Genomic DNA, 47,724 nt, shown 5'->3' with positions numbered 1-47,724 from the left:
CACAAAGCCCGGGCGTTCCGCGATTTCGTACCGGCCGGCTGATTTGCCGATGCGGCGCAGATGAATGCCGTTTAGCCTGCCCGGGATGCTGCCGGGCGGGCTCGTCTCGGGCCAGCCCACCGGTGGCGATCTGTCCCCGATCGATGTCGTCGCCAGATTGAGAGTGAGCCCCACGATGAACGTGCCCATCAGGACTCGGATCGCGGTGTCGTTCGCCGCTGTCGCCATGCCCCTTCTCGCCGCGTGCGGTGCCGGATCGGAGCCGGGCGCAGCCTCATGCCCGGTGGAGGAGGCGGCGGTCAAGACGGCAGAGGCGGCAGTCACGCCGCTGCAGGCCGAGGCCGAGAACGTGGAGGCAGCGCTCGCCAAGGCGTCCGCCGCAGCGGAGAAGGCGGGGGCAGAGGCCGACAAGGTCGGCGAAATGGCTGACGCCGCGACCATGGGCACCAGCGCTGAGGATGCTGCTGCGTTCGCGGACATCATGGCGAAGTCTGCGGAGCTCACCGCGAAGGCTGCCGACCTCACCGCCAAGGAGGCAAAGGCGGAGGCCGCCGTGGCGGCTGCGGAGAAGAAGCTCGACGCCGCCGAAGGTGCGGTGACGAAGGCCGAAGACGCGTTGGCCACCTGTCAAGGAGAGTGATCGCCGGCCGACCCACTCGTCCAGGCCTGGCCACTTCCGTTCATGTGTGTGGAAGTTGCAGGCGGTGAGGGCCGGCGCTCGACCAACGGTCAGGCTACGGCAGCGTCTTGATCAGCCACTCGACGTACCCGGTGATGTCGGTGACGACTCCGGGAGCGGCGGCGTTGGCCTGGGTGACGGTCTTGCCGAGGAGCCGGATGCTGCAGGAGTCGACGGCTCGGTTGGTGTCCCAGCCGGCGGCGAGGTCGGGGAAGCGGGAGGCCAGCTCGGCGCCGCAGATCGCACGTCTCTCGGGGATCGAGGCCCAGCTGCCGTCGTCGGTCGGGGTGGCGCTGGGGCTGGGGCTCGTCGAGGGGCTCGAGCTCGGCTCGCTCGACGGTCGGGCGCCGGCGCTCGGCTTCGGTGTGGTGGCGTGGTGCTTCTTGTTCCCGGGCTTCTTGTCGGCCCGCTTCGTCGCGTTGGGGCCCGGGCGCCCGGACTTGGGCTCGGCGTGCGCGGGCGCGGCGGCGAGCTCGATGTCGTCGCCGCCGTAGGGGCTGTCGGCATAGCCCTTGGCGATCTTCAGGACGGTGGAGACGTACGCCTGGCTGCGGTTGTAGCGGGTGAGCGCGGCCTGCTTCCCCTTGTCGGTGGAGACGTCGTCGTCGCCGGAGCAGAGGTAGACGGCGGCGGCGAGGGCGGCGTCGTCGATGTCCTGCGGGTCGCGTACGCCGTCGCCGTCGCCGTCGACGGCCACCAGGGGCCAGGTCGAGGGGATGAACTGCATCGGGCCGACGGCCCGGTCGCCGCTGGTGAGCTTGTCGACCGCGCCGGCATCGGTGTCGGGCGCCGGGTCGCCGGCGGTGGTGGTCAGCGTCTGGCCGTAGATGGCGGGAGAGGCCTTGCCCGAGTCGTCGAGCCGGCTGCTCTTGAGGCGCCCGTGGTCGGACTCGACCATCCCGACGGCGGCGAGCAGCGTCCAGTCGAGGGCACAGGCCCGGTCGGCGGTGGTGACGACGGCGGCCGCACGCTGGTAGGCGGCCAGCGCCGGCATCGGGATGTCGCTTCCCTGCGCCATCGCGACTGCGATCGTGCCGGTTCGGGCACCCTTGCGGGCTCCTTGTGCGGGCGCGGGCTCGGTGACGCTCGCGGGCTGGTCGATCGCTGACGTCACCAGGGTCTCGCCGCCCGGCAGCGTCACGGGCTGGACCGGATCGAACCCGGCGCCGGTGGCGGCGGCGGTCCACGCCGCCGAGAGCGCTGTCAGCGGCACGAGCGCGGCAAACATGGACAGACGTCGGTTGAACAATTGAGCTCCCTTTGTAAATCCCTGGGGGAGTATGCCAAGAGGAGTGTTGTCCGTCACTCAGGGGGTCTCACTCAGTGGGCCGCCCTGCGCTGATTTCGTGAACCCGCGCGGATCACGGACAATTGACCAGTTGCGAGAGCAACACAGCAGGTGGCAGAGGCCGAACGTACCAGCGGCTTCGTCATGACCACGAGAAGGAAGAGATCTCAAGAATGCCTCCGAAGAAGAAGATCGCAGCGCTCGTCAAGGTGCAGCTGCAGGCCGGCTCCGCGACCCCGGCCCCGCCGGTCGGTACCGCGCTCGGTCCGCACGGCGTCAACATCATGGAGTTCTGCAAGGCGTACAACGCCCAGACCGAGTCCATGCGCGGCAACGTCATCCCCGTCGAGATCACCATCTACGAGGACCGCTCGTTCACCTTCATCACGAAGACCCCGCCGGCCGCTGAGCTGATCAAGAAGGCCGCCGGTCTGAAGAAGGGCTCGTCCGTCCCGCACAAGGACAAGGTCGGCAAGCTGACCAAGGACCAGGTGCGCGAGATCGCGACCACCAAGCTGCCCGACCTCAACGCCAACGACATCGACGCAGCGATGAAGATCGTCGAGGGCACCGCCCGCTCCATGGGCGTCACCACCGACTGATACGTGGGAGAGCCGCGCTGGCTCGCTAACCACATCTCCTCTTAACTACCGAAGGAATCACCATGCAGCGCAGCAAGACCTACCGCGCGGCGTCGGAGACGTTCGACCAGAACGAGCTGTACGCCCCGCTGGCCGCGATCAAGATCGCCAAGTCTTCCAGCAAGAAGAAGTTCGACGAGACCGTTGACGTCGTCATGCGTCTCGGTGTCGACCCCCGTAAGGCCGACCAGATGGTGCGCGGCACCGTCAGCCTGCCCCACGGCACCGGTAAGACGATGCGCGTCATCGTCTTCGCCGCTGCTCCGGACAAGGCCGAGGCCGCTCGCGAGGCCGGCGCGGACGTCGTCGGTGGCGACGAGCTCATCGAGAAGGTCTCCGGCGGATGGCTCGACTTCGACGCCGTCGTCGCGACCCCCGACATGATGGGCAAGGTCGGCCGCCTCGGCCGCGTGCTCGGCCCCCGTGGCCTCATGCCGAACCCGAAGACCGGCACCGTCACCCCGGACCCGGCCAAGGCCGTGACCGACATCAAGGGCGGCAAGATCGACTTCCGGGTCGACCGCCACGCCAACCTTCACTTCATCATCGGCAAGGCCTCCTTCTCCGAGGCCCAGCTCGCCGAGAACTACGCCGCTGCTCTCGAGGAGGTGCTTCGTCTGAAGCCGTCCTCCTCCAAGGGCCGCTACCTGAAGAAGGTCACCGTCTCGACCACCATGGGCCCCGGTGTCCAGGTCGACCCCAACCGCATCAAGAACGTCGCGGGCGAGGACGAGGCCTGAGCCTCTCATGGCGCTTGCGCCGGGAGAACGCGAAGGGATCGAGCGTGACGACTGAGTGAGGTCGAACGGCGAGCTTGCTCGTCCGTTCGCGCCGAGCGAGGGAGTAAGGCGCCCGAAGGGCGCCAGCGCAGCGGCTGAGCTTGCGAAGCCGCGAAGCGGGTCGAGATCCACGCAGCGGTCTGCAGTAGGCGATCCTCATATCGCTCTGATGGCCCGCCACCCCGAGGGGTGGCGGGCCATCGTCGTCCAAAGCGTCGTAGAGTGCCCCGCATGAATCTGCGGAAGTTCGCTGCTGTCCTGACCGTTCCTGCCCTGGGGCTGGCGCTCGCCGCCTGCGGTGGCGGCGACGAGGGTGGCACTTCGACGTCGGGTGCGAAGCTGGTCAAGGCCGACACCCTGACCATCTGCACGCACCTTCCCTACAAGCCGTTCGAGTTCAACGAGGGCGGCGAGGTCGTCGGCTTCGACATCGACGTGCTCAAGATCGCGGCCGATGCTGAGAAGCTCGAGACCGAGGTCGTCAACATCGGCTGGGAGACCATCGTCTCCGGTGAGGCCCTCAACTCCGGCAAGTGTGACGTCGCCGCCGGCGCGATGACGATCACCGAGGAGCGGGAGGGGGTCATGGACTTCTCCGAGCCCTACTTCGAGGCGACCCAGGCCCTGATGACCAAGAAGGGCGCGGGCTACGCCTCGCTCGACGACCTCGGCGGCAAGACCATCGCGGTCCAGGAGGCGACGACGGGCGCCGACTACGTCAAGGAGAACGCTCCCGATGACGCCAAGATCATCACGCTCGAGGACTCTGCGCTGATGATGCAGGCGGTCAAGTCCGGCAAGGCCGACGCCGGCGTCAACGACAACGGTCTTCTCTACGACTTCGTCAAGGAGAACACCGACATGGAGATCACCAGTGAGTTCCAGACCGGTGAGGCGTACGGCTTCTCGGTGAAGAAGAACGGCAACGACAAGCTGATCGAGGTGCTCAACAAGGGCATCAACGACAAGGCCGCCTACGACGAGGTCTACAAGAAGTGGTTCGGGGAGGCTGCCGCCCAGTGACGGGCACGGCAGTAGTTCCCAAGAAGCGGATGTCGCCGCGCAAGCGCGCGGCGCTCGTCCGATACATCCAGTACGCCGTGCTGGTGCTGCTGGTCGTGGTCCTGGCCCTGGTCGCGGACTGGGGTGAGATCAGGCGCGCGTTCTTCGACCTGGACATCGCGCGGGCACAGTTCCCCGATGTCATCGTGATCGCTCTCAAGAACACGGTCATCTACACCGCGTGCGGCTTCGCCTTCGGACTCGCGCTCGGCCTGGTCCTGGCGCTGATGCGGCTCTCGAGCGTCGGTCCGTACCGGTGGATCTCGACCGGCATCATCGAGCTCTTCCGCGGGCTGCCGGCGCTGGTCGTGTTCCTGGTGCTCGGACTCGGACTCTCGCTGGCCTTCGGAGTCCAGCTCTCCAACCTCGCCACCGTCACTCTGGCGCTGGGTCTGGTCGGCGGCGCTTACATGGCCGAGACGATCCGGGCCGGCATCCAGGCGGTGCCGAAGGGTCAGTACGAGGCAGCGCGCACGCTGGGCATGACGCACACGCGAGCGATGGTCACCATCGTGCTCCCGCAGGCGTTCCGGGTGATCCTGCCCCCGCTGACCAACGAGCTGATCCTGCTCACCAAGGACTCCTCGCTGGTCTACATCCTCGGGTTGTCGCTGGACGAGTACGAGCTCACCGCCTTCGGTCGCGAGGCGATGAACGCCAACGCCAACCTGACCCCGATGGTCACCATCGCGCTGTGCTACCTGCTGATCACGGTGCCGCTCTCGATCGTCGTACGCCGCATGGAAGCCAAGTCCGGGAAGGCCCGCTGATGACCCAGACGACCTCCGATCGTGGCGCCGCCGCGATCGACGTACAACAGCTGCACAAGTACTTCGGCGACAACGAGGTGCTCAAGGGCATCGACTTCCACATCGGCCGGGGCGAGGTCGTCTGCGTGGTCGGGCCGTCCGGGTCCGGCAAGTCGACGCTGCTGCGCTGCGTGAACATGCTCGAGGAGCCGACCAGCGGCACGATCCTGGTCGAGGGCGAGGAGATCACGGATCCGGACGCCGACGTCGACGCGTTGCGCGCCAGGATCGGGATGGTCTTCCAGCAGTTCAACCTGTTCCCGCACATGACCGTGCTGCGCAACCTGACGGTCGCTCAGGAGAAGGTGCTCAAGCGCGGTAAGGCCGAGTCGCTGGAGATCGCTCGGGCCAACCTGGAGAAGGTCGGGCTCTCGGACAAGGCCGACGCCTACCCGGCCCACCTCTCCGGTGGCCAGCAGCAGCGCGTCGCCATCGCTCGGGCGCTGTCGATGAACCCCGACATGATGCTCTTCGACGAGCCGACCTCCGCGCTGGACCCGGAGCTCGTCGGCGATGTTCTGGCCGTCATGAAGGACCTGGCCGCCGAGGGTATGACCATGATGGTGGTGACTCACGAGATGGGCTTCGCCCGTGAGGTCGCCGACAAGGTCGTCTTCATGGACGGCGGTGTGATCGTCGAGGAGGGCCTCCCGGCCGACGTCCTCGGCAACCCCCAGCACGAGCGCACCCGAGCGTTTCTCTCCCGGGTGCTCTGAGGCGTGATGTTCACCGAGGTACCGCGGTGTACATCACGCGCGCCACGGGTGCGGTGACCATGGCCAGCGCGAGGCAGAGAACCGCGCCGGTGAGCCAGACCGTCGGCACCCCGTGCGACAACAGGCCGGTCGCCAGCATCGGCCCGATCGTCTGCGCGATCCCCCAACAGGTCCCGTACGCCGCCAGGTAGCCCGCCCGCGAGCCGTCGGTCGCCGCCAGGCCGGCCACGAGCGCGATCGGTGGCCCCAGGAGGAGGACCTCGCCGAGGGCCACGATCGCGGAGCCGAGTGCGAGGAGTGGCAGCGGTGCTGCGTACGCGATGACGGCGAAGCCGACAGGCATCAGGACCAGGCCCGCGCGGATGAGCGTGAAGGGTCGGGCGGCGGCGCCCCGGAGCAGGCGCTGGCCGGCGATCGTGACGAGCGCGGCGACCACGAGCAGCCAGCCGGTGGCCGCGGCGTCGTGCCCGCGGGCGGAGACGGTCAGCGGGAGCGCGATCGTGCTCAGGATCCAGGCGGTGGCGAACCCGGTACCGAGCGCAAGCATCGTCATCAGCCGGCGGTCGCGCCACGGGCTCGGTCCGGACCGCTGCCGGCCCTCGCCCCGGGTCGTGGTGTCGCGTACGAGCGCGAGGACGAGCCCCGCGGCGCACAGGCACGTGACCGCGTCGGCGACGAAGAGCAGGCGCAGGTCGATGCCGCCCACGAGGGCGGCCACTGCTCCTGCCGCGACACCGGCGACAGCCATGGCGGCGCCATAGAGTCCGTACGCCTCCGGCCGCCGCTCGACATCCACCGACTCCGCGATCAGCGCCTGGGACGCGGGTTCGTAGATCTCGTACGCCAACCCGAGCAGCGTGGCGCCGATCAGTGCCCCGGCGATCCCTGACGACGCGGCGATGACCAACTGGGCCACCGCACAGGCGACGAGGCCCGCGACGATGGTCGGCCGGCGACCCACCGTGTCGGCCATCCAGCCGCCGAGCAGCCTCGAGGGGATGGTGGCGACACCGAAGGCCGTCACCACGGCGCCGGCCGTGGCGAGCGAGGCCCCGTGCACCTCGACCAGGGCGACCGCCATGAAGGCCATGGCGAAGGAACCCAGCCGGTTCACCGCCCGGGCGATGACCAACACGACAAGGGATCGCGGCCACCGCGTGCCTCGGTGACTGGTCAATGGTTGAATGACGGTCATGCCTGAGACGGTAGGACCTGAGTTCGTGACTGGTCAAATACATTTCGACAGTCACGTGCATACCGTGACCGAGCAGGCGTGCAAGCTCGTCAACGCCTTGACCCCGGGGCATGACGGCACCCGCCCGGTGCAGCCGCCTCCCTCCGGCCGGCGAGCGGGGGTCGTCGGCGACCTGCTCGCCCGTCCCGACTACCAGCCCCAGGTCGTGGAGGCCGATGCCGACGGGATGGTCGCGCTCGCCGAGTCCCTGCGCGTCGTGTTCGAGGCGGCGGCTGGTGGCGACCTCGACACCGCCGCGACCGCGGTCAACGCGCTCATGCGTGAGATGGGCTCGGTCCCGCAGCTCGACCGGGCCCGAGGGGGAGGCTGGGCGCTGCACTTCCATGGACGCGATCCCGGCCTCGTCATCGGTTGGGGCGCGGGAATCGCCGCGGGCCTCGCGCTGGCGATCGGCTCCGACCTGGCCGGCCGTCTCGGCGTCTGCCAGGCCGACCCGTGCGACCGGGTCTTCGTCGACACCTCCAAGAACGCCGGCCGCCGGTTCTGCTCCACCCGCTGCCAAAGTCGGGTGAAGGCGGCTGCCCACCGCGCCCGCCAGAAGTAGTCCAGGGCGGCCTGGTCCTGCTGAGACCGACCTTCGCGGTCGGTAGGGTCTGCGACGTGCCGACGCCTGATGACTACCTCGTGACCCTCGGTGTGCTGCAGGGCGAGTTCGCGGCCGCGCTGAGGCAGGCCGACCCGGACGTGCCGGTTCCGTCCTGCGACGACTGGTCGGTAGGGGACCTGGCCGACCATCTGGCGGGGGTGCACCACTGGGCGGCGGCGATGGCGCGCGACGAGGACGAGGAGCCGCTGCCGGTCCCGTTGGACCTGGTCGCGGCCTACGAGGAGCAGGCGGGCGAGCTGCGCGAGACGCTCTCGACGCTGGGGCCCGAGGCGACCGGCCGGATCCTCAACGGGTTGACCGAGGACGGCCGAGGGCCGGTCTCGTTCTGGTTCCGGCGTCAGGTGCACGAGACCCTGATCCACCTCTGGGACATCCGGGCTGCGCTCGGGCTCGACGCACCCGAGGCGACCCCGGAGCTCTGGGCCGACACGGTCGACGAGGTGCTGACCGTGATGTACCCCCGCCAGATAGCCCTGAAGCGCACGCGAAAGGTCGTCACCCGCATCGAGCTGACCGCGACCGACATCGACCGCACCTGGGCGATCGGGGCTCCGAACGCGGTGCAGAAGGTGTCCGTCACCGGATCCGCCCACGACCTGGCGCTCCTGCTCTGGGGTCGTACGTCGCCCCGGACCGGCGAGCTGACGGTCACCGGTGACGAGGCAGCCCTGGCCGAAGCGCTCTCACGCGCGATCGTGCCCTAGGCGAGCGCGGTCGGCGCGGCCGATCCAGTAGCCGACCCAGACTGTCCCGGCGAGCGAGAAGAGCCCGAGCGCGACCGGCGCGGCGGCGATCGAGAAGACCGCGGCCAGACCGGAGACCAGGAGCGGTCCGCCGGTGCCGCCCAGGTCGCCGCACAGCCGCCAGCCGCCGAGGAACTGGGCGCGTCCGTCCTCAGGTGCGGCATCGGCGCCGAGCGTCATCACGATCCCCGAGCCGAGGCCGTTTCCGATGGCGATCAGCGCCATCACCGCGCCCAGGCTGAGCGCGTCGTGGGTGAGGGGAAGCAGCAGACAGCCGAGGCCGACGGCGAGCACCACCGGGATCGCCACGACCTGACGCCCGCGGTGGTCGAGCAGCCACCCGCCGGGGAGAGTGAGGGCGATGTCGACCAGAGCCGCCCCGGCGAAGAGCAGCGAGACCACCGAGGCCTCGAGGTGGATGTGGTCGGCCCAGAGCGGCAGCAGCCCGGTGCGTACGGACCGCGAGATCCCGATGATCACGACCGCCACCCCCAGGGTGGCGAAGGTCCGGCGGTAGGTCCACAGCACGCTGCGTACGCTCAGATGCCCCTGCTCGCGCGAGCGGGTGTGGCCGAGCTCGGGCATCCAGCCGCCGATCACCGCCGAGCACAGCGACATCGCGGCGGCGAACAGGAAGACGACGGGGAGTCCGAAAGCGTGGATGAGACCGGCGCCGAGCAGCGGTCCGACGAAGACCCCGAGCCGGAACGACCCGCCCAGCAGCGACATCGCCCGCGCCCGGTGGGAGGGCGGGGTCGCGTCGATGAGGAAGCCCTGCCGCGCGATCAGGAACGCCGTCCAGCTCATCCCGCTCACGAACACGGCGATGGCGAGTACGGCGACCGAGCTGCTGAGGAACGCCACGGTCATCGCGACCGCGTCGAGGGCTCCGGCGCCCATCAGCGTCCGTCGCTCGCCGATCCGCGCCACCAGCGACCCGGCCGGCAACGAGGTGGCCAGCGACCCGATCCCGAGCAGCGCGACGACGAACGCCGCCATGGACGCGTCCGCGCCCAGGTCGGAGGCCCGAAGCGCCAGGACCGGCATCACCGCACCGTGCCCCATGGAGCTGACGATCGAGGGCGCGTACGCCACCAGCGCGATGTCTCGGAACCGGAACTCCGTCGTCGTCTCCGTCGTCACCCCTTTACTCTGCCCGATTCATTACCAAGGCTCACTATTTGTACGCCGTGCGAGACGACCGGAGCGCCGAGACGTCTCGGCCGGCCGGGGTGACGCCTCGGCGAGGGGTGTCACCAGCGCGGGTGGACGGCCTCGCGGAAGTGGGTGTCGTAGATCTGACGTACGCCGGAGAGCAGCGCATCGGAGAGCGCAGGCAGCGAGCCGGCGGCGGAGTTGGCGTGGGCCTGGGCCGTGTTGCGGGCGCCGGGGATGACGGTGGTGACGCCGGGCTGCTGGGCGACCCAGGCGAGGGCGACCTGGGCGGGGGTGGCGCCGGCGGGGCCGTGCGAGGCGACCAGGGCGGCGAACTCCTGGGCGGCCTCGACCCCGGTGGCGTAGTCGACGCCGGAGAAGGTCTCGCCGACGTCGAAGGCCTCGCCGTGGCGGTTGTAGGTGCGGTGGTCGTCGGCGGCGAAGGTCGTCGACTCCGAGTAGCGCCCCGACAGCAGCCCGGAGGCGAGCGGCACCCGCGCGATGATCCCGACACCGGCCTCCGCGGCCGCCGGAAGCACGAGATCCAGGGGCTTGAGCCGGAACGCGTTCAGGATGATCTGGACGGAGGCCACGTGGGGCCTGGCGATCGCGGCCAGCGCCTGGTCACAGGTCTCCACGCTGACGCCGTACGCAGCGATCACCCCTTCCGAGACCAGGGTGTCCAGCGCGTCATAGGTGGCCGCGGACTCGATCGTCTCCGACGGCGGGCAGTGCAGCTGCACGAGGTCGATGGTGTCGACCCCGAGGTTGGTGCGCGAGCGGTCCAGCCATTCGCGGAAGGCAGCCAGGGTGTAGTTGGCGGGCACCTGGTCCACCCGGCGCCCCATCTTCGTCGCGACGAAGATGCCGTCGTGCGACCGCAGGAACCGACCGATCACCTGCTCGCTCCGGCCGTCCCCATAGACGTCGGCGGTGTCGAGGAAGGTCACCCCGTCGCTCACCGCGGCCTCGAGCACCGCCAGCGCATCGGACTCGCTGACCTCGCCCCAGTCGGCGCCGAGCTGCCAGGTGCCGAGACCGATGACGGACGCCGAGCGCCCGATCCTTCCGAAGGTGTGGCTCTCCATGCCGCCAAGGTACTGCCCGCCGATTTGGCGGCACCCTGCGGCGTACGCATAATTGTTGTCTGAAACCAGAGACCGCCGGTTGTCAGGTGCGCATGCACTCGATCGAAGGTTCCGCAGGATGCGGACGGCCAGCGTAGGTGAAGAGCACGACGAGAACGTACGTCACGCCCTGAGCCTGCGCTCGGGGCGTTTGTCATTCAGGGCCCCTCGCCGGTGGGATCGATTCCCGGAAGAAGGAGACCCATGGCGCGGGCTGACAAGCAGGCTGCCGTCGCGGAGATCGCTGACGAGTTCAGCGCCTCCAGCGGTGCCGTGCTGACCGAGTACCGTGGTCTCACCGTGGGCGAGCTGAAGACTCTTCGCCGCTCGCTCGGTGAGAACGCAAACTACGCCGTGGTCAAGAACACGCTGGCCAAGATCGCTGCCTCCCAGAGCGGCATCGAAGGCTTCGACGACCTGTTGACCGGCCCGACCGCGATCGCCTTCATCAAGGGTGACGTCGTCGAGGCGGCCAAGGGTCTGCGTGACTTTGCCAAGGCCAACCCCAACCTTGTCATCAAGGGCGGGTACCTCGACGGCAAGGCCATCGACGCTGCTGAGGTTGGCAAGCTTGCCGACCTCGAGTCGCGCGAGGTCCTGCTCGCCAAGCTTGCCGGCGCGTTCACCGCAACGCTGTCGCAGGCGCTCTACGCCTTCAACGCTCTGCCCTCGAAGACCGCGCAGCTCGCTGCCGCTCTCGAGGCCAAGGCCGCGGAGGACCCCTCGATCCTCGCAGGTGGTGCTGGTACGCCGGCCGCCGCCGAGGAGGCCCCGGCTGCTGAGGCCGAGGCGACCGCCGAGGCCTGAGAAGGCTTCGGTCCACACCACCTGTAACCCGGTCCCCGGCGGGCGAAACGCCGGGATGCCACCACGAAAGGAAATGCCATCATGGCGAAGCTCACCACCGCCGAGCTGCTCGACGCTTTCAAGGAGCTCACCCTCATCGAGCTCTCCGAGTTCGTGAAGGAGTTCGAGGAGACCTTCGGCGTCACCGCCGCTGCTCCGGTTGCCGTCGCCGCCGCTGGCGCCCCGGGCGCCCCGGCCGCCGCCGCTGAGGAGGCCAAGGACGAGTTCGACGTCATCCTCGAGGCCGCTGGCGACAAGAAGATCAACGTCATCAAGGAGGTGCGCGCCCTGACCTCCCTCGGCCTGAAGGAGGCCAAGGAGCTCGTCGAGGGTGCCCCCAAGGCTGTCCTCGAGGCCGCCAACAAGGAGACCGCTGACAAGGCGAAGGAGGCCCTCGAGGCCGCCGGCGCCACGGTCACCGTCAAGTGATCTGAGGGCTTCGGCCCTCGAGAGCCCGGGTTCGGCGGATTCCGCCGGGCCCGGGCTTTCTACATCGCGGACACAGTTCCGCAACAGATCGGTCAGACTGCAGCGCAGCAGTGCGATCATTCGAGCCGCGGGTTGCTACTCCCGAGTAGCCACTCGCGGTTTGTTTCGTTATCTTGAACACACACCGGGCGTGAAGGGTCGCAATCCGACCGTCGACGTGTTGGCTGGGGGAGTTCGTCTCGGGTGGTGATCACCGTCATCGTTCGCAGGCCACTATGGTTTACAAAAGTGTGACGCGTGTCGCAGGAAGTGCGTAACCCCCGTCACATTTCGCCGTTGGGCAGTAGGGGACTTGAGGGAGACCCCCGCGAACAGGAAGGGAGCCGGCCCGGATGGGTGTAGACGTAAAGATCGAAGGGCTGACCAAGAGCTTTGGTAAGCAGCTCATCTGGAGAGATGTCTCGTTGACCCTGCCTGCGGGCGAGATCAGCGTGATGCTGGGGCCGTCCGGCACGGGCAAGTCGGTGCTTCTCAAGACACTGATCGGTCTGATCAAGCCCGATCAGGGCTCTGTGGTCATCGAGGGTGTCGACATCGCCAGCTGCTCGGAGCGAGACCTCTACGAGGTGCGCAAGCTGTTCGGCGTGCTGTTCCAGGACGGCGCCATGTTCGGTTCGATGGATCTGTTCGACAATGTCGCGTTCCCGCTTCGTGAGCACACGAAGAAGAGCGAGTCCGAGATCCGCAACATCGTCATGGAGAAGATGGACCTGGTCGGTCTGATCGGCGCGGAGAACAAGCTCCCCGGTGAGATCTCCGGCGGTATGCGCAAGCGCGCCGGTCTGGCGCGTGCTCTGGTCCTCGACCCCGAGATCCTGCTGATCGACGAGCCCGACTCGGGCCTGGACCCGGTGCGTACGGCGTTCATCAACCAGCTCTTCATCGACCTGAACGCGCAGATCGACGCGACGTTCCTGATCGTGACCCACGACATCAACTCGACGCGTACGGTCCCGGACAACATCGGCCTGCTCTACCACAAGCACCTGGCGATGTACGGGCCCCGCGAGATGCTGCTGAGCTCCGAGGAGCCGGTGGTGCGGCAGTTCCTCAACGCCCAGACGATCGGCCCGATCGGGATGTCGGAGGAGAAGGACGCCGACGAGCTGGCCGCCGAGAAGGACATGGGTCTGCCGCCGTTGCCGCCGATCCCGATGCAGCTCGAGCCGTCCAACGGCATTCCGCGCAAGTACCAGCGTCCGCCGGGCGCCTGGTGCCGAGAGAACGGTGTCACCCCGCCGCCGGGATCGTTCAGGGCAGATGCAGCCATGGCCCCTGGCGGAGTGAAAGCAGACCCCGCAGAGGCTCCTCACTGATGTCATCTCTGACCGCCGCCAGGGTCCTGAAGCCGATCGGGACCGCTGGCTCACTCTTCGCGTTCGGTCTGGACGTGGGGCGAGCCGTGTTTCGGCGCCCCTTCCAGTTCCGAGAGTTCATCCAGCAGGCGTGGTTCATCGCGTCGGTGACGATCGTCCCGACCGCGCTGGTCGCGATCCCCTTCGGTGCGGTCATCGCGCTGCAGGTCGGTGGACTCGTCGTCCAGTTCGGTGCGCAGTCCTTCGTCGGATCGGCCGCGGTCCTCGCGGTCGTCCAGCAGGCTGCCCCGATCGCGACCGCGCTGCTGGTCGCGGGTGCCGGTGGTTCGGCGATCGCCGCCGACCTCGGTGCCCGGAAGATCCGTGAAGAGCTCGACGCGATGATGGTTCTGGGCATCGACCCGATCCAGCGTCTGGTGGTCCCGCGTGTACTCGCCGCGATGATGATCGCGGTCTTCCTCAACGGTCTGGTCTCGATCGTCGGCGTCATGGGCGGCTACGTCTTCAACGTCATCATCCAGGGCGGCACCCCGGGTGCCTACCTGGCCAGCTTCACCGCACTGGCCCAGATGGCCGACCTCTGGCAGGGCCTGGCGAAGGCGCTCATCTTCGGTCTCATCGCGGCGATCGTGGCTTCGTACAAGGGCATGAACGCGGGTGGCGGTCCGAAGGGCGTCGGTGACGCCGTGAACGAGTCGGTCGTCATCACCTTCCTGCTGCTGTTCATCGTCAACTTCGTGATGTCTGCGATCTTCCTGCAGATCGTCCCGAGCAAGACCTGAGGAGGCGAGACGGATGGCAAACATCAAGGCGATCTACCAGAAGCCTGCCAAGAGCCTCGACCACCTCGGTGACGAGCTCGGCTTCTACCTGCGCGCGATCGCGTGGTCCCCACGCACCCTGACGCGCTACAAGAAGGAGATCCTCCGGATCCTCGCCGAGGTCACCCTCGGCTCCGGCGCGCTGGCCGTCATCGGCGGCACCGTCGGCGTGATCCTGGCGATGACCTTCTTCACCGGTGCCCAGGTCGGGCTCTCCGGCTACACCGCCCTCGACCAGCTCGGCACGAGCGCGTTCTCCGGCTTCGTGTCGGCCTACTTCAACACCCGCGAGATCGCGCCCCTGGTCGCCGGTATCGCGCTCGCCGCGACGGTCGGCTGCGGGTTCACCGCCCAGCTCGGCGCGATGCGGATCTCGGAGGAGGTCGACGCGCTCGAGGTGATGGCGATCCCGTCGCTGCCGTTCCTGGTGACCACCCGGATCATCGGCGGCCTGATCGCGATCGTGCCGCTCTACGTGGTCGGTCTGCTCTCCTCCTACGTCGCCACCCGGTTCACCGTGACGCTCTTCTACGGGCAGAGCGCCGGGACGTACGACCACTACTTCAACACCTTCCTGCCGCCCGGCGACGTGCTGTGGTCCTTCGGCAAGGTGCTGATCTTCTCGGTCGTGGTGATCCTGATCCACTGCTACCACGGCTACAACGCCTCAGGCGGCCCCGCAGGGGTCGGTGTCGCGGTCGGTAAGGCGGTGCGTACGAGCATCGTCGCCGTCTCCGTGCTCGACCTGATGCTCTCGATGGCGATCTGGGGCAGCACGACGACGGTGAGGTTGGCGGGATGACTCAGACACTCACTCGTGACGAGATCCATCACGACCTGCCCACGCCTCACAAGCGGAGCGCCGTGGCGCTCGCCTGGGGCAGGCAGAAGGGCAAGATCCTCGGGATCGTCTTCCTCGCCCTGGTCCTCGCCGCGCTGGTCCTGACCTGGGCCCAGTTCACCAACAGGTTCGCCCAGTTCGAGACGATCACCCTGAAGGCCGACCGGATCGGTCTGCAGCTTCCCGAGCGTGCCGACGTCAAGGTCCGTGGCCTGATCGTCGGCGAGGTCCTCGACATGAAGCCGACTGACGAGGGCGCTGAGCTGACCCTGGGCCTGTTCCCCGAGGAGATCAGCAAGGTCCACCCGGACGTGACCGGCGCGATCCTCCCCAAGACCCTCTTCGGCCAGAAGTACGTCTCGCTGATCCCGCCCGACACCGACTTCACCACGTCGATCCAGCCGGGTGCCGTCATCAAGAAGACCAAGATGGCCACCGAGGTCCAGGCCGTGCTGCGTGATCTCTACCCGCTGCTGCGCACGATCCAGCCGGCCGACCTCAACAACACGCTCAACGCGCTGGCCACCGCGCTCGAGGGCCGTGGCGAGAAGCTCGGCGAGTCGCTCGACACCCTCGACTCCTACCTGAAGCGGCTGAACCCCGAGATTCCGGCGCTGATCGAGGACCTCGAGCTCGCCACGGAGGTCTCCGGGACCTACCAGGCCGTGCTTCCGGAGATCGGTCAGATCCTGCGCAACACCATCGTCACCGCGACCACCCTCGAGGACCGCGAGGCGCAGCTCAACACGATGCTGACCGACGTCACCGCGTTCTCGAACACCGCCGACGACTTCCTCGACAAGAACGGCGACACGCTGATCCAGGTCGGCGAGGTCGGCCGGCCGGTCACCCAGGCGCTGGCGCGCTACGCTCCGATGCTGCCGTGCCTCATCGGCGGCATGGTCGTCCTGACCGACGAGTTCACCGAGGTGTTCCGCAACTACACCGTCCACATCACGCTGGAGACCCTGCCGCACCAGGCGCGGGCCTACACGACCGCCGACAAGCCGCGCTACGGCGAGGACAGCGGTCCCAACTGCGGCGAGCTCCCGAACGCCTCGTGGAACCAGAAGAAGCCGTTCGCGCCATTTCCCAATAAGAACGACGGTGTCGACGAGCCCACCGGAAAGGGCGTCATGCGCTCCGCCACCGGGACGACCGGCTACTCGGCCCTGTCCTATGTCGGTACGTCGGCAGAGGCCGATGTCATCAACGAGCTGTTCGCCCCGGGGCTGGGCATGAGCGCGGACGAGGTCCCCGACCTCGGCGCCGCACTCCTCGGTCCGGCCGCGCGTGGAGCGGAGGTGAGCTACGAATGAGCGCCGTGAAGCTCTTCGACGCCAAGACCTTCCAGGACTTCTGGAAGCTGATCGTCTTCGTGATCGTCACGACGCTGGCCACCGGCCTGCTCGCGATCACGATCGGCAACGTCACGTTCGGCAAGACTGATGAGTACAAGGCTGTCTTCACCGACGTCACCGGTGTGAACAAGGGCGACGACGTACGCATCGCCGGGGTCAAGGTCGGCTCGGTCAAGGGCATCGACATCTCGGAGGATGCCCGCAGCGCGGTGGTCACCTTCACGGTCGACAGCGCGCAGCAGATCGCGACCACGACCGAGGCGACGATCAAATACCGCAACCTGATCGGCCAGCGCTACCTCGCGCTGACCAACCAGCTGGTGGGGGACGCGTCGGCGATGCAGGAGGGGCAGACCATCCCGGTCGGGCAGACCCATCCGGCGCTCGACCTGACGGTGCTCTTCAACGGGTTCAAGCCCCTCTTCCAGGCGCTGTCGCCCAACGACGTCAACACCCTCTCCTACGAGATCGTCCAGGTCTTCCAGGGCGAGGGCGGCACGCTGGAGAGCCTGCTGTCCCACACCGCCTCGCTGACCTCGACGCTGGCCGAGAAGGACCAGGTCATCAACGCCCTGATCGACAACCTCACCGAGGTGCTCGAGCACGTGGGTGACCGCGAGAACGAGCTCTCCAGCCTGATCGTGACCTTCCGTGACTTCGTCGGCGGTCTCAACAAGGACCGTGAGGCGATCCTGGGGTCGCTCGACCAGATCTCGGCACTCTCCGTCGAGACCGCCGACCTGGTGCACGAGACCAAGGACCCGCTCCTGGACGACCTGCGCGAGGCCCGGGAGTTCTCCGACAAGGTGGCCGAGGACAAGCGCCAGCTCGACGATGCCCTCGAGCTCCAGCCGATCAAGCTGGACAAGATCGGCGCGACGGCCAGCTACGGCGGTTGGTTCAACTTCTACCTGTGCGGCTTGCGCGGCACGATCCGTGACCCCGAGGGCAAGGACTTGGACATCCCGCTCTATTCGCCCGGCCAGTCGAGGTGCAATCTCGGATGATCCCTTTCCGCGAACGTAACCCCGTCAAGATCGGCGCCGTCTCGATCGCCGTCCTCGCCATGCTGATGGTGATGGCGTTCAAGGCCGACAGCCTGCCGCTGATCGGCGGCGGCACCACCTACTACGCCAACTTCTCCGAGGCCGGTGGCCTGAAGACCGGGGACGAGGTCCGGGTGGCCGGTGTCCGAGTCGGCAAGGTCAACTCGATCGAGCTCGACGGCAACCAGGTCAAGGTCGGCTTCAAGATCCGTCAGAAGGTCAACTTCGGTGAGAGCTCCGGTGCCGGCGTACGAGTGAAGACGCTGCTCGGCGACATGTTCCTCGAGCTGCAGCCGGCCGGCGAGGGCCAGATGAAGGCGGGCGCCACCATCCCGGTGGACCGCACGGAGTCTCCCTACGACGTGGTCGAGGCCTTCGAGGGCCTGGCCGACACCTCGGCCAACATCGACAAGGACCAGCTCGCCGCTGCGCTCACCACGCTCGCCGACCTGACCCGGTCGACCCCGGAGGAGTTCCAGGCCGCCCTCACCGGCGTCTCGGACCTCTCCCGCAACCTGGCGGCCAAGGACGAGCGCATCGACTCGCTGCTCACCCAGCTCGACCGGGTGACCAAGGTGCTCGACGAGCGCGACGAGGACCTGATCACGCTGATGAACAACGCCAACCAGCTCTTCGCGGCGCTGGTCGAGCGGCGTGAGGCGGTGCACAACCTGCTCATCTCCACCCAGCAGCTCTCCAAGGAGCTCTCTCAGCTGGTCGACGACAGCCGCGCCGACCTGAAGCCCGCGCTGGAGAGCCTCGACGTGATCCTCGACGTGTTCACGAAGAACGAGGAGAACCTCGAGAAGTCCCTGAAGCTGATGGCGCCGTTCTACAAGGTCTTCAACAACACCCTCGGCAACGGCCCCTGGTGGGACACCTACATCCAGAACATGCCTCCTGTTCCGTCTCTTACCGGGGGGACCTCATGAGCGAGCGCCAGCGAGTGAACATGAAAATCTGCACGCCGCCGCGGCCGTATTCTGGCGCCTGCGCTACGGGGGTGGCGGCGTGAACAAGTTCATCGTTCCGATCGTGATCGGTGCCCTCGTCCTCGGCGTCGGCGCGTGGGCCCTGGTCCGCGACACCGGCGAGAAGACGCTCGTGGCGCACTTCCCACGCACCGTCTCCGTCTACGAGGGCAGCGACCTGCGCGTGCTCGGCGTCGCCGTCGGCAAGGTCACCGCGGTCGAGCCGAACGGCACCGACGTCAAGGTCACCCTGGAATACAAGGGCGACGTCGCCCTGCCCGCGGATGCCAAGGCCGTCATCATCTCGCCGTCGATCGTCGGCGACCGCTACGTCCAGGTCACGCCCGCCTACGACGGCGGCAAGAAGCTGGCCGACGGCGCGGTGCTGAGCACCGACAAGACCTCGGTCCCGGTGGAGCTCGACCAGATCTACTCCAGCGTCGACGACCTGGTGGTCGCGCTCGGTCCCGACGGCGCCAACAAGAACGGCGCCCTCACCGACCTGCTCCAGCAGACCGCGAAGAACCTCGGCGGCGAGGGCGAGAAGATCAACTCGACGATCGGTGACCTCGGCAAGCTGACCAAGACGCTCGACAACCGCGACGAGCAGTTCTTCGACTCCGCCGAGCAGCTCGAGGGCTTCATCGGCACGCTGTCCGAGAACGACCAGACCGTACGCGACTTCGCCCAGGCCCTCGCCGAGGTCTCCTCGATGCTCGAGGGTGAGCGCGAAGAGCTCGCCGCGTCGATGAAGAACCTCTCGGTGGCGTTGACCAAGGTGACCACCTTCGTCAAGGAGAACAAGTCGATCCTGAAGGAGGACATCCAGAGCCTCAACAGGATCGGCAAGGTGCTGGTGCGTCAGCGCGAAGCGCTCAACGAGAGCCTCGAGACGGCCCCGCTGGCGCTCAACAACCTGGGTCTCGCCTACAACCCCGAGACCGGCACGCTCGACACCAACGCCAACATCACCATGATCCTCGACGAGATCATCCAGAACCCGGCCTCGTTCCTGTGCAGTCTCGTGGACCAGGCCACCGACGGGAGCAGCGCGAAGCTCTGCTCCCAGATCCGGCAGCTCCCGGGTCTCAACCGCTCTGCCGCGATCGGACCCGGCACCGGATCCTCCTTCGGAGTTCCCTACGACATGTCGCTCGGCGGCCTCGTGGAGGTGCAGGAATGATGACGACCATGAAGCGTGCCGTCCAGACGCTCGTCGGTGTGATCGTCGGCGCCCTGATGCTGACCGGATGTGGCACCTTCTCCGTCTACGACCTGCCGCTCCCGGGCGGTGTGGACGCCGGAGACGACGCGATCTCGGTCACGGCCCAGTTCCAGGACGCCCTCGACCTGGTGCCGCAGTCGACCGTCAAGCTCGAGGACATCGACGTCGGCAAGATCAACAAGATCTGGCTCGACGACGGGGTAGCCACCGTCGAGATGCTGCTGAAGAAGGATGTCGAGCTCCCGGCCAACGCACGGGCGTCGATCCAGCAGACCTCCCTGCTCGGCGAGAAGTTCGTCGCGCTGGAGCGGCCGGCGGAGCCGGAGGCGACCAAGCTCACCGACGGTGCGACCATCCCGCTGGCGCAGACCGGCCGCAACCCGGAGATCGAAGAGGTCTTCAGCGCGCTGAGCCTGCTGCTCAACGGTGGTGGCGTCGCCCAGCTCAAGACGATCTCGACCGAGCTCAACAAGGCGCTCGCCGGCCGCGAGGACTCCGCCCGATCCGTGTTCCATCAGGTCGAGGAGCTGGCTCGCGAGCTCGACGACAACAAGCAGAAGATCGTCGACGCCATCGAGGCGCTCGACGCGCTCGCGAAGGCGACCAACGCGCAGATGGGTTCCATCGACGCCGCTCTCGACGAGCTGCCCTCGGCGCTCAAGAGCCTCGACGGCCAGCGCGCCGACCTGGTCAAGATGCTCAAGGCGCTGGATCGTCTCGGCGACACCGGCGTGCGCGTCATCAGGGCCTCCAAGGACAACACGATCGGCATCGTGAAGGACCTCAAGCCGCTCCTCTCGAACCTGGCCGACTCGGGCGACGACTTCGTCAAGGCGATGAACACGATCCTGACCTACCCGTTCGTCGACCAGGCGGTCGGTGGCTCGCCGCAGGCCGCGCGCAACCTGCACATGGGTGACTTCGTCAACCTCGACGTCACCGTCGACCTCAACCTCGACACTCTGCTCGACAACGCCCCTGACCTCCCGGCGACCGTGTGCTGGGCGAAGGACCAGGTCGTCGACAAGCTGCTGGGGCTGAAGGGCCAGCCCCTGCTGGACGGGCTCAACCAAGCGGTCAAGAAGGTCTGCGACGGCGCGTTCGCGAAGGCCCTCTCCAACTGTCAGGAAGCGTTCACCTCGGGGCTCGCCGGGAAGGGCACGCTCGGTGCGCTGCCGAAGGCGTGCCTGGCCGACACCTTGAGCGGCCTCGTCGACACCCTGGGCGACCTGCTCAACCTCAACCTCACCCCGAACACCAGCAGCGGGACCTCCGGCAACGACGGCTCGGGCTGCGTACTGCTCCTCTTCTGTCGGGCCGGGGCCGCCCCGGGGACGCACGCGGTGAGCTACGACGAGCTGAGCAAGGAGCTCGACCCAGGACTGACCGCCATGTTGATCTCAGGACTGAGCACCTCGAGCAACACTCATGAGGAGGGCGTCTCATGATCACCCGCCGTACGAAGATGCAGCTGATGATCTTCTTGCTGATCACCCTCGTCGGGGTCAGTTTCGTCGGTGCGCGCTACGCCCGCCTGGGGTCCCTGTTCGTCAAGGACCACTACGTCGTGGTGGCCCACTTCGCGCAGTCCGGCGGGATCTACGAGGACGCCGAGGTCGACTACCGCGGCGTCAAGATCGGCCAGGTCGGTGAGCTGGTGCTCAACCGCAGCGGCGTCGACGTGACCCTCAAGATCGACAAGTCGTGGAAGGACAAGATCCCGGCCGACAGCCTCGCCGTGGTCGGCAACCGCTCCGCCGTCGGTGAGCAGTACGTCGAGCTGCAGCCGCAGTCCAAGGGCGGGCCCTACCTCGAGGAGGGCTCCGAGATCGCCCGCGCCGCCACGACCACGCCGCTACCGACCGAGAAGCTCCTCGAGGACGTCACCACCACGGTGAACTCGGTCGACCAGCAGGCGCTCACGACGACCGTCGACGAGCTCGGCAAGGGGTTCGCCGGCACCGGTCAGGACCTGCAGACCATCATCGACACCGGCACTGCCTTCGTGGAGACGGCCGACCAGAACTTCGGGCTCACCACGGACCTGATCCGGGACAGCAACACGGTGCTCCAGACCCAGCTCGACAGCACCTCGGCGATCAAGTCGTTCGCCAACGACCTGGAGCTGTTCACCGGCACCCTGGCCGGCTCCAACAAGGACCTGATCAAGCTGATCGAGGCCGGCTCGGCCAGCTCGGTCGAGTTGCGGCAGTTCCTGGAGCAGAACGACGTGGACATCAGCGAGCTCCTCAACGAGGTGCTGGTGACCGGCAAGGTCGTCCGGAAGAACCTGCCCGGCGTCAAGCACCTGCTCTCGATCTTCCCGACCGTGGTCGAGGGCAGCTTCGCAGTCGTCGACGTCGGCCACCCGGGCCTGGCCCAGGCCCACTTCGGACTGGCCCTGACCGCCCAGACGCCCTGCAAGAAGGGTTACGAGAGCACGAAGAAGCGCAGCCCGCTGGACCTGGAGAGCCGTCCGTTCAACACCGAGGTCTCCTGCACCGAGGACCCGTCGAAGTCCAACCCGCGTGGCTCCAGCCAGATCCCGCGCGCCGCTGTCGGCGCGACGACCTCGGCGGCGAGCTTCGACCCGGAGACCGGCGAGCTCACCTGGAACCAGTCCGATGACACCACCGTGTCGACCGCGGCTCCTTCCTCCTACGGCGACGACGCCTGGAAGTGGCTCTACCTGCAGCCGATGGAGACTGAGTAGCCCGCCCACCCGAACCTACGCAGCCGATCGGGATCGGGGTCTCGGAACGCTGCCGCATCGACCGTGTCGCCCGCAGCGTACGGTGATGACGCTTGGAAATGGCTCCTGGAGCCGCTGACCACAGAGAGTGATCCGCTTTGAGCACCACAACCGACCCCGGCCCTGACACGGGCACCGAGACCGACCAGGCAACGCCCCAACGGGGCGCGCTGCTCCGCATCGGCGTCCTGGTCCTGCTGATCGCGATCGTCCTCGCGGCGGCCGGCTACATCGGCTGGCAGCTGACCCGCGGGGCCGAGGACTCGGTGGTGACCCAGCGGGAGCAGGCGATGTCGGCGGCCGACAAGTTCGTCGAGCAGGTCAACACCTACGGCCCCGACGACGTCGGCAGCGACAAGAAGACGATGCCGGAGTATCGCTCGCGGGTCGGTGAGCTGCTCACCCCGAAGTTCGAGAAGGAGTTCCTCGGCAACGTCGCCTTCGCCGAGGCCACCGTCGTCCAGACCAGCGTCGACCGCACCGTCGACGTGCACAGCGCCGCCGTCGCGGGTCTCGACGAGGACAGCGCGACCGTGCTGGTCGTGGCCGAGATCGCGATCAGCTATCCGAAGTCCGAGGGCTCCGAGGAGCGGGTCGACGCGGCCCGCCAGCTCTCCCGCACCGAGGTCGAGCTGATCAAGCAGGACGGGAAGTGGCTCGTCGACGACTGGTACCCCGCCGAAGAGACACCGACCGCCGAGAGCAGCGAAGGGGCGACCCCATGAGTTCCGCGATGACCAGCCCGACCTGGTACGACCTGCTCGACGTCGAGCCCGATGCCACCACCGACGAGATCCGAGCGGCCTGGAAGGCCGCGATCGCCGACCTGGACCCCACCGACCGCCGCTTCCGCACGCGCAACGAGGCCGCTGCCGTCCTGCTGGACGAGCAGAAGCGGGCTGCGTACGACGCGGAACTGGCGACGCAGCAGGCTGAGTCCGACGAGGCCGAATCCGAGGACGAGGCCGGGGATGCCGCGGCCGAGGCGACGCCGGCTGTCGAGGACGAGGAACCCGGCGACGAGCCTGTCGGCGACACCGACGAGGCCGACGAGGCCGACGAGGCTGCTGTGGAGGAGGTCGGCGGACGTACGCTGCCGCTGCTCCCGACCTGGAGCCTGGTGGCGGCGGGGGTCCTGGCCCTGGCCGCGGTCGTCGGGGCCGGTGTGGTCTTCTTCGGGCAGGAGAAGGTGACGACCGTCGCCAACAACAACGTCACCACCAGCGTCGTCGAGGGGGCGGTGGGCAAGGAGATCAGCCGCAACCACAAGCTGCTCGTCGAGGAGCACGGGGCAGCGGCGCTGGAGGCGGCCAAGAAGGCGGCCGTGCCGCTGCTCTCCTACGACTACAGCAAGATGGATGAGTCGCAGGCCGCGGCGCACGAGGTGATGACCTCGAGCGAGAAGAAGGACTACGACCGCATCTTCGCCGTGCTCGTCGACAACGTTCCCGAGACCAAGACCGTGGTGAAGACGCTGAAGCCGGTCGACGCCGGCGTCATCCGGGTCTCCGAGGACGCGGTGCAGGTGCTGGTGCTGGTCGACCGTCAGGTCACGAACGCTCAGCAGACGACGCCCATCGGCTATCAGGAGTACGCCATGCTCACCATGGCCAAGGTCGGCGACGAGTGGCTGGTCGACAAGCTCGAGACGCAGCCCAGCAAGGACTAGGACCGGTCAGGACCGGGTCCCCCAGGCTTTGCGCTACCTGTCAAGTGATTGGAATAACATTTCCGTGAGTCGGACCGATTGGCGCGGATGCTTGACCCGGGGTGCCGATGGGGCGCATGATCATCCGCGATGCTCGACAATGGCACTGCAGCGACAACGCCGAGGTTCGAGTGCCGCAGGTGTGAATGAAGGTACGCCGGACTTTTAATTGGGCCCGGTGTTGTGAAGTGCGCTTTTGTGCCGTACTATGGCGCTTTGCGCATGCCTTCATATGCCTCTCAGCCTGCCCGGTGGCTGATCGGTGGTCGGCAGCGCGAATCCACCTGCGAACCTTGTCGAAGGATTCCTCTTGGCCGCGCGCACCTCGTCGGGTGACTCCACCCGACGCCGCATCTCTTTCGCTAAGATCTCAGAGCCTCTCGAGCTTCCCAAGCTCCTCGCCCTCCAGACCGACAGCTTCGACTGGCTGATCGGTAACGAGCGCTGGCAGGAGCAGGTCGCCACCCGCGAAGCAGCGGGTGAGGACGTGTCTCACAAGTCCGGTCTGCAGGAGATCTTCGAGGAGATCTCCCCGATCGAGGACTTCTCGGAGACGATGTCCCTCTCGTTCGAGAGCCCTGTCTTCTACGACCCCAAGTACACCGTCGAGGAGTGCAAGGAGAAGGACTTCACCTACTCCGCGCCTCTCTATGTCTCGGCGGAGTTCACCAACAACGACACCGGTGAGATCAAGGGCCAGACGGTCTTCATGGGCGACTTCCCGCTCATGACCGAACAGGGCACCTTCGTCATCAACGGCACCGAGCGTGTTGTCGTCTCGCAGCTCGTCCGGTCCCCGGGCGTCTACTTCGAGCGCACCGCCGACAAGACGTCCGACAAGGACATCTACACCGCCAAGCTGATCCCGAGCCGCGGCGCCTGGCTCGAGTTCGAGATCGACAAGCGCGACCTGGTCGGCGTCCGCCTCGACCGCAAGCGCAAGCAGAACGTCACCGTGCTGCTCAAGGCCCTCGGCTGGACCAACGAGCAGATCCGCGAGGAGTTCGGCGAGTACGAGTCGATGATGCTGACCCTCGAGAAGGACAGCACCACCGCTCAGGACGACGCGCTGCTCGACATCTACCGCAAGCTGCGCCCGGGCGAGCCCCCCACGCGTGAGGCCGCGCAGACGCTGCTGAACAACTACTACTTCAACCCGAAGCGCTATGACACCGCCAAGGTCGGTCGCTACAAGGTCAACAAGAAGCTCGGTCTGACCGAGGCCTTCGACCAGCAGACGCTGACCGTCGACGACATCGTCGCGACGATCAAGTACGTCGTGGCGCTGCACGACGGGCGCGCCCAGCTCGACATGCCGCAGGGCACGATCGACATCGCCGCCGACGACATCGACCACTTCGGCAACCGCCGGATGCGGACGGTCGGCGAGCTGATCCAGAACCAGCTGCGTACGGGCCTGGCTCGTATGGAGCGCGTCGTGCGCGAGCGGATGACGACCCAGGACGTCGAGGCGATCACGCCGCAGTCCCTGATCAACATCCGTCCCGTGGTCGCTGCGCTGAAGGAGTTCTTCGGCACCTCGCAGCTGTCGCAGTTCATGGACCAGAACAACCCGCTCGCGGGCCTGACGCACAAGCGGCGTCTGTCGGCTCTCGGCCCGGGTGGTCTCTCCCGTGACCGCGCCGGCATGGAGGTCCGAGACGTCCACCCGTCGCACTACGGCCGGATGTGTCCGATCGAGACCCCTGAAGGTCCGAACATCGGTCTGATCGGCTCGCTGGCGTCCTTCGGACGGATCAACCCGTTCGGCTTCGTCGAGACGCCCTACCGCAAGGTCGAGAACGGTGTCGTCACCGACCGGATCGACTACCTGACCGCCGACGACGAGGACCGCTACGTCATCGCGCAGGCCAACGCGGCCGTCGACGAGAACATGAAGTTCGCGACCGAGCGCGTGCTGGTCCGCCAGCGCGACGGTGAGGTCTCCGAGCTCCTGGCGGACGAGGTCGACTACATCGACGTCTCGCCGCGCCAGATGGTGTCGGTCGCGACCGCGCTGATCCCGTTCCTCGAGCACGACGACGCCAACCGTGCGCTCATGGGCGCCAACATGCAGCGTCAGGCGGTGCCGCTGGTCCGCAGCGACTCGCCGCTGGTCGGCACGGGCATCGAGTACCGCGCTGCTGTCGACGCCGGTGACGTGCTCGTCGCGAAGAAGGCCGGTGTGGTCAAGGAGGTCTCCTCCGACCTGATCGAGACCCTCAACGACGACGGCACCTACACCTCCTACAAGCTCGCGAAGTTCGAGCGCTCCAACCAGGGCAACTGCGTCAACCAGCAGCCGCTGGTCGACGAGGGCGCCCGGGTCGAGGTCGGCTCCCCGCTGGCCGACGGTCCGGCGACCCAGGGTGCCGAGATGGCGCTGGGTGCCAACCTTCTGGTCGCCTTCCAGTCGTGGCAGGGCCACAACTACGAGGACGCGATCATCCTCTCCCAGCGTCTGGTGCAGCAGGACTACCTCACCTCGATCCACATCGAGGAGCACGAGGTCGACGCCCGCGACACCAAGCTGGGTCCGGAGGAGATCACCCGGGACATCCCGAACGTCTCCGAGGAGATGCTGGCCGACCTCGACGAGCGCGGCATCATCCGCATCGGCGCCGAGGTCACCACCGGTGACATCCTGGTCGGCAAGGTCACCCCGAAGGGCGAGACCGAGCTGACCCCGGAGGAGCGTCTGCTCCGCGCGATCTTCGGTGAGAAGGCGCGCGAGGTCCGCGACACCTCGATGAAGGTTCCGCACGGCGAGGAGGGCACCGTCATCGGTGTCCGCGTCTTCGACCGTGAGGAGGGCGACGAGCTGCCCCCGGGCGTGAACCAGCTGGTCCGCGTCTACGTGGCGCAGAAGCGCAAGATCTCCGTGGGTGACAAGCTCGCCGGCCGTCACGGCAACAAGGGCGTCATCGCGAAGATCCTGCCGGTCGAGGACATGCCGTTCATGGAGGACGGCACCCCGGTCGACGTTCTGCTCAACCCGCTCGGTGTTCCGCGTCGTATGAACATCGGACAGGTCCTGGAGCTCCACCTCGGCTGGCTCGCCAAGCAGGGCTGGGACCTCAACCTCTCCGAGGACCCCGAGGACAGCGCCTGGAAGCAGCGCCTCATCAAGATCCACGCCGACAAGGCCGACCCGGGCACCAAGGTGGCCACTCCGGTCTTCGACGGCGCGCGTGAGGACGAGATCACCGGTCTGCTCAGCGCGACCCTCCCCAACCGGGACGGTCGGCGTGTGGTCGGCACCGACGGCAAGGCCCGCCTCTTCGACGGTCGCTCCGGCGAGCCGTTCCCGGAGCCGGTGGCCGTGGGCTACATGTACATCCTCAAGCTGCACCACCTGGTCGACGACAAGATCCACGCGCGTTCGACCGGTCCGTACTCGATGATCACCCAGCAGCCGCTCGGCGGTAAGGCCCAGTTCGGTGGCCAGCGCTTCGGTGAGATGGAGGTCTGGGCGATGGAGGCGTACGGCGCCGCCTACGCCCTGCAGGAGCTCCTCACCATCAAGTCGGACGACGTGCCCGGCCGTGTGAAGGTGTACGAGGCGATCGTCAAGGGCGAGAACATCCCCGACTCGGGTATCCCGGAGTCGTTCAAGGTTCTCGTCAAGGAGATGCAGTCGCTGTGCCTGAACGTCGAGGTGCTGAGCCAGGACGGTTCGGCGATCGAGCTCCGTGACGCGGAGGAAGACGTCTTCCGCGCCGCCGAGGAGCTCGGCATCGACCTCTCCCGTCGCGAGCCCTCTTCCGTAGAGGAAGTCTGACGAGCGGGAGGTGCGCCTCCGGGCGTACCTCCCCTCCCTCAGTCCCCTTTGAACTTTCCAAGAACTAACGAAGGAACTGGAAGCCACCGTGCTCGACGTCAACTTCTTCGATCAGCTCAAGATCGGCCTGGCCACCGCGGACGAGATCCGCGCGTGGAGCCACGGCGAGGTCAAGAAGCCTGAGACCATCAACTACCGCACGCTCAAGCCCGAGCGTGACGGCCTCTTCTGCGAGAAGATCTTCGGTCCCACCCGGGACTGGGAGTGCTACTGCGGCAAGTACAAGCGCGTGCGCTTCAAGGGCATCATCTGCGAGCGCTGTGGCGTCGAGGTCACCCGCTCCAAGGTACGCCGCGAGCGGATGGGCCACATCGAGCTCGCCGCTCCGGTGACCCACATCTGGTACTTCAAGGGCGTTCCGTCGCGGCTGGGCTACCTGCTCGACCTCGCTCCGAAGGACCTGGAGAAGGTCATCTACTTCGCTGCGTACATGATCACCTCGGTCGACGAGGACGCGCGTCACCGCGACCTGTCCTCGCTCGAGGCCAAGGTCGACCAGCAGCGCAAGATGCTCACCGGCCGGCTCGACGTCGCGATCAACGACCGCGCCAAGAAGCTCGAGACCGACCTGGCCGCGCTCGAGGCAGAGGGCGCCAAGTCCGACGCCAAGCGCAAGGTCAAGGACGGCGCCGAGCGCGAGATGAAGCAGCTGCGCGACCGCACCGAGCGTGAGGTCAACCGTCTCGACGAGGTCTGGGACACCTTCAAGAGCCTGAAGGTCCAGGACCTCATGGGCGACGAGCTGCTCTACCGCGAGATGAAGACCTGGTTCGGGAAGTACTTCGAGGGCCACATGGGCGCCACGGCGATCCAGAAGCGCCTCCAGGACTTCGACATCGAGGCCGAGGTCGAGAACCTGCGCGAGACCATCGCCACCGGCAAGGGTCAGCGCAAGGTCCGCGCGCTCAAGCGCCTCAAGGTCGTCGACGCCTTCCGCAAGACCGGCAACCAGCCGGTCGGCATGGTGCTCGACGCCGTCCCGGTCATCCCGCCGGACCTGCGCCCGATGGTCCAGCTCGACGGTGGCCGCTTCGCCACCTCGGACCTGAACGACCTCTACCGTCGCGTGATCAACCGGAACAACCGACTCAAGCGCCTGCTCGACCTCGGTGCTCCGGAGATCATCGTCAACAACGAGAAGCGGATGCTCCAGGAGGCCGTCGACTCGCTGTTCGACAACGGCCGTCGTGGCCGCCCGGTCACCGGGCCGGGCAACCGTCCGCTGAAGTCGCTCTCCGACATGCTCAAGGGCAAGCAGGGTCGCTTCCGTCAGAACCTGCTCGGTAAGCGCGTCGACTACTCCGGCCGTTCGGTCATCGTCTCTGGTCCGCAGCTGAAGCTGCACCAGTGCGGTCTGCCGAAGCAGATGGCCCTGGAGCTCTTCAAGCCGTTCGTGATGAAGCGCCTGGTGGATCTGAGCCACGCTCAGAACATCAAGTCCGCCAAGCGGATGGTCGAGCGTGCCCGCCCGGTCGTGTGGGACGTCCTCGAAGAGGTCATCACCGAGCACCCGGTTCTGCTGAACCGTGCGCCCACCCTGCACCGCCTCGGCATCCAGGCCTTCGAGCCGCAGCTGATCGAGGGTAAGGCCATCCAGCTGCACCCGCTCGTCTGCACCGCGTTCAACGCGGACTTCGACGGTGACCAGATGGCCGTCCACCTGCCGCTGTCGGCGGAGGCCCAGGCCGAGGCTCGCATCCTGATGCTCTCGACCAACAACATCCTCAAGCCGTCCGACGGTCGTCCGGTCACCATGCCGACCCAGGACATGATCATCGGTCTCTACTTCATCACCTCCGACCGCGAGGGTGAGGTCGGGGAGGGCCGTGCCTTCTCGTCCCCGGCCGAGGCCATCATGGCCTTCGACCACCTCGAGATCACGCTGCAGTCGAAGATCAAGATCCGCCTCGACGACATCGTCCCGCCGATCGGCTACGACGTGCCAGAGGGCTGGACCGCGGGCGACCCGCTGGTGGTCGAGACCACGCTGGGCCGGGTGATCTTCAACGACACCCTCCCCGCCGACTACCCCTTCGTGAACTACGAGGTCGGTAAGAAGCAGCTCGGCGCGATCATCAACGACCTGGCCGAGCGTTACACCAAGGTCGAGGTCGCGGCGTCGCTGGACGCGCTCAAGGACAACGGCTTCCACTGGGCCACCCGTTCGGGTGTCACGGTCTCCATCGACGACGTCACCACGCCGCCGAACAAGGCCGAGATCCTGGAGACCTTCGAGGCCCAGGCCGCCAAGGTGCAGAAGCAGTTCGAGCGTGGTCTGGTCACCGACGAGGAGCGCCGTCAGGAGCTCGTCGAGATCTGGACCGAGGCCGCCAAGGTCGTCGGTGCTGCCATGGAGGCGGCGTTCGACCGCAAGAACCCGATCTTCATGCAGGTCACCTCGGGTGCTTCGGGTAACTTCAACCAGATCCGCCAGGTCGGCGCCATGCGAGGCCTGGTGGCCAACCCGAAGGGCGAGATCATCCCGCGGCCGATCAAGTCGAACTTCCGCGAGGGTCTCTCCGTCCTGGAGTACTTCATCTCCACCCACGGTGCTCGTAAGGGTCTGGCCGACACCGCGCTGCGTACCGCCGACTCGGGTTACCTGACCCGTCGTCTGGTGGACGTCTCGCAGGACGTCATCATCCGTGAGGACGACTGCGGCACCGAGCGCGGTCTGCCGAAGGTCATCGGAGTCGACCAGGGCGGCACCGTCGTCAAGGACGACAACGCCGAGACCGCTGCGTACGCTCGCACGGCCGCTGTCGACATCGAGCACCCGTCGACCGGCGAGGTTCTCGCGGTCGCCGGTGAGGACCTGGGCGACGTCAAGATCGAGGAGCTGGTTCGCGCCGGCATCACCGAGGTCAAGGTCCGTTCGGTCCTCACCTGTGAGGCCCGCACCGGTACGTGTGCCAAGTGCTACGGCCGCTCGCTGGCCACCGGCAAGCTCGTCGACATCGGTGAGGCGGTCGGCATCATCGCCGCCCAGTCCATCGGTGAGCCCGGCACCCAGCTGACCATGCGTACGTTCCACACCGGTGGTGTGGCCTCGGCCGACGACATCACGCAGGGTCTGCCGCGTGTCGTCGAGCTCTTCGAGGCGCGTACGCCGAAGGGTGTCACGCCGATCTCCGAGGTCGCCGGTCGCGTCGAGATCGAGGAGACCGACAAGGCCCGCAAGGTCCTGGTCACCCCGGACGACGGCTCCGAGGTCAAGGAGTACGTGGTGTCGCGCCGCTCGCGTCTGCGGGTTGCCGACGGTGACCACATCGAGGTCGGCGCTCCGCTGACCATCGGTACGCCGGACCCCAAGGAGGTCCTCCGTATCCTCGGTGTCCGCAAGACCCAGCAGCACCTCGTCGACGAGGTCCAGCAGGTCTACCGGTCCCAGGGTGTGTCCATCCACGACAAGCACATCGAGATCATCGTGCGGCAGATGCTGCGCCGGATCACGGTGCTCGAGTCCGGTGACACCAACCTGCTGCCGTCCGACCTGGCCGACCGTATCGACTTCGAGTCGGAGAACCGGCGCGTGGTCTCCGAGGGCGGCAAGCCGGCCTCGGGTCGTCCGGAGCTGATGGGCATCACCAAGGCCTCGCTGGCCACCGAGTCCTGGCTGTCGGCGGCCTCCTTCCAGGAGACCACCCGCGTCCTCACCGACGCTGCCATCAACGGCCGCTCCGACTCGCTGCGCGGTCTGAAGGAGAACGTCATCATCGGTAAGCTCATCCCGGCCGGCACCGGCCTGGAGCGCTACCGGAACATCAAGGTCGAGCCGACCGATGAGGCTCGCGCCGCGGCGTACTCCGTGACCGGTTACGACAACTACGACTACGAGTTCGGCAACACCGGCGGCCAGGCCGTCGCGCTGGACGACTTCGACTTTGGTTCGTACCAGTCGTGATCCAGTAGTCAGACGAAGGCCCCGCCTCCCTCGGGAGGCGGGGCTTTCGCCATTTCGTACGCCCTCAGGGCACGAGCAGCCAGCGGCCGTCGGAGCCGGGTGCCGCCACGGCCTCCTGGTAGGCCTCGGCGGCCTTGCTCAGCGGCCGGGTCGCGGCGATCCGCGTCGGCACGGTGCCGTCGGCGGCCAGCTGGAGGAGCCCGGCCAGGACCGGTCCGTCGGCGTGGCTCATCACGGTCGAGACCTCGATCCCGCGCTCCGGCTCCGGGGCACGGCCGGGCTTGACGCTGACGTAGCGGCCGTTGTCGCGTACGCCTGCCAGGGCGGGTTCGTTGAGGGCCGCGAGGTCGAGGACGGCGTCGTGGGCGCCCGGCTCGATCTCGCTGACCGTGTGGTCCGCGCCGGTGGCGAGGTGCTCGGTGCCGGGGCGTACCAGCGCGTCGACCGTCCAACCGTCGGCTTTGGCCAAGGCGAGCGCCCAGAGGCCGACGCCGCCGGCGGCACCGCTGACGAGAAGGCTGCCGCGCTCGCCGCCGAGCAGGTCGAGCGCCTGGCGGGCGGTGAGCGCGTTGAGCGGCGCCGCGGCGGCCGCCTCGAGGGTCAGCCCGTCGGGTATGGGCGCAGCGTCGGAAGCGAGGAGCACGACCTCGGTCGCGTGGGCGCGAGCGCCGGCGGCCGGGTTGCCGTGGAACCCGGCGACCCGGTCACCCACAGCGAAGGTCGCCGCCGCCTCGCCGACCTCGGTGACCACGCCGCTGAAGTCGAAGCCGAGGCCGATCACATCGGGGAGTCCGATGGCTGCGTGGTCGCCGGCGACGAAGGCGTCGAAGAGGGTGAAGCCGGCCGCGGCCACCTCGACCCGGATCTCGTTGGCGCCGAGCTGCTGGGACGGGAGCTCCTCGAGGCGCGGGGTCGGGTCGTCGGCGCGGGAGATGAGTGCGTGCATGGGGTTCGTCCTTCGCGGTGGTTGGCGTGCTTGCGTGTACTACTTTCGGTGCCCTACTCTCTTTTGGGAAGAAGGCACTTTGAAGTGGCGTACGCACCTGGAGGTCTGCCATGGGGACGACGACGGCCGAGCGGCCCGGGGGATACGAGCACAGAGGATTCGACGCGTTCTCGGCGCTGTGTCCGAGCCGGCGGCTCCTGGACACGATCGGTGACAAGTGGGTGAGCCTGGCGATCGTGGCGCTGGGGCTCCGTGGCCCGCTGAGGTATTCGGAGCTGGCCTCGCAGATCGAGGGGGTCAGCCAGAAGATGCTGACCCAGTCGCTGCGGAAGATGGAGCGCGACGGTCTGCTGACCCGCACGGTGACCCCGTCGGTGCCGGTGCGGACCGACTACGAGCTCACCCCGCTCGGCCAGACGCTGCTCCCGGTCATCGGCCACCTCAAGACCTGGGCCGAGGAGCACATGCCGGAGGTCGACGCTGCTCGGACGGCGTACGACAGCAGGGTCTGAAGAAATCTCGAAACGAGATGCAACGGACCGGGACGCCCGCACGTCTCAGGGGTGGGACGATGAATTGTCTGCTACTCGAGGAGCGACGATGCGGCACATGCGGCTGATGATGGTCGGTCTCGGGATCCTCGGCGTGCTCGCGGCGGGAGGTTGTGCGTCGACGACGGACGGGGCGGTCGACGCGTCACCATCTGCCTCCGGGACCGCGGACCCCTCCCAAGCGAGCAGCACGGCATCGTCCCCGACTCAGTCCTCACCGGCGGCCACGGGGGGTTCGCCGGTGAGGACTGAGTCTTCCGACCCTGCGCCGGCGGATCCGGTGACGCCGAAGTGTGCCAATGCCGACCTGAAGGCCGGCTATCGCGCGACCGACTCGGGTGCGGGCTCACGGTTCGGCGAGATCACGCTGACCAACGTCTCCGACCAAGCGTGTGCCCTCGGTGGCTTCGGCGGGCTCTCGTACGTCGGGGGCGACGACGGCACCCAGGTCGGCGCGCCCGCGGCGCGTGAGGGCAAGTGGCGCACGGTGATCATGAAGCCGGGTCAGGTGGCGGTCAGCGAGGTCTCCGAGTCGACGGCCGAGAACTACCCGGCCTCGGCCTGCAGGCCGACCGAGGTGGACGGGTTCCGGATCTACGTGCCGGACTCCTACGACTCCCAGTTCGTCCGGCACCAGACGACCGGGTGTGCGGACAAGAACGTGTCGCTCTTGTCTCATCACGCGTTCCACTAGCGGCCATCCGCTGCGGGAGGTGCTGGCCGAGCACGGCTACAAGTTGCCGCGTATATACGCAGGTCAGCACTGAGGAAGTGGCCTACCCTCTGGGGTATGGCAGCTGATCTGGACAGACACGTCCGTGGGATCGTCGATGGGGTCGCCTACCTGGTGCTGGCGACCTCGGATCCCGACGGGCGCCCGCGCACCTCGCCGGTCTACTTCTCCCACGACGGCTACCGAGACCTCTACTGGGTCTCGGCACCCGATGCGCAGCACTCCCGCAACATCGTCCGCGACCCACGCGTGGCCGGAGTCATCTTCGATTCCTCGGTGCTGCCGGGGTCCGGGGCGAGCGCTGCGTACGTCACCGGGATGGCGCGTCAGGTGCCCGACTTCGAGCTCGAGAAACGCTGCGAGGTGGCGTTCCACCGGCTGGTCGGGACCGCTCGGGCGTTCAAGCCGGAGCAGCTGCGCGGCGAGGCGTCGCTGCGGCTCTACGTGATGGACGTCGAGCTCTGGGAGGCGCACCTTCCCGGCGTCGACCCGGACGACGAGGCCGCACCTGAGACCAGGGTCGAGGCAGACCCAGAGCTCTGAGGCGGGGTCAGGTCGCGGGGCGGAAGAGGAGGTGGATCTCCTCGCGCAGCTCGAGCCGCTCGATGCCGATACCGTAGACCGGCTCCAGGATCTCGGGGCGGAGCACCTCGTCGACGGTGCCGCGCGCGGCGACGCGGCGCCGGTCGAGCAGCACCAGGTCGTCGCAGTAGCGGGCCGCCAGGTTGAGGTCGTGGAGCACGACGATCGCCGTCGTCCCGAGCTTCCGCACCAGGGACAGGATCTCGTGCTGGTAGCGGATGTCGAGGTGGTTCGTCGGCTCATCGAGGAGCAGGTGGGTCGCCTCCTGCGCCAGCGCCCGGGCGATCAGCACCCGCTGCCGCTCGCCCCCGGAGAGAGCGGCGAAGGAGCGCGGGCCGAGGTGGGTCCCGCCGACCCGCTCCAGGCACTCCGCGGCGATCGCCAGGTCGTGCTCGCCGGCCCTGGCGAAGGCGGACAGATGCGGCGTACGTCCCAGCAGCACCATCTCGCCGGCGGTGAGGGCAGTGTCGGTGCCGGACTCCTGGACCACGACCGCCAGGCGCCGGGCGACCTGCTTGGCGGGGAGGGTGGCGAGGTCGTCGCCGTCGATCTCGACGGTGCCGCTGCCGCGAAGGGCGCCGTAGAGCAGACGAAGCAGGGTGGTCTTGCCGCTCCCGTTCGGGCCGATCAGGCCCAGCACCCGGCTCTCGTGGGAGGCGACGTCGACGTCCTCGAGGATGCTCGTGGTGCCGTACGTCCAGGACAGGCCGACGGCCTCGATCACTTGGCGAACCTGTCGATGATCCGCTCGAGGCCGTCGACGGAGAGGGCCGAGGGCGGCTCGGTGAAGTTGAACAGCTGTGCCATCACGTCGCCGTTCCTGACCGCGGTGAGGTCCTCGGCGCCGGCGAGCTGGGTGATCGACTCCTCGACCGCCTCGGGGTCGCCGGCGTTGTGGAGCAGGATGATCACGTCGGGGTCGCGCTCGAGGAGATCCTCGGTCGAGACCTCGAAGACCCGCTCGTCGACGTCGGCGAAGACGTCCTCGAACCCGGCCGCCTCCAGCTGCGGGTGGGCCATCGACTTGGTGCCGTAGGCGTAGGTGACGCCGCCGCCGACGGTGGGGTAGAGAACCGCTGCCGTACGTCCCTTCCCGACCTTCTTCGTCTCAAGCGCGGTGACGCGTTTGCGCAGGTCAGCGACAGCCTGGGCGGCTTCGTCCTTCTTGTCGAAGACTCTGCCGTAGGCCTCGAGCTGGCTGTAGACGTCATCGAAACCGGGGTCCTCGACACCTTCGGGGCACATCGCCGGCTCCTCGAGGAGGCTGATGTCGACGGCGTCGAGCGTGTCCCGGGAGAGGTTGTCGACCTCGCCGAGGACCAGGTCGGGCTCCTCGGCGATCACGATCTCCTTGGAGATCTGCAGGTGGCCGCTGGTGTCCATCTCGTCGGTGAGCAGCGGGATGTCGTCGAGCTCGGCCTGGGTCTCGGCGTCGTAGTAGTCGGCGGGGTACTCGCCGGCCCTGGCCGCGACCTGGTCCATCACGCCGAGCGCGTGCAGATAGGGGACGGCGGAGCTCTTCAGCATCACGACGCGCTCCGGCGGCGCGTCGAAGGTGACCTCGGCACCGCAGTTCTCGATGGTGACCGGGAAGCCGTCCGCGGTGGCCTTGGCACCGGTGGCGTCGGCGCCGCAGGCGGTGGTCGTGGCCAGCACGAGGGCTGCGGTGGCGATCATGGGGCGGATCATTCGTGGGGCTCCTGATGGGTCAGACGTCGCGCGCCGAGAAGCGCCGGATGAGGACGATGAGGAACGGGGCGCCCAGGAGCGCGGTGACGATCCCGATCGGGATCTCCTGGGGCTGGAGGAGCACGCGGGCGAGCACGTCGGCCCAGACCAGCAGGATCGCGCCCATGAAGGCGGCGGCCGGGATCGCGACGGAGTGGGCGGATCCGACGGCACGGCGGGCCAGGTGCGGCACGACCAGGCCGACGAAGCCGATGCTTCCGGCTGCCGAGACGACGACGCCGACGGTCAGCGCCACGATGACCAGCAGCAGGGTGCGGAAGCGGTCGGGGGAGATGCCGAGGGTGTGGGCGGTCTCGTCGCCGATCGCGAGCGCGTCGAGACCGCGACCGGACAGGGTCAGCAGGGTGATGGTGGCGAGCACGGCGACGGCCACGACGGCGAGCAGGCCGTCCCACTGGGCCAGGCCGAGGGAGCCGAGCAGCCAGAACATCACCGACCGCGCACCCTCGGCAGAGCCCGAGGCGAAGATCAGGAAGCTGGTCAGGCCGTAGAGCAGGTAGCCGACCGCGACGCCGGAGAGCAGCAGTCGCAGCGAGGTGACCCGGCCGCCGCTGCGGGCGAGCGCGAACACCAGGAACGACGCCGCGAGGGCGCCGAGGAAGGCGGAGCCGGGCAGGGCGTACGCCCCCAGGCCCGTGCCCGCGCCGAACAGGATCGCCGCGGCCGCGCCGCTGGAGGCGCCGGAGTTGATCCCGAGCAGGTAGGGATCGGCGAGCATGTTGCGGACCATGGCCTGCAGCGCCATGCCGGTGACGGCCAGGCCCGCTCCGACCAGGGCGCCGAGGAGCACGCGGGGGAGGCGTACCTTCCACACGATCGCCTCCTCGGTGGCCTTCCAGCCGGCCTCGGGCAGGCCGAGGAGGTGGTGGCCGAGGATCTGCGCGACGGTCCCTGGAGTGACGTACGCAGCGCCCAGGCCGACCGCGACCACGACCGTCACCACGGTGGCGGCGAGGAGGCCCAGGAGCCAGGCGACGGCGCGCCGACGGCGGCGACGTACGCCGAGGGGGTCGTGCACGTGGGGGCCTTCCGAGACTGCTTCGGGACTAATGCGAAGAACTTGCAATAAGTTAGCAGAGGCCCGCTTCGGTCAGAGGTGAGGGTTCTTTCGCGGGCCGTTGGCCGGTTCTGGGAAGATATGCGCATGACCTCGTCCCTTCCGCAGTCAGCTGACGTGCTCGTCGTCGGGGCCGGCCCAGCGGGCTCTGCCGCGGCGGCCTGGCTGGCGCGCGCCGGGGTCGATGTCCTGCTGACGGACGCGGCCGTCTTCCCGCGTGACAAGACCTGCGGTGACGGGCTGACCCCGCGCGCGACCCACGAGCTGGTCCGGCTCGGGCTGGAGGACTGGCTGCGTGCGCACCCGGTCTCGAAGGGCCTGCGGGCGCACGGCTTCGCGCAGACGCTGCACCTGCCCTGGCCCGGTGGAACGCTGCCGTCCTGGGGCTCCGCGGTGCCGCGCACCGAGCTCGACGACCACCTGCGCACGGTGGCGATCAAGTCCGGCGCGACCGCTGTCGACGGCGTGCGCGCGGTCGACGTTCGGTGGGACGGAGAGCGGATCGCCGCGGTCGTCTTCGAGGGCGGCCGTGAGGTTGCCTGCCGGTCGGTCGTGGTGGCCGACGGGGTGCGCTCGCCGCTGGGCAAGGTCCTCGGCCGGGAGTGGCACCGCGACACCGTCTACGGCGTCGCCGGACGGGCCTACATCGCCTCCGACCAGGCCGACGACGAGTGGATCTCCTCGCACCTCGAGCTGCGCGACGAGTCCGGTGAGGCGCTGCCCGGCTACGGCTGGATCTTCCCGCTCGGATCCGGCGAGGTGAACATCGGCGCCGGTGCGCTGGCCACCTCCAAGCGACCTGCGGACGTCGCGATCAAACCGCTGATGAGGCACTACACCGAGCAGTGTCGCGAGGAGTTCGGGCTCACGGGTGAGCTGCGGGCGGAGAAGTCCGCGCTGCTCCCGATGGGCGGTGCGGTCTCTGGTGTCGCCGGCGCCAACTGGGCCCTGATCGGCGACGCCGCCGGGTGCGTGAACCCGCTCAACGGCGAGGGGATCGACTACGGCCTGGAGACCGGGCGGATGGTCGCCGACGCGCTGATCGCGGGGGAGGACCTGGCCACCGCCTGGCCGGCGACCCTGCGCGAGCACTACGGCGAGGCCTTCTCCATCGCCCGCCGTCTGGCCGGCATCGCGACCCGTCCCCGTCTGGTATCCACCCTCGGACCTGCGGGAATGCGCTCCGACTGGTTGATGACGCTGGCCCTGCGGTGGATGGGCAACCTGGTCACCGACGAGGACCGTGACCGGGCCGCCAAGGTGTGGCGCTGGGCCGGTCGCCGCTCGTTGGCTCTCGACTCCCGACCCCCGTTCAGCTGATGGCGACGCGGAATCGGGGCCGCGGTGGGCGGCGACGCAAGCTTCCGAAGGTGCAGCGGGTGGGGGCGTACGCCGTCATCATCCGGGCCGGTGCGGCCGCCGAGCCGGAGATCCTGCTCAGTCGGCTCTCGGAGAAGGTCACGCCGGAGGAGCGGTGGACGCTGCCCGGCGGTGGCATCGACCACGGCGAGGACCCCCGCGACGCGGTCGTGCGCGAGGTCTACGAAGAGGCCGGGGTGCCGGTCGAGGTCGGTATCGAGGCACGGGTCTACTCCGTCCACCAGGCCAAGGCCTGGCGGCTGGGTCGACGGGTCAACTCCCACGCGATCCGGATCGTCTATGACGGCTGGGTGCCCCACGACGCTCCCGAACCGCAGACGATGGAGGTCGACGGGTCCACCGCGGAGGCGGCCTGGCTGCCGCTGGCGGCCGTGACGAGTGGCGAGATCCCGACGTCCCCGCTGGTCACCGATGCTCTCGACGTGCACAAGCCGACGCGGATGCAGCGGCTCGCCGCGTACGCCTTCATCACCCGCCCCTCCGACGACGCGATCCTGCTCACCAGGATCTCGCCGCTCGGCTATCACTCGGGCACCTGGACGCTGCCCGGTGGCGGCGTCGACTTCGGCGAGCAGCCGCGCGAGGCGCTGAAGCGCGAGGTGGTCGAGGAGTGCGGCCTCAGCTGCGAGGTCGGCGCAGTGCTCGATGTGCACGACGTGAACATCACCGGCACGGCCCCCAGCGGTCGTCACGAGGAGTTCCACGGCGTCCACCTGATCTTCGCCGCGACGGTCGCCGACGGTGCGAGCCCCACGGTGGTCGAGCAGAACGGCACCACCGACGACGTACGTTGGGTGACCCGTGACGAGCTGGTGAGCCTCCCGCTCCTCGACGTCGTCACCGCGGCCCTCGACGCCGAGAAGAAGACTGCCTGAAGATCGCCGAGTCGGCTCGTTCTAACGAGCCGACTCGGCGTATGGGCGGGTCAGGATGAGCCGACTCGGCGTGGGTCTGGCGGGTTCCTAGCCCAGGTCCGCTCGGGTGCCGGCGTCGCGCTCCTCGGCGGCGGCCAGGATCACTGCCGCTGCGGCGGCGTCCTGGACGCCGACGCCCACGGAGAGGTAGGTGATGACGTCCGTCTCGCCGCGATCGAGAGTGGCTGTGCCGGTCAGGAGCGAGCCGAGGTCGAGGATCTGGTCCGGGTCGACCGAACCGGAGGCGATGGCCTCGACGACGGGGCCGGAGTCAGTCAGCGCGGAAGGGCGGTAGTCGACGACCGCCTTGGAGCGGGCCAGCAGGGACGGCGGCAGCTCGACACGGTCGGGGGCGAAGGAGCCGACGCTGGCCACGGTGGTGCCGTCGGTGACCCAGGTGTCCTCGATCACCGGGGTGAGGGACGAGGTGCAGAGGACGACGATGTCGGCGCTGCGTACGGCCTGTTCCAGGTCTGACGTCGCCGTGGCACCGCGCTCGGCGGCGATCTCGGCGGCGGCGGCCGGGTTCCGGCCGAAGACCTGTAGGTCGGCGGAGGGGTGGGTCACCGCGAAGGCTGCGAGGTGGGCGCGGGCCTGGGCGCCGGTGCCGACGACGAGCACGTTCACGGCGGACGGCGCGACCTGCTCCATGGCGAGGGTGGTCGCGGCCGAGGTGCGCAGCTCGGTGACGCTGTCGCCGTTGATGATCGCGCGCGGTGCGCCGGTCTCGGCGTCGAGGACCGTGATGACCGAGTGGACGGCACCCAGGCCACGGGTGGCGTTGACCGGGTTGACGCTGCCGAACTTGCTCACCGCGGGGGCGTCGGGGGCGATCCGCGAGGAGTAGCAGAAGGAGACCGACGAGTCCGGCCCCGGGACGAGCAGCCGGGGAGGCTGGACGGCCTCCCCGGCTCCGAGTCGGGTGAATGCCTCGCGCTGGGACTCCAGCGCGAGGCGGGGCCTGAAGATGCTGCGTATGTCTGTGGCGGAGAGGATCCTGACGGTCACCCCGCCACGCTAGTCCCTCAGACAGTGGCCTTCTCCGGGGTCTCCTCGAGCGCCACGTCCTTGGTCTCCTTGCCGATCAGCAGCGAGATCAGGGTGATCACTGCCATCACGGAGAGGTAGACGCCGACCAGGACGGGCGAGCCGTCGGCCTGCTTCCACAGCGCGACCGCGATGAACGGCGCCACCGCGGCGCCGAGGATCGAGGCGACGTTGTAGGAGATGCCGGAGCCGGTGTAGCGCACGCTGGTCGGGAACAGCTCCGGCAGCAGCGCGCCCATCGGGCCGAAGGTGAGGCCCATCAGGGAGAAGCCGAGGACCAGCCAGAGGATCACGCCGACGGTGCCGGCGTTGACCAGCGGCACCCAGGCCAGGCCGAAGACGATGATCCCGAGGGTGACCGCGATCAGCAGCCGGCGGCGGCCGAAGCGCTCGGCCAGCGGCCCGGAGACCATGGTGAAGATGCCGAAGAAGATCACGCCGAAGATCAGCATCAGCACGAAGGACGTGTAGCCGTAGCCGAGGCCGGGCACCGGGAGGTCCGTGGCGGCGGTGCCGAACGACAGCGAGAACGCGGTCATCAGGTAGAAGAGGACGTACGTCGCCAGCATGAAGAAGGTGCCGAGGACCAGCTGCTTGCCCTGGTTGCGCACGACCGAGGCCAGCGGGACCTTGCGGACCAGGCCGGCATCCTGGCTCTTGGTGAACACGTCGCTCTCGACCAGACGCAGCCGGACCCACAGGCCGACGATGACCATGACCGCCGAGAAGAGGAACGGCACTCGCCAGCCCCAGGCCAGGAAGGCGTCCGACGGCTTGGTCGGGTCGGCACCCCCGGCGGAGAGCAGCGCGGCGATCGCCAGGAACAGGCCGTTGGAGAGGATGAAGCCCAGCGGCGCGCCGAGCTGCGGGAACGTACCGTAGATCGCGCGCTTGCCCTCGGGAGCGTTCTCGGTGGCGACCAGGGCGGCACCGCTCCACTCGCCGCCGAGCGCGAAGCCCTGGGCCAGGCGCATCAGCACGAGCAGCGCGGTGGCGACCCAGCCGACGGTCTCGTACGTCGGGAGCGCACCGATCAGGAAGGTCGCGATGCCCATGGTGAGCAGCGAGATCACCAGCGTCGTCTTGCGGCCGAGGCGGTCGCCGAGATGACCGAAGAAGATCGCGCCGATCGGGCGGGCGACCATCGCCGCGCCGAAGACGGCGAAGCTCGCCAGGAGCGCGGTGGTCGGGTCGCCGGCCGGGAAGAAGAGGGCGGGGAAGACGAGGACGGCTGCGGTCGCGTACGCGTAGAAGTCGTAGAACTCGATCGTCGTCCCGATGAGACTGGCGACGAGCACGCGGGAGCGCGGGTTGGCCGGTGCGGGGGTGGCGGACATGGTCTCTCTCCGAGGTCTGGAAGTGCCCGCGCTCTCGCGGGCCGTCCCATTATATGAGAGTCCAATATCGGGTAGTGAGACGGGTTCGGGTTGTGGTCGCCGGCGATGGGCGCTGGCCGGTGGTGACCTGGCGGTCTGTGACAATGAGCGAGTGAATGCGACTGCCTCGGATCTGGCGAATGAGCTGCGCAACCAGGGGATCAGCCGGGTCGACGACTCGCCGCTGGCCCGGGCGCTCTACTCCAGCGACGCGAGCCTCTACCGGGTCGTGCCCTCCGTCGTCGTACGGCCGCAGTCCCGCGACGAGCTGCTCGCCGTGCACGCGGTGTCCCGTGCGACCGGGGTGCCGGTGACGATGCGAGGTGCGGGCACCTCGATCGCCGGCAACGCCGTCGGGTCCGGGATCGTCGTGGACACCCGGGACCTGCGGACCATCTACGAGATCGACCCCGAGGCGCGGACCGCGCGGATCGACCCGGGCGTCGTGCACGCCGACCTGCAGCGGGCGGCTGCCCCGCACGGGCTGCGGTTCGGCCCGGACCCGTCCACGCACACCCGCTGCACCATCGGCGGGATGATCGGCAACAACGCCTGCGGCAACCGTGCGCTGGGCTACGGCCGCACGGTCGACAACATCGAGGCGCTGACCGTGCTCTTCGGCAACGGCGAGCAGGCGGCCTACGCGGACGGAGTCTCCTCGGGAGAGACCGCGGAGCGGCTCCAGGCGCTCGTGGGTTCTCACCTGGCGCACGTACGCACCGAGTTCGGCCGCTTCGGCCGCCAGGTCTCGGGCTACTCGCTCGAGCACCTGCTGCCCGAGAAGGGCGGTCGGGTCGACCGGTTCCTGGCCGGCACCGAGGGCACCCTGGCGACCGTCCTGGAGACGACCGTGCGGCTCGTCGAGGACTCGCCCGGGCGGCTGCTGCTGGTGCTCGGTTACCCGACGATGGCGGAGGCGGCCGACGCGGTGCCTTCGTTGTTGGCGGTGGCGCCGGGGCGGCTGATCGCGTGCGAGGGGATGGATGCCCGGATCGCCGACCTGGTGCGTGCCAAGGGCCGCCCGGTGCCGGATCTCCCCAAGGGCGCCGGCTGGCTGATGGTCGAGGTCGCCGGTCAGGATGCTCCTGACCTGGTGCAACGTCTTGCTGCGGAGTCGGGTGCGCTCGAGTCTCGGCTGGTGTCGGACCCGGCCGAGGCGGCTGCGTTGTGGCGGATCCGCGAGGACGGTGCGGGTCTCGCCGGGGTCTCGCTGCCTACGCCGGCCCACTCCGGTTGGGAGGATGCCGCGGTCCCGCCGGAGCACCTCGGTGCCTGGCTGCGGGACTTCGAGGGGATCCTTTCGGACTTCGGGCTGCACGGCTATCCCTACGGTCACTTCGGCGACGGCTGCATCCACTGCCGCATCGACTTCCCCTTCGCCCCGGACTCGCCGGAGTCGGCGCAGGTGTTCCGGGAGTTCATGACCGCGTGCGCCACGCAGCTGGTCACCTATGGCGGCTCGCTGTCGGGCGAGCACGGTGATGGGCGGGTGCGCTCGGAGCTGCTGCCTCTCATGTACGACGCCACCTCCATCCAGCTCTTCGAGCAGGTCAAGGGCATCTGTGACCCCTCGGAGCTGCTCAACCCGGGCAACATCGTGCGGCCCGCCTCGATCACCGACGACCTGCGTCCGGTGCGGCCCCGTGCCCTTCCCCGGACCGGCCTGCGGCTCGTTCACGATCATGGTGACCTGGGTGCCGCCGTGCACCGCTGCACCGGCGTCGGCAAGTGCGTCGCCCCGAAGACCGCCGGAGTGATGTGCCCCTCGTACCTCGCCACCCGCGAGGAGAAGGACTCGACCCGTGGACGCGCGCGGGTGCTGCAGGAGGCGCTCGACGGGTCGCTCGTCGGTGGGCTCGGCGACCCCGCGGTGGGCGACGCGCTCGACCTGTGCCTGGCCTGCAAGGGGTGTGCGTCCGACTGCCCAACGGGCATCGACATGGCGACGTACAAGTCCGAGGCGCTCTACCAGAAGCACGACGTCCTCGGGGAGCGGCGGCCGCGCTCGCACGCTCTTCTCGGGCAGCTGCCGAAGTGGGCACGGCTCGCGGCGCCGTTCACCCAGATGGCCAACGCGTCGTTGAAGATCTCGCCGCTCGCCAAGATCGCCAAGAAGACCGCCGGCATCGACCAGCGGCGCTCGATCCCCGCGTTCGCGCCGAAGACGCTGAAGCGGTCGGCGCCGACCGCGAAGCTTCCCGAGAGCCCGGACGTGTGGATCTGGGCCGACTCCTTCACCGACCACTTCTTCGCCCAGTCCGGTCATGGCGCGATCGCCTGGCTCGAGTCGCAGGGCCTGACCGTTCGCGTGATCGGCGAGAAGGCCTGCTGCGGGCTCACCTGGATCACCACCGGCCAGCTCGACGATGCGCGCGCGATCATGGAGAAGACGGTGCGTACGCTGGCGCCCTATGTCGCCTCCGGCGTCCCCGTCGTCGGCCTGGAGCCGTCGTGCACCGCGACGCTGCGGTCGGATTCGGTGGAGCTCTCCGCGCTGCCCGAGGCCGAGGTCGTGCGTGACGGGATGCTGACGTTCGCCGAACTGGTGACCCGTCTGGTGGCCGAGGGGCGGGTGACCCTGCCCGACCTGACCGGCGTCGAGGTCGTCGCGCAGCCGCACTGCCACCAGCACGCCGTCCTCGGCTGGGCGGCCGACGAGGCGCTGCTCGTGAAGGCTGGGGCGAACGTCACCCGGGTCTCCGGATGCTGCGGCCTCGCCGGCAACTTCGGGGTCGAGGAGGGGCACTACGAGGTGTCGGTCGCGGTGGCCGAGACCCACCTGCTCCCGGCCGTCCGGTCCCACCCCGACGCCGTCGTCCTGGCTGACGGGATGTCGTGTCGCGTCCAGCTCGACGACCTCGCCTCGGTGCCCACCATGCACCTCGCCGAGCTCTTCGCCTCGCGCGTCTGAGTCGGCGACGGGGCCGGCAGGCTCTGTGTAACACGCTGTTCGTAGGACTACTCGCCCTATTGGAACGACCTGATAGTCCTACGAACGACGTGTTACATGCGTGACGGCACCCCGGCGTACACCGTGGATGGGTGTTGGTGCCCGGCCCGCGCCTAGACTGAAGCGGTGAACCCGCGTTACCGCCGAATGATCATTCCCGGCGCGCTGGTCGCCCTTCTGCTGGTGGTCGTCATTGCCGGGGTGCTGAGTTGAGCAGAGAGTCCGAGCCGCTGCTGCGGGCGCTGAACCGGATGCGATCGGTGATCCTGGATCCCGAACGGCTGGTCAAGGCCGTCGCGTCGGGCAAGCAGCGTGGCAGCACGCCGAAGTGGCGTCGCGCCGAGATCCGCTACGTCGACCTGAAGGCCGGTCGACACCTGCAGATCACGACGTACGACGCGACCCAGGCGTTCACCGCGAATCATCCCGTCGGAGATAGTTCGGCACTGGACGATCTCCTCGATGAACCGTTCGCCAACTGGATCGTGACGACGGCGACCGAGCAGACCCAGATCCAGGCGAAGTCGCCGACGACGGCGCTGGTCTCGACCACGGAGCTGACCGCGCCGGTCGAGGTCGAACGAGGCCATGACCAGGCAAAAGAGCGGCTGCTGCCGGAGTCCGACCCGGTCTTTCGGGTGCTCGGGCTCTCGGACAAGGACGGGAAGCTCAAGCCGTCGCGCCAGGCGAAGTACCGCCAGGTCGAGGAGTTCCTGCGCCAGCTGGACGCCGCCCTGACCGACGCGATGAAGTCCGGCAAGGTCCGACAGCCGACTGCCGAGGATCCACTGCGCATCATCGACCTGGGTGCCGGCAACGGCTACCTGACCTTCGCCGCCCAGCGCTACCTCACCGAGGTCCGCGAGCTGTCCGTCGTCGTCACCGGTGTCGACGTCAAGGAGCAGTCGCGGGAGCACAACTCGAAGATCGCGGCCGAGCTCGGCGTGAAGGCCGAGTTCGTGGCCGGGACGATCGACGGGGTTCAGCTCGACGAGAAGCCCGACGTGGTGCTTGCTCTGCACGCCTGCGACACCGCCACCGACGACGCCCTCGCCCGCGCGATCGAGTGGGAGGCCCCGCTGGTGCTGGCCGCGCCATGCTGCCACCACGACATCGCCGCCCAGCTCCGCAAGGCCCCGACGCCGGCGCCCTACTCCATGCTCACCCGCCACGGCATCCTCCGTGAGCGCTTCGCCGACACGTTGACCGACGCGCTGCGCGCGTCGCTGCTGCGTCTTGCGGGCTATCGCGTCGAGGTGGTGCAGTTCGTGGAGAGCCAGCACACCCCGCGCAACACCATGCTCCGCGCGATCCGCACCGGCTCGCCGGTCAAGGGCGGCTCGGTGAAGAAGGAGTACGACGAGCTGGTGGCCGAGTGGAACGTACGTCCGAAGCTCGGCGAGCTGCTCTCCGGGCGATGAAAGCGGTCGTCGCCGCCGCGGGCGCGCTCGGACTGGTGCTGCTCACGTCCGTGCCTGCGAGCGCGGCCGGTGACGAGGTGCTCTTCGCGTTCACCGATCCGACGATCAGCGAGGCCAGCGCGCTGACGCCGCTCGGCAAAGGTCTGTACGCCACCACGAATGACTCCGGGGACAGCGGACGCGTCTTCACCGTCGACTCGCGAGGTGACACGGTCGGCGTGACTCACTGGGCTGCTGACCCGGTCGACGTCGAAGGCCTCGCGCCCGCAGGCGGCAACCACGTCTGGGTCGGCGACATCGGTGACAACAACAGCGTCTGGGACTCGATCAGGATCGCGAAGGTGCGTGTCGGGCGGGGCGAGCGCACGGTCTCGCCGACCGTCTACGAGCTCGTCTATCCCGACGGGCCGCACAACGCCGAGTCCCTGCTGGCTCACCCCGACGGCCGCGTGTTCGTCGCCACGAAGGACTGGGGAGGCGGGCGGCTCTACGCCGTGCCGAAGCGCCTCGACCCCGACGCGCCCAACCGGTTGAAGGAGGTCGCCCCGGTCATCCCGATGGCCACCGACGGCGCCTTCTTCCCCGACGGCAAGCACCTGGTCGTACGCGGTTACTACTCCGCCACGATCTACGACTGGCCCTCGATGGACCGGGTGGGCTCGTTCCGGACCCCCGACCAGGAGCAGGGCGAGGCCATCGGCGTCACCTCGAAGGGCGAGGTGGTCGTGACCAGCGAGGGCATCCGCGCCGAGGTGATCCGGGTCGACCCCGAGCTGGTGAGCGAGGTGCTCGGCGACGAGCCGTCCCCGACGGCTGACCCGAACACGGCCGACCAAGCCGATCCGGCGAGTAACGACGAAGCCGAGAACAAGGACGGCGACCCGGACGCCGGCGGTTCGCTGGGACCGGCCGCGCTCGTGGCGCTTGCCGTCGCTGCGTACTTCATCTTCCGCAAACGCAAATGACGCCGAGTCGGGGGGGGCGGGACCAAAAACGAGTACAAGCGGGGCGGGTGTTAGAAACCCACACACACGGG

The 47,724-nt window shown here is 68.3% G+C and carries 42 protein-coding genes; 31 read left to right on the top strand and 11 right to left on the bottom strand.

Annotation, left to right across the window (positions count from 1 at the left end):
- A partial coding sequence (locus ACFV9G_RS19685; protein ID WP_378729211.1) for a hypothetical protein occupies positions 1 to 228 on the bottom strand: 228 nt, incomplete at its 3' end.
- On the opposite strand from ACFV9G_RS19685, the gene ACFV9G_RS19680 reads away from it, so the two are divergent.
- Positions 227 to 640 carry a hypothetical protein gene (locus ACFV9G_RS19680; protein ID WP_378729210.1) on the top strand — a complete coding sequence of 138 codons (414 nt, stop codon included), beginning with the start codon at positions 227 to 229 and terminating at the stop codon, positions 638 to 640. The two genes, ACFV9G_RS19685 and ACFV9G_RS19680, sit on opposite strands and share 2 nt — an antisense overlap.
- 94 nt (positions 641 to 734) lie before the next feature.
- On the opposite strand, the gene ACFV9G_RS19675 is transcribed toward ACFV9G_RS19680, so the two are convergent.
- Positions 735 to 1,907 (bottom strand): lytic transglycosylase domain-containing protein, encoded by a 1,173-nt coding sequence (locus ACFV9G_RS19675; RefSeq protein WP_378729209.1) that lies wholly within the window; start codon positions 1,905 to 1,907, stop codon positions 735 to 737.
- A gap of 233 nt (positions 1,908 to 2,140) precedes the next feature.
- Between ACFV9G_RS19675 and rplK the strand changes: the two genes are divergently transcribed.
- The 5 genes from rplK to ACFV9G_RS19650 all read left to right on the top strand — a co-directional run bounded on the left by rplK (position 2,141) and on the right by ACFV9G_RS19650 (position 5,974).
- Positions 2,141 to 2,569 (top strand): 50S ribosomal protein L11, encoded by a 429-nt coding sequence (gene rplK, locus ACFV9G_RS19670; RefSeq protein ID WP_045550585.1) that lies wholly within the window; start codon positions 2,141 to 2,143, stop codon positions 2,567 to 2,569.
- A 62-nt stretch (positions 2,570 to 2,631) separates the two neighbouring features.
- Positions 2,632 to 3,348, top strand: coding sequence for a 50S ribosomal protein L1 (rplA, locus tag ACFV9G_RS19665; protein WP_378729208.1), 717 nt, complete (start codon positions 2,632 to 2,634; stop codon positions 3,346 to 3,348).
- 270 nt (positions 3,349 to 3,618) lie between these two features.
- Positions 3,619 to 4,410, top strand: coding sequence for a transporter substrate-binding domain-containing protein (locus tag ACFV9G_RS19660; RefSeq protein WP_378729207.1), 792 nt, complete (start codon positions 3,619 to 3,621; stop codon positions 4,408 to 4,410).
- Positions 4,407 to 5,219: an amino acid ABC transporter permease gene (locus ACFV9G_RS19655; protein WP_378729206.1), complete on the top strand. Its 813-nt coding sequence runs from the start codon at positions 4,407 to 4,409 to the stop codon at positions 5,217 to 5,219. Before ACFV9G_RS19660 ends, ACFV9G_RS19655 begins: the two co-directional genes overlap by 4 nt.
- A complete protein-coding gene (locus ACFV9G_RS19650; protein WP_378729205.1) occupies positions 5,219 to 5,974 on the top strand; it encodes an amino acid ABC transporter ATP-binding protein in 756 nt (251 codons plus the stop codon). Before ACFV9G_RS19655 ends, ACFV9G_RS19650 begins: the two co-directional genes overlap by 1 nt.
- Positions 5,975 to 5,984: 10 nt before the next feature.
- Here the strand turns inward: ACFV9G_RS19650 and ACFV9G_RS19645 are convergent, their stop codons facing one another.
- Complete coding sequence (locus tag ACFV9G_RS19645; protein WP_378729204.1) at positions 5,985 to 7,109, bottom strand: MFS transporter; 1,125 nt, start codon at positions 7,107 to 7,109, stop codon at positions 5,985 to 5,987.
- Positions 7,110 to 7,233: 124 nt separating this feature from the next.
- Between ACFV9G_RS19645 and ACFV9G_RS19640 the strand changes: the two genes are divergently transcribed.
- Both ACFV9G_RS19640 and ACFV9G_RS19635 read left to right on the top strand, forming a co-directional pair.
- Complete coding sequence (locus ACFV9G_RS19640; protein ID WP_378729203.1) at positions 7,234 to 7,773, top strand: CGNR zinc finger domain-containing protein; 540 nt, start codon at positions 7,234 to 7,236, stop codon at positions 7,771 to 7,773.
- A 56-nt stretch (positions 7,774 to 7,829) separates the two neighbouring features.
- Positions 7,830 to 8,540, top strand: coding sequence for a maleylpyruvate isomerase family mycothiol-dependent enzyme (locus tag ACFV9G_RS19635; RefSeq protein ID WP_378729202.1), 711 nt, complete (start codon positions 7,830 to 7,832; stop codon positions 8,538 to 8,540).
- Here the strand turns inward: ACFV9G_RS19635 and ACFV9G_RS19630 are convergent.
- Both ACFV9G_RS19630 and ACFV9G_RS19625 read right to left on the bottom strand, forming a co-directional pair.
- Positions 8,520 to 9,722, bottom strand: a complete 1,203-nt coding sequence (locus ACFV9G_RS19630; protein ID WP_378729201.1) for an MFS transporter — start codon at positions 9,720 to 9,722, stop codon at positions 8,520 to 8,522. The two genes, ACFV9G_RS19635 and ACFV9G_RS19630, sit on opposite strands and share 21 nt — an antisense overlap.
- Positions 9,723 to 9,832: 110 nt before the next feature.
- Positions 9,833 to 10,822 carry an aldo/keto reductase gene (locus ACFV9G_RS19625; protein ID WP_378729200.1) on the bottom strand — a complete coding sequence of 330 codons (990 nt, stop codon included), beginning with the start codon at positions 10,820 to 10,822 and terminating at the stop codon, positions 9,833 to 9,835.
- 243 nt (positions 10,823 to 11,065) lie between these two features.
- Between ACFV9G_RS19625 and rplJ the strand changes: the two genes are divergently transcribed.
- From rplJ to ACFV9G_RS19550, 15 genes are all read left to right on the top strand, one after another.
- Positions 11,066 to 11,668, top strand: coding sequence for a 50S ribosomal protein L10 (gene rplJ / locus ACFV9G_RS19620; RefSeq protein ID WP_378729199.1), 603 nt, complete (start codon positions 11,066 to 11,068; stop codon positions 11,666 to 11,668).
- 81 nt (positions 11,669 to 11,749) lie between these two features.
- Positions 11,750 to 12,136, top strand: coding sequence for a 50S ribosomal protein L7/L12 (rplL, locus tag ACFV9G_RS19615; protein WP_179660967.1), 387 nt, complete (start codon positions 11,750 to 11,752; stop codon positions 12,134 to 12,136).
- Between the two features lie 392 nt (positions 12,137 to 12,528).
- A complete protein-coding gene (locus ACFV9G_RS19610; RefSeq protein ID WP_378729198.1) occupies positions 12,529 to 13,512 on the top strand; it encodes an ABC transporter ATP-binding protein in 984 nt (327 codons plus the stop codon).
- Positions 13,512 to 14,294, top strand: coding sequence for an MlaE family ABC transporter permease (locus ACFV9G_RS19605; RefSeq protein WP_378729197.1), 783 nt, complete (start codon positions 13,512 to 13,514; stop codon positions 14,292 to 14,294). Before ACFV9G_RS19610 ends, ACFV9G_RS19605 begins: the two co-directional genes overlap by 1 nt.
- A gap of 13 nt (positions 14,295 to 14,307) precedes the next feature.
- Entirely contained in the window at positions 14,308 to 15,135 is an 828-nt protein-coding gene (locus ACFV9G_RS19600) for an MlaE family ABC transporter permease (protein ID WP_378729196.1), read from the top strand.
- Positions 15,132 to 16,493: an MCE family protein gene (locus tag ACFV9G_RS19595; protein WP_378729195.1), complete on the top strand. Its 1,362-nt coding sequence runs from the start codon at positions 15,132 to 15,134 to the stop codon at positions 16,491 to 16,493. The genes ACFV9G_RS19600 and ACFV9G_RS19595 overlap by 4 nt, the downstream gene beginning before the upstream one ends.
- A complete protein-coding gene (locus tag ACFV9G_RS19590; protein ID WP_378729193.1) occupies positions 16,490 to 17,542 on the top strand; it encodes an MCE family protein in 1,053 nt (350 codons plus the stop codon). Before ACFV9G_RS19595 ends, ACFV9G_RS19590 begins: the two co-directional genes overlap by 4 nt.
- Positions 17,539 to 18,513 carry an MCE family protein gene (locus ACFV9G_RS19585; protein ID WP_378729192.1) on the top strand — a complete coding sequence of 325 codons (975 nt, stop codon included), beginning with the start codon at positions 17,539 to 17,541 and terminating at the stop codon, positions 18,511 to 18,513. Before ACFV9G_RS19590 ends, ACFV9G_RS19585 begins: the two co-directional genes overlap by 4 nt.
- Before the next feature lie 79 nt (positions 18,514 to 18,592).
- Entirely contained in the window at positions 18,593 to 19,735 is a 1,143-nt protein-coding gene (locus ACFV9G_RS19580; protein WP_378729191.1) for an MCE family protein, read from the top strand.
- Complete coding sequence (locus ACFV9G_RS19575; protein ID WP_378729190.1) at positions 19,735 to 21,225, top strand: MCE family protein; 1,491 nt, start codon at positions 19,735 to 19,737, stop codon at positions 21,223 to 21,225. Before ACFV9G_RS19580 ends, ACFV9G_RS19575 begins: the two co-directional genes overlap by 1 nt.
- Positions 21,222 to 22,490, top strand: a complete 1,269-nt coding sequence (locus ACFV9G_RS19570; protein ID WP_378729189.1) for an MCE family protein — start codon at positions 21,222 to 21,224, stop codon at positions 22,488 to 22,490. Before ACFV9G_RS19575 ends, ACFV9G_RS19570 begins: the two co-directional genes overlap by 4 nt.
- Positions 22,491 to 22,627: 137 nt before the next feature.
- A complete protein-coding gene (locus tag ACFV9G_RS19565; RefSeq protein WP_378729187.1) occupies positions 22,628 to 23,254 on the top strand; it encodes a hypothetical protein in 627 nt (208 codons plus the stop codon).
- On the top strand, positions 23,251 to 24,198 hold the full coding sequence (locus ACFV9G_RS19560) for a J domain-containing protein (RefSeq protein ID WP_378729186.1): 948 nt from the start codon (positions 23,251 to 23,253) through the stop codon (positions 24,196 to 24,198). Before ACFV9G_RS19565 ends, ACFV9G_RS19560 begins: the two co-directional genes overlap by 4 nt.
- Before the next feature lie 349 nt (positions 24,199 to 24,547).
- A complete protein-coding gene (rpoB, locus tag ACFV9G_RS19555) occupies positions 24,548 to 28,018 on the top strand; it encodes a DNA-directed RNA polymerase subunit beta (RefSeq protein ID WP_378729185.1) in 3,471 nt (1,156 codons plus the stop codon).
- Between the two features lie 88 nt (positions 28,019 to 28,106).
- Entirely contained in the window at positions 28,107 to 31,982 is a 3,876-nt protein-coding gene (locus tag ACFV9G_RS19550) for a DNA-directed RNA polymerase subunit beta' (protein WP_378729184.1), read from the top strand.
- 64 nt (positions 31,983 to 32,046) lie between these two features.
- On the opposite strand, the gene ACFV9G_RS19545 is transcribed toward ACFV9G_RS19550, so the two are convergent.
- Entirely contained in the window at positions 32,047 to 32,928 is an 882-nt protein-coding gene (locus tag ACFV9G_RS19545; protein ID WP_378729183.1) for an alcohol dehydrogenase catalytic domain-containing protein, read from the bottom strand.
- 110 nt (positions 32,929 to 33,038) lie between these two features.
- On the opposite strand from ACFV9G_RS19545, the gene ACFV9G_RS19540 reads away from it, so the two are divergent.
- The 3 genes from ACFV9G_RS19540 to ACFV9G_RS19530 all read left to right on the top strand — a co-directional run bounded on the left by ACFV9G_RS19540 (position 33,039) and on the right by ACFV9G_RS19530 (position 34,755).
- On the top strand, positions 33,039 to 33,440 hold the full coding sequence (locus ACFV9G_RS19540; RefSeq protein WP_378729182.1) for a winged helix-turn-helix transcriptional regulator: 402 nt from the start codon (positions 33,039 to 33,041) through the stop codon (positions 33,438 to 33,440).
- A 280-nt stretch (positions 33,441 to 33,720) separates the two neighbouring features.
- Positions 33,721 to 34,173, top strand: a complete 453-nt coding sequence (locus ACFV9G_RS19535; protein WP_378729181.1) for a DUF4232 domain-containing protein — start codon at positions 33,721 to 33,723, stop codon at positions 34,171 to 34,173.
- 96 nt (positions 34,174 to 34,269) lie between these two features.
- Complete coding sequence (locus ACFV9G_RS19530; protein WP_378729180.1) at positions 34,270 to 34,755, top strand: pyridoxamine 5'-phosphate oxidase family protein; 486 nt, start codon at positions 34,270 to 34,272, stop codon at positions 34,753 to 34,755.
- 7 nt (positions 34,756 to 34,762) lie between these two features.
- Here ACFV9G_RS19530 and ACFV9G_RS19525 read toward each other — a convergent pair whose 3' ends face one another.
- Genes ACFV9G_RS19525 through ACFV9G_RS19515 form a run of 3 tightly spaced genes read right to left on the bottom strand, consistent with a single transcriptional unit; the run spans position 34,763 to position 37,561 of the window.
- Positions 34,763 to 35,518 carry an ABC transporter ATP-binding protein gene (locus ACFV9G_RS19525; protein ID WP_378729179.1) on the bottom strand — a complete coding sequence of 252 codons (756 nt, stop codon included), beginning with the start codon at positions 35,516 to 35,518 and terminating at the stop codon, positions 34,763 to 34,765.
- Positions 35,515 to 36,483, bottom strand: a complete 969-nt coding sequence (locus ACFV9G_RS19520; protein ID WP_378729178.1) for an ABC transporter substrate-binding protein — start codon at positions 36,481 to 36,483, stop codon at positions 35,515 to 35,517. Before ACFV9G_RS19520 ends, ACFV9G_RS19525 begins: the two co-directional genes overlap by 4 nt.
- Positions 36,484 to 36,502: 19 nt before the next feature.
- The gene (locus tag ACFV9G_RS19515; RefSeq protein WP_378729177.1) at positions 36,503 to 37,561 is read right to left on the bottom strand and encodes a FecCD family ABC transporter permease; all 1,059 of its coding nucleotides are present in this window, start codon (positions 37,559 to 37,561) and stop codon (positions 36,503 to 36,505) included.
- 126 nt (positions 37,562 to 37,687) lie between these two features.
- Between ACFV9G_RS19515 and ACFV9G_RS19510 the strand changes: the two genes are divergently transcribed.
- Both ACFV9G_RS19510 and ACFV9G_RS19505 read left to right on the top strand, forming a co-directional pair.
- On the top strand, positions 37,688 to 38,920 hold the full coding sequence (locus ACFV9G_RS19510) for a geranylgeranyl reductase family protein (RefSeq protein ID WP_378729176.1): 1,233 nt from the start codon (positions 37,688 to 37,690) through the stop codon (positions 38,918 to 38,920).
- 59 nt (positions 38,921 to 38,979) lie between these two features.
- Positions 38,980 to 39,855 carry an NUDIX domain-containing protein gene (locus tag ACFV9G_RS19505; protein ID WP_378729174.1) on the top strand — a complete coding sequence of 292 codons (876 nt, stop codon included), beginning with the start codon at positions 38,980 to 38,982 and terminating at the stop codon, positions 39,853 to 39,855.
- 87 nt (positions 39,856 to 39,942) lie between these two features.
- Here the strand turns inward: ACFV9G_RS19505 and ACFV9G_RS19500 are convergent, their stop codons facing one another.
- Both ACFV9G_RS19500 and ACFV9G_RS19495 read right to left on the bottom strand, forming a co-directional pair.
- Positions 39,943 to 40,902 carry an ornithine cyclodeaminase family protein gene (locus tag ACFV9G_RS19500; RefSeq protein ID WP_378729172.1) on the bottom strand — a complete coding sequence of 320 codons (960 nt, stop codon included), beginning with the start codon at positions 40,900 to 40,902 and terminating at the stop codon, positions 39,943 to 39,945.
- Between the two features lie 17 nt (positions 40,903 to 40,919).
- Positions 40,920 to 42,278 (bottom strand): MFS transporter, encoded by a 1,359-nt coding sequence (locus tag ACFV9G_RS19495; protein WP_378729171.1) that lies wholly within the window; start codon positions 42,276 to 42,278, stop codon positions 40,920 to 40,922.
- A 151-nt stretch (positions 42,279 to 42,429) separates the two neighbouring features.
- Between ACFV9G_RS19495 and ACFV9G_RS19490 the strand changes: the two genes are divergently transcribed.
- The 3 genes from ACFV9G_RS19490 to ACFV9G_RS19480 all read left to right on the top strand — a co-directional run bounded on the left by ACFV9G_RS19490 (position 42,430) and on the right by ACFV9G_RS19480 (position 47,653).
- On the top strand, positions 42,430 to 45,228 hold the full coding sequence (locus ACFV9G_RS19490; protein ID WP_378729170.1) for an FAD-binding and (Fe-S)-binding domain-containing protein: 2,799 nt from the start codon (positions 42,430 to 42,432) through the stop codon (positions 45,226 to 45,228).
- Positions 45,229 to 45,476: 248 nt separating this feature from the next.
- The gene (locus ACFV9G_RS19485) at positions 45,477 to 46,688 is read left to right on the top strand and encodes a class I SAM-dependent methyltransferase (protein ID WP_378729169.1); all 1,212 of its coding nucleotides are present in this window, start codon (positions 45,477 to 45,479) and stop codon (positions 46,686 to 46,688) included.
- Positions 46,685 to 47,653: a hypothetical protein gene (locus tag ACFV9G_RS19480; protein WP_378729168.1), complete on the top strand. Its 969-nt coding sequence runs from the start codon at positions 46,685 to 46,687 to the stop codon at positions 47,651 to 47,653. The genes ACFV9G_RS19485 and ACFV9G_RS19480 overlap by 4 nt, the downstream gene beginning before the upstream one ends.
- Positions 47,654 to 47,724: the final 71 nt, after the last annotated feature.

Source organism: Nocardioides sp. NPDC059952, assembly GCF_042730435.1.
Lineage (GTDB): Bacteria > Actinomycetota > Actinomycetes > Propionibacteriales > Nocardioidaceae > Nocardioides.
This window is presented reverse-complemented; position numbering and strand designations above follow the sequence as displayed.

Bases quoted from the DNA above. Each gene is read 5' to 3' on its own strand.
- rplJ (WP_378729199.1), top strand. From the start codon at position 11,066: ATGGCGCGGGCTGACAAGCAGGCTGCCGTCGCGGAGATCGCTGACGAG.
- rplK (WP_045550585.1), top strand. From the start codon at position 2,141: ATGCCTCCGAAGAAGAAGATCGCAGCGCTCGTCAAGGTGCAGCTGCAG.
- ACFV9G_RS19610 (WP_378729198.1), top strand. From the start codon at position 12,529: ATGGGTGTAGACGTAAAGATCGAAGGGCTGACCAAGAGCTTTGGTAAG.
- ACFV9G_RS19680 (WP_378729210.1), top strand. From the start codon at position 227: ATGCCCCTTCTCGCCGCGTGCGGTGCCGGATCGGAGCCGGGCGCAGCC.
- ACFV9G_RS19560 (WP_378729186.1), top strand. From the start codon at position 23,251: ATGAGTTCCGCGATGACCAGCCCGACCTGGTACGACCTGCTCGACGTC.
- ACFV9G_RS19650 (WP_378729205.1), top strand. From the start codon at position 5,219: ATGACCCAGACGACCTCCGATCGTGGCGCCGCCGCGATCGACGTACAA.
- ACFV9G_RS19540 (WP_378729182.1), top strand. From the start codon at position 33,039: ATGGGGACGACGACGGCCGAGCGGCCCGGGGGATACGAGCACAGAGGA.
- ACFV9G_RS19595 (WP_378729195.1), top strand. From the start codon at position 15,132: ATGACTCAGACACTCACTCGTGACGAGATCCATCACGACCTGCCCACG.
- ACFV9G_RS19495 (WP_378729171.1), bottom strand. From the start codon at position 42,278: ATGTCCGCCACCCCCGCACCGGCCAACCCGCGCTCCCGCGTGCTCGTC.
- ACFV9G_RS19545 (WP_378729183.1), bottom strand. From the start codon at position 32,928: ATGCACGCACTCATCTCCCGCGCCGACGACCCGACCCCGCGCCTCGAG.
- ACFV9G_RS19600 (WP_378729196.1), top strand. From the start codon at position 14,308: ATGGCAAACATCAAGGCGATCTACCAGAAGCCTGCCAAGAGCCTCGAC.
- ACFV9G_RS19570 (WP_378729189.1), top strand. From the start codon at position 21,222: ATGATCACCCGCCGTACGAAGATGCAGCTGATGATCTTCTTGCTGATC.
- ACFV9G_RS19675 (WP_378729209.1), bottom strand. From the start codon at position 1,907: ATGTTTGCCGCGCTCGTGCCGCTGACAGCGCTCTCGGCGGCGTGGACC.
- ACFV9G_RS19585 (WP_378729192.1), top strand. From the start codon at position 17,539: ATGATCCCTTTCCGCGAACGTAACCCCGTCAAGATCGGCGCCGTCTCG.
- ACFV9G_RS19520 (WP_378729178.1), bottom strand. From the start codon at position 36,483: ATGATCCGCCCCATGATCGCCACCGCAGCCCTCGTGCTGGCCACGACC.
- ACFV9G_RS19625 (WP_378729200.1), bottom strand. From the start codon at position 10,822: ATGGAGAGCCACACCTTCGGAAGGATCGGGCGCTCGGCGTCCGTCATC.
- ACFV9G_RS19590 (WP_378729193.1), top strand. From the start codon at position 16,490: ATGAGCGCCGTGAAGCTCTTCGACGCCAAGACCTTCCAGGACTTCTGG.
- ACFV9G_RS19530 (WP_378729180.1), top strand. From the start codon at position 34,270: ATGGCAGCTGATCTGGACAGACACGTCCGTGGGATCGTCGATGGGGTC.
- ACFV9G_RS19510 (WP_378729176.1), top strand. From the start codon at position 37,688: ATGACCTCGTCCCTTCCGCAGTCAGCTGACGTGCTCGTCGTCGGGGCC.
- ACFV9G_RS19660 (WP_378729207.1), top strand. From the start codon at position 3,619: ATGAATCTGCGGAAGTTCGCTGCTGTCCTGACCGTTCCTGCCCTGGGG.
- rplA (WP_378729208.1), top strand. From the start codon at position 2,632: ATGCAGCGCAGCAAGACCTACCGCGCGGCGTCGGAGACGTTCGACCAG.
- ACFV9G_RS19480 (WP_378729168.1), top strand. From the start codon at position 46,685: ATGAAAGCGGTCGTCGCCGCCGCGGGCGCGCTCGGACTGGTGCTGCTC.
- rplL (WP_179660967.1), top strand. From the start codon at position 11,750: ATGGCGAAGCTCACCACCGCCGAGCTGCTCGACGCTTTCAAGGAGCTC.
- ACFV9G_RS19575 (WP_378729190.1), top strand. From the start codon at position 19,735: ATGACGACCATGAAGCGTGCCGTCCAGACGCTCGTCGGTGTGATCGTC.
- ACFV9G_RS19605 (WP_378729197.1), top strand. From the start codon at position 13,512: ATGTCATCTCTGACCGCCGCCAGGGTCCTGAAGCCGATCGGGACCGCT.